This is a genomic window from Ruegeria sp. YTSC106, assembly GCF_059609765.1.
Genome location: NZ_JBXWMI010000007.1, coordinates 55,587 through 110,667, shown reverse-complemented (window position 1 = coordinate 110,667; position 55,081 = coordinate 55,587). Strand labels below are relative to the sequence as shown.

The window sequence follows — 55,081 nt, the reverse complement described above, 5'->3', positions numbered from 1 at the left end:
CAATGCTCCGCCCCGTGTCACAGGCGGGGCTATGCGCCCCTGCACGGTAATAGGGCGGGTTCGCAATAACGTGATCAAAGTGGCGCTGTCGAACATCATCAGGCAAAGCGGTCAGGTCTGCCTCAATCACGTCCATATCAAAGCCGTTGATTTCCGAATTTCGGCGCGCCAGATCTGCATAGGCAGGCTGCAATTCGACCCCAACCATTTGCAGCCCCGGTACCCGCGCGGACAGGCACAGAATGGCAGCCCCTGCGCCGCATCCCAGCTCCAGCACGGACTGTCCGGCCTTGGCAGGGACGGATGCAGCCAGCAAAACAGGGTCTACCCCGGCGCGGTAACCTGACGCAGGTTGCAGCAATCGCACCCGACCACCCAGGAAATCGTTGCACGTCAGTTCACTGTCTTTGAAGCGCGTCATCGGCCCAGCGGGATCTCGTTATCGCGCATCACGCGCTCGGCTCGGGTAAGGTCTTCGGTCCGAACCATCAGACGTCGGGGAAAGATTCCGATACCGCCTTCGAGGATGCTCATATTTACGTCCATCTGAAAGCAGTCTATATCCTCGCCCTCAAGGAGAGCGGATGCAAAGGCTAGGATCGTCGGATCGGTACTGTGCAATAGTTCTTTCATGGGGATGGATGTAAGGGCAAGGCGAGGCGGAAGTCGAGCCTTGTATCAGGAGTGTGATGACCGTCGACATGATCTCGAAACCGCATGAGCGCCTGGCCGAAATTCTGGCGGGCGAGATGGAGGCCGTGAACGGGCTGATCCGTACGCGGATGGCGTCGGACCATGCGCCACGTATCCCGGAAGTGACGCAGCACCTGGTCGAAGCCGGTGGAAAACGCCTGCGCCCGATGCTGACATTGGCCGCAGCACGCCTGTTTGGCTATTCCGGCGACCACCACCTGCGCCTTGCGGCGACGGTCGAGTTCATTCACACCGCCACCCTGCTGCATGACGACGTAGTGGATGAGAGCGCGCAGCGACGCGGCCGCCCGACTGCCAATCTGCTGTGGGACAACAAGTCCAGTGTTCTGGTTGGCGATTACCTGTTTTCACGCAGTTTCCAGCTTATGGTCGAAACGGGCTCGCTTCGGGTTCTGGACATCCTTGCCAATGCCTCTGCAACAATTGCCGAAGGCGAAGTGCTGCAAATGACAGCCGCAACCGATCTGCGTACGGATGAAAACGTTTATCTACAGGTTGTGCGTGGTAAGACGGCGGCATTGTTCTCGGCCGCAACCGAGGTGGGCGGTGTGATCGCAGGCGCCTCGGAAGAGCAGATCCAAGCGCTTTTCGACTATGGCGATTCATTGGGCATCGCGTTCCAGATTGCCGATGATCTGTTGGATTATCAGGGCGACAGCAAAACGACCGGAAAAAACGTTGGCGATGACTTCCGTGAACGGAAACTGACCCTGCCTGTCATCAAAGCCGTGGCGCAAGCCACGCCGGAAGAACGCGCCTTTTGGGAGCGTACGATTGAAAAGGGCCGGCAGCAGGACGGTGATCTGGATCACGCGCTGGGTCTGATGAACAAATACGCCACGCTCGAAGAAACCCGGCAAGATGCTTTAGGTTGGGCAAATAAAGCCAAAACCGCTTTGGCTGTATTGCCTGACCACGAAGTTCGCAGTCTGCTGCGCCAACTGGCCGACTACGTGGTTTCGCGCCTCAGTTAAGCTGCGTGGCACGGCACCACCAATCGGGATGGGCTGCGCCGATATCATAAGCCGCGAAATGCGCATCTTTCATCGTCGGATAAAGCGCAAAGCAAGTTGATCCTGACCCTGACATGCGCGCCACCAGAGCGCGATTGGTCATGTTCAGCTCGTCCAGCACCTGTTCAATCTCACGCGCAACACCCATGGCAGGCACTTGCAGATCATTGCGCTGTTCGCCCAGCCACTGGGCGCAATCGTCAGCGCTTGCAAAATCCGGGATAACCTCAGGCATCGGCGGATTGTCTCTGGACGCTAGCGCGTCGAAAACGGTACCTGTCGGCACCTGTACATTCGGGTTGACCAAAAGGGCGGGCAGGTGCGGAAGGTTCACCGCCGCCAACCGATCGCCAATGCCCTGCATTCTTATCGCCCGGCCCTTCAGGCAGACGGGTACATCTGCCCCCAGTGTCAACGGCAGCTCTGGCGGGATGTCGCAACCCTGCCCTACCAAAGCCCCAAGTGTTGCGGCAGCATCCGAAGAGCCACCCCCGATGCCCGCCCCATGCGGCAGAGATTTGCTCAGGTCGATATGCCCGGTCCAACCAACGCCCTCAGCCGCTTTCCAGACCAGATTTCGGCGGTCTGAGGGTACTCCATCGGCAAACTCGCCACGCATATCCAAAGACAGCTCTGGACCGGGTCTGAATGTCAGCTGATCACCCAGATCAGCGAAAACCACCAGCGAATCCAACAGGTGATAACCGTCCTCACGATGGCCTGTGACATGTAGGGTCAGGTTGATCTTGGCGGGCGCAAACGCCTTAATTTCCATTGGCGACTTTCAATGGCTCCGAACCTTCTTCGGCCAAGACGGCATCCAGCCCGACTTCGATCTTGCGCCGGATGCGTTCGGGATCAGCTTCGCCATCGGCATCTTCCGGGTCGATAAAGGACAAGGCGCGGCTCCACTGGAACTCGGCCTCACGTGCGCGCCCGACAGCCCAATAGACGTCACCCAGATGATCATTGACCACCGGATCGACCGGCATCAGCTCAACCGCACGCTCCATGTGTTCGACGGCCTCGTCGTAACGCCCCAGACGGAACAGAACCCAGCCCAGACTGTCCACGATGTAGCCGCTATCCGGACGAGCAGCTACAGCGCGTTCGATCATGTCCAGCGCTTCGCCCAGCTTTTCTTTGCGCTCAACCAGCGAATAACCCAGATAGTTCAGAACCTGGGGCTGATCCGGGTTCAGCTCCAGCGCCCGGCGAAAATCAGCTTCGGCCTGATCCCAGTGCTTCAGCCTTTCATGGCTGATTCCACGCGCGTAATGCAGGAACCAGTTCCCACCCGCTGCACTATCCGTCAGGGCAATCGCAGTGTCGTAAGAGGCCACCGCGGCCGCATAGTTTTCCTGTCGCCGCTGCAGGTCTGCCAAAGCGACGTGCACACCCGGCAAGTCGGGGTTTTGCGCAGCCAGGTTTTGCAACACTTCGACGGCGGCATCGGTTTTTCCAGAACGGTCCAAAACTTCGGCCCGGCCCAATTCGGCCGCGTGGTGATCGTTGCTGTCCGCTGGGACCAGACGGTACGCCTCAACCGCCAAATCATATTGCTGCAAGGTTTCCAGCAGATCTGCACTCAGCAAAATGGCGTCCACATGATCGGGCCGCAGGAAACTGGCCAAGCGTGTGTACAGCAGAACATAGTCGGCTGAAGCTTCGCTGTTCAACGCGGCACCGACGGTAAAGAATATTTCGGCCATGCCGTCCTGAGCGGATCGGACATGAGTGAACGGCAAGGTTTCTCCTGCTTCCAATTGGCTCAAATAGGTCTCGATGGTCGGGTCACTGCCTGCCACAAACACCTCGTCCAGAAACTGAATGGCGTCCTCGTTGCGATCAAGCTGCGACAAAATCTCGGTGCGGGCCAACGCAGCCCGACGCGAGAATCGGGCAACCGTTCCATCATTGTCCGCAAGTATCGCCTCTGCGCCTTCGAAATCACCGATAGACGCCAATGCCATCGCCTTGTGATAAAGCGCGAATTCCCTGAGGCCATCCTGAGTGGCGACAGAATCGAACTGATCCATCGCCTTCGTCATCTCACCTTGTCCCAGATAAGCCCAGGCGATCATCAGGCCATCAACAAGAGGACCGACACCCTGTGTTTCAGGGTCACGGGCCAGTAGTTCGTCAAATTTTCCCTGGGCAATCAAATTGACCGATATCACCATTCGCGCAGCCTGGCTGGGCAAGTTGGCTTTCTCGATCTGCTGGGCGACAGGCAGCGCGCGGGCCACTTCCCCCAAAGCGATGCGGGCAACTACAACACTTTCCAGCAGCAGCGCATTTTGGGGATCAAACCTGAGGGCCTGAGCGTAGTACCGTTCAGCGGCAGAATAGTCGCTTTCGTAAATCGCCTGTCGCCCGGCCAGATATGATCCGGCACTCGATTCCGAATAGGCCGGGACTGCGACCGACGACATGAGAAGCACGGACAAAGCCGCACGACGAACCAGGGAAACCACCGAAATCCTGCCTTGCTATCGTTGACTGAAGGTTAAGCTAGGGCTTCGGCAGGCAAGAGGCAATGGCAGAGCCTTCATGACGCTGCCATTGCCCGTTTTTTGCTTACATGTTCGGATAGTTTGGTCCGTCACCGCCCTGCGGTGTGGTCCAGGTGATGTTCTGACTGGGATCCTTGATGTCGCAGGTTTTGCAGTGAACACAGTTCTGGAAATTGATCACGAATCGCGGACCGTCTTCGTCTTCGACCATCTCATATACACCTGCCGGGCAATAACGCTGCGCCGGTTCGTCGAACTTGGGCAGGTTGACCTTTACCGGGATATCAGGATTGGTCAGACGCAAATGGCAGGGCTGGCTTTCCTCGTGGTTGGTCGCTGCGAACGACACATTCGTCAAACGATCGAAAGACAGCGTTCCATCCGGCTTCGGATAATCGATTGGCTGGTGCTTACTGGCTTCTTCGGTAGATTCTGCATCGTTTTTGCCGTGACCCAGCGTACCGAACAGTGAAAAGCCAAATGTGTTGGTCCACATGTCCAGACCACCCAACATCAGGCTGGCGGTCAGGCCCCACTTCGACCACATCGGCTTGACATTGCGAACCTTTTTCAGGTCGGAACCAATCGCACCATTACGAACTTCAGTCTCGTAAGCCGTCAGTTCATCGCCCGAACGCTCGGCCTTGATAGCGTCATAAGCAGCTTCGGCCGCAGCTTTGCCCGACAGCATCGCGTTGTGGTTGCCTTTGATGCGCGGCACGTTGACCATGCCCGCCGAACAGCCCAACAGCGCCACGCCCGGAGCTACCAGCTGTGGCATTGACTGATAGCCGCCTTCAGTGATCGCGCGGGCCCCGTAGGCGACGCGCTTGCCACCTTTCAGCAGATCAGCAACCATCGGGTGGTGCTTGAACCGCTGGAATTCCATGTAGGGATACAGGTGCGGGTTCTTGTAGTTCAGGTGAACAACGAAGCCGACGTAAACTTGATTGTTTTCAAGATGGTAAATGAACGAACCGCCGCCTGCGTTGCTGCCCAACGGCCAGCCCATTGTGTGCGTGACGCTGCCTTCCTTGTGCTTGGCCGGGTCGATCTCCCAGATCTCTTTCATGCCGACACCGTATTTCTGCGGCTCTTTGCCGGCAGACAGGTCGTATTTGGCAATCACTTCCTTGGAAAGAGAACCCCGGACGCCTTCCGACAGGAACACGTATTTGCCGTGCAGCTCCATCCCCGGTTCGGTGTTGGGGCCATAGGAACCGTCTGGTTCCAGACCGAAGACACCGGCAACCACGCCTTTGACCTCGCCATTTTCGCCATAGACCATTTCCGAGCACGCCATGCCCGGGAAGATCTCGACACCCAGTTCCTCGGCCTGTTCGGCCATCCAGCGGCAGACATTGCCCATCGACACGATGTAGTTGCCGTGGTTGTGCATCAGGGGCGGCATCGGGAAGTTCGGGATACGGACCTGACCCGCCTCACCCAGCATGTAGAACTTGTCGTCCTTGACCGGTACATTCAGCGGCGCGCCTTTTTCCTTCCAGTCCGGGATCAGAGCATCCAGACCACACGGGTCGAGAACCGCGCCCGACAGGATATGCGCGCCAACCTCCGAACCTTTTTCCAGAACCACAACGTTCAGGTCGGCATCCAGCTGTTTCAAACGGATGGCCGCAGACAGGCCCGCAGGACCTGCACCCACGATCACCACGTCATATTCCATCGCTTCGCGTTCAATCTCGGCCATCGCGGGCTCCCTAGCTAACTTTCCGAATTGGCGCTGTCACCGCATGATCTGCGCAATTTTGTTTCACGGCTGATTACATGGTCTCAAAGACATTGGTCAATCGAAACACGGCGTAACAAGAGGGCTATTCGACACATCAACCTTCCGGTGTGTCCCCCATCAGGTATCTGGGACCGCTACCATTCGATTTTGCGCGGTCATCGGGATTATAGAGCGCACATTTCGGCAAGCTCAGACACCCACACCCGATGCAGCCATCGAGGTTGTCGCGCAACCGCGTCAGGGTATCGATTCGCTGATCCAGATGGGCCCGAAGCTGTACACTAATGGCCTTCCAGTCCTGCGGCGTCGGTGTGCGATTTCCCGGCAGGCCCGACAACACCTCACGGATTTCAGGCAGGGTCAGGCCGAACTGCTGCGCAATCATGACAAAGCTCAGCCGCCGAATATCGGCCCGTTGGTAACGTCGCTGCCCGCCCGCGTTGCGCCAGGGCGAAATCAGACCCTGTGCTTCGTAATACCGGATGGCCGACACGGCCAGCCCTGTGCGCCGGGCCAATGCGCCAATCGCCAGCCCCTCTGAAACAGCCATCACACCCTCAAAAAAATCACCTTGACCTAAAGTTAGGTTTAGAAATTACGGTGAGTCGGGACAAGCCAAAAAACACAGGAGATCCCATGATGGCGACGCTTGAACACACCAATTTCACTGTCCGCGACCCGCAGGCCTCGGCCGGTTGGATGCAAAAGGTCTTTGGCTGGAAAACCCTTTGGGAAGGCCCTGCAATTGCCGGTGGATACACTGTGCATGTCGGCTCGGCCCATACGTATCTGGCGCTGTATAAACCTGACGACCCGAAACAGTCGGATGAAAGCAGCTACGATGTGGTCGGAGGGCTAAACCATGTTGGCGTGCTGGTCGAAGATATCGATGCGACCGAAGCCAAAGTGCGCGATGTGGGGTTCGAACCCCACAACCACGCCGATTACGAACCTGGACGTCGATTCTATTTCAGGGATGATAACGGCATCGAGTTCGAAGTGGTGCAATATGATTGAGATGATTTGGCTTTGCACCCCGTCGCAGCGTTGGCGAAGGTCGCGGCATCCCGATCATCGGCACAGGCCCCATCCTAAATCAAAACGGCGCGAAGTCGCGAATTGATCGCTGCTAGCGCTGACACCTCTTGCAATTCACGTGGCATTTGGGTCAGGTAACTGCCAACCTAACATTCGCCCCGACGCTTCTGTGCGGCGGGGCGACTCAATTTATGCGTGGACGTAGAGAGTATGGAAAAGATCCCGATGACGCCTGCGGGCAATGCCGCGCTCGCGGCTGAGCTGAAGAATCTCAAATCCGTTGAACGCCCGGCGATCATCGAAGCGATCGCATCGGCGCGGGAACTGGGCGACCTGAAGGAAAACGCCGAATATCATTCTGCCCGCGAAAAACAGGGCTTCATCGAAGGTCGCATCAAGGAACTGGAAGGTATCCTGTCGCTTGCCGACGTCATTGACCCGTCCAAGTTGACCGGCGCAGTCAAATTTGGCGCAAAGGTTACATTGGTCGACGAAGATACCGAGGAAGAAAAGACTTGGCAGATCGTTGGTGAATACGAGGCCAATATCGAAAACGGCCTGCTGAACATCAAATCCCCCATCGCCCGCGCCCTGATCGGCAAAGATGAAGGGGACAGTGTCGAAGTGCGTACACCCGGCGGCGTGCGCTCTTACGAAATCCTGAGTATCGAGTACGCCTGACCGGAGCGCATGTAATGTCGGGGCCAAAACCTGACCCGGAGACCGAAAAGCCGACGTCGCTGGGCATCTATGATCGCCCGAAGACTCCGGCTGTCACCGAAATCGAGATTGCCGCACTGGTGTTCAGCCTGATCTGGCTGGTGGTGTCGGTCGTCTTTCTCGTGCTGCCCGGCCAAGGGCAGAACGGTGGCTTTGTCGTCGCCTTTCTGGCCGTGTTCATGCCCGTGGCGATGATCTGGGTTGCGGCCACCGCGATGCGCGCCAGCCGGGTGATGCGAGAGGAAAGCGAACGCCTGCAAACAGCAATTGACGCGATCCGACAAGCCTATGTGGCGCAGCAGCAACGCGCCTCCAGCACTTATGAACCCGCGGTAACCAAAAAGCTGGACGAAATCGCTGCGGCCACACGGAAAACCGAAGACGCCTTGGCAACATTCTCGAGCAAACGCACCGCGCGCTCTGCCGCAGCGGCGCAGCCTTCCACTCAGGGCGACCAGACCTCGTTGGAACTTGGGACACCTGCGGAAGAGATCACTTCACCACTGAGTACCGAGGTTTTCATCCGCGCACTGAATTTCCCCGAAACGCAGGACGACACCGAGGGGTTCAATGCACTGCGTGTTGCATTGAAGGACCGCAAGACGGCACAGCTTGTGCAAGCTTCGCAGGATGTTCTGACGCTGCTCAGCCAGGAAGGCATCTACATGGATGACCTGCGCCCCGACATGGCCCGGCCAGAAATCTGGCGCCAGTTCGCCCAGGGCACACGCGGGCGAGCTGTGGCGGCGCTGGGGGGTGTACGCGACAGATCTTCACTTGCACTGACGGCAGCCCGAATGAAACAGGACCCGATTTTCCGCGACGCCGCTCACCATTTCCTGCGTCGGTTTGACAAGATGATGGCCGAGTTTGAACCCACGGCAAGCGATGCGGAACTGAGTGAATTGGGTGAAACCCGAACGGCACGCGCATTCATGTTGCTGGGCCGCGTGGCAGGCACGTTTGATTAATCCGGCCCGACAACCCACGACATTTTGGTCGCACTGCTGAAATTGAACAGATACTTCAGCGGTCCGGTTTTTTCTTGACCCAAAGGCAGAAACCCCTCGCGCTCGTACAAGCTGCGGGCCCGGGGGTTTGTGTCGATGACATCAAGCTGAACCTCTGACATGTTGTGGTTGCGGGCCTCGCACTTGATGGCATTCAGCAATGCCGTGCCCACTCCTTTGCCGCGCGCCTCGGCAGCGACAAAAATACCATCCATCTGGAACACGCCCGGTTTCAGCTCGCGCTCCAGCACGCTCAGAACCAAAGCGCGCCAGATAGCCCCGAACCAGCCATAGACCCGCGCCAGGTCGGACATATTGCCCCCCGCAAAAGAGCCGTCACGTGTCTTGAAACCCGCCAGACCCAGCACCCGGCCCGTTTCATCCCGCGCAACCAGCGCGAAATCCGGGTTCAATGCGATTTCAAAGAAAGCTAATCCTTTTTCGTCCGGACCCATGACTTTGCCCAGCTTGGCCGAAAATGCCTGCCAGAACAGGGCCGCCGCTTGCGCGCGTTCCTGATCGGCGAACTCTCTGGAAATCGTGACCGTCACAACCCGAAACTTCCATACGGGAGGAAACGGACCATATCGCCCGGTTTGACGTGACGCGCACCGTCCTCGATTTCGACCAACCCTTCAGCCCAGCTGAGACCACTGATCCGGCCTGACCCTTCCGAGTGGAAGACTTCGGCCCGCCCATCGCGCATTCTGGCGCGCAGATATTCCCGGCGACCCGGTTTTTTACGCTTTTCAAAGGCGGCAGGCACTTCGAAACCCTGCGGTTCAGCCCAGCCTTCGCCGGACATCAACCCCAAAGCCGGGCGCGCGAAGATCAAAGTACAGACCATGGCCGCAACCGGGTTTCCGGGCAGGCCAAACACCGGCACGCCGGACCACAAACCCAGAGCCAGCGGCCGCCCGGGCTTCAACGCAATGCGCCAGTGCTGCATCGCCCCGGCCTGACGCAACAAGGCTGAGACGTGGTCCTCGTCGCCTGCTGACGCGCCACCACTGGTCAAAATCACATCCGCCTGTTTTGCTGACTGGTCCAATCGATCCCGCAAGGCGTCCCGATCATCCGAAACACGGCCCATATCCACGGGCACGAACCCCATCCGATCGATCAATGACAGCAGCAACGGGCGGTTGGCGTCGAAAATCTGACCCGGACCAGCACGCTCTCCGGCTTCGACCAGTTCATCGCCCGTGGACACTACAGCCACGCGAAGCGGTTTACGTACGTTGACTTCGGCAATCCCCACGGCAGACAGCAGCGCAAGATCGGCGGGAGTCAGCCTGCGCCCGGCAGGAAGAGCGATATCGCCTGCGGTCACGTCCTCTCCCGCGCGCCGTGTATTTGCGCCTTTTTTAAGCGGGCCGTGGAAAGCAATGTGGCCGTCTTTGACCGTGACATCCTCTTCCAGAATAACCGTATCCACCCCGTCAGGCAGCGCCGCACCCGTCAGCACGCGCAATGCCCGGCCTTGAGGCACGTCACCGTCGAACGGAATTCCCGCCGCCGCACGCCCGTCAATCAATGGCATGATCTGTGGGCCATCGGGGGCGGGGCCAGCAAACCCGAACCCATCCACAGCCGTATTCGGTAACGGCGGGTTCGAGCGTCGGGCGACCACATCCCCGGCCAGAATGCGCCCGCTCGTGTTGTTCAGCGCAACCGTCTCAACTGACGTGATCGGGTGCAGCCCGTCGCGCAAATAGGCCAGAGCGTCATCGACCGGTGTCCAGTTGACCCCGGCAGGCAATGCAAAACAATCGTTCCGCAACGGAGGCGGGGCTATGTTCGGCTTGTCCTGAGGCACACCCAATATCCAACCTTCCTCTGCCGCTGAGACGTTCAATTGTGCATCCAACTCCTGCTCTGTCAGACGCGACAGAGTCAAGGCAACCTGTTCAACCTGCCAAGCGTCCTTGATCCGTCCATCCGGTGCCGCGCCAAGGGATAAAGACGGCCAGATTTCCACGAAGGCGACGGGTTTATCCAGCGGCTCGAACGGCCAGACAGAGACTTGCCCGGCAAACCGGTGGCGAAGCCGGTTCAGAACTGGCAATCCCATCATAACTTGTCCGCCAACCGCGCCTGCCCCTGCCATCTGCCAGCAAGTGAAGCTGCCTTTTGCCAGAGTCTCAACGACACGGCGGTCCGGGAACGGGTTTGAATAGCCCGTTTTGGTACGCGGCAGACCGTCAATATCTCGGCGCAATCCGTTCATCCAGAACGGGCCGAGACCACCAAACCGCAAGTTGATCCGACCCGCCAGATCAAAGCGATTGTTGGCCTTCGGGGAATCCTCGATATGTTGGTCGAACCAGTCCCACAAAGCCAGCGGATCGTCCGTACCGGTCATCGCGCGGGCGAATCCGCAAGGATATCCAAAAGGAAAATCGAACCCAAGAAGCAGACGGCGACCGGCCTTCAGTTCGGCTCGGATCAGAGTATCCAACCATTGCTCTGCAACCAGCCTGTTACGCAGGTATTCGGGGTCAAACACTTTTCCATTACGTACAATGCAGGCCCAGATCGCATCCTTGCGCGGGGTCGGCCCGGTGTCGTTCCCCCCAGACCAATCCACCATTGCAAAGGTTTGGAACAGGCTCACAATTCGACCTCTTTCAGTATGAAATCCGTGACGCCAGCCGTGTCGTTCAGATCAAAAACCGGGCAATCCAGATCCAGCGCGGTGTCACTGGCCACCGCGCGGATGGTGCCGTTTTCAGGTGCCATCAGCGCGTTACCCGCCGCGGCGCGATACGCTTCGATCTTGGGGTGGTCCTCGCGCTTGAACCCTTCGACCAGCACCAGATCGACCGGCGAGAGCCGCGCCAACAGTTCGGCGAGGGGCGGTTCAGGCGCGCCCCGCAATTCCTGCATCAGAGCAATGCGTTGCCCTGAGGCAAGCAATACCTCGCTGGCCCCTGCCACGCGGTGCCGGTGACTGTCCGTGCCCGGTTGATCCACATCGACGCTGTGATGCGCGTGTTTGACCGTAGAGACCGAGAAACCCCGGCTGGAGATCTCGGCCACCAGCCGTTCCATCAGCCCGGTTTTGCCGGTATTCTTCCAGCCCGTGACGCCATAGATCCTCATGCCTGCTCCAACAAAGTTCGGGCACGGTCCAGGTCTTCAGGCGTGTTGACGTTGAAGAACGGATCGAACGGGTCGGCGTTGAACAAAGCCTCGCGCCCGTCATGTTTGTCAGTCCACATCACCACCTTGCGCAACCCGTCCATCAGCGCCCCCCGCAGATCATCGCGAAGCGCCACGGGCCAGATCCCAAAGGTCGGGTGTCGGTTGACCCGCTTGCCCCCGCCGGATTTCAGCGCCTCGTCGCCCGTACGCGGCGTGGTGGCCAACACCAGAGGGTGCACCTGCCCTTCCGCAGCCTGTGTCAGTCGCGCCACCAGGTCGCGCGGGAAGAATGGCGTGTCTGCGGCAACCGTCACGATGCTGTCTGCCCCCTGCCCTGCCGCCCAGTCGAGCCCGGCCAGCACACCGGCCAGAGGGCCCGCAAATCCGTTGATCGTATCAGGCAGGACGGGCAGGTTCAGGTCGGCGAAACGCTCGGGGTCTCCATTGGCGTTCAACGCCAGGCCACTCACCTGTGGAGCGATACGTTCGATAACATGGTACAGCAGGCTCTGCCTTCCAATCTGCAGCAGACCTTTGTCGCCACCGCCCATACGTGTGGCCTGCCCGCCTGCGAGAATTATGCCAAGCGGTTTGGTCATGATGGGTCTTCGATATCCGGCCATTTTCGAAATTTCTCCAGCGGTGTAAAAATCCAAACCCCATTGCCCGCACCAAGCAAAATGAAACACAGGCTCAAAGGAAGTCCGGAAAAGTCGGCCAAAACATGGCTGAAGCGAATGGAAGCGAGAAACAGCACCAAAACCGCCATAGGCGCGAAAAACGACCAGAAATAGCACCGATACCTGCGGAGTGATCGTCGGATTTCGTCGGGTAATACGACTGAGTCCGGCAAACCTTGAAGGAGGATACGTTGCAATACAGCGCTTTGTTTTTTCACCGCCAATCCCCAAGCTGTCCACCCCATCCGGAATGGGGCAAACAGGTCAAATGTACCGATATAGTCTCTTGCGTCCCATCCCAATCGATTCAGAGTTTCCTCGTCCAACCGTGCCATCCCGTCTACGATGGTCCGTTTGCTGCGTGCGTAGTTTCGGGCAGCAAGAATGCTCAGCGGTAAGATACTGACCGTCACAACAATCAAGAAAAAGAGTCTGAGAGTTTCCAAAATCATCCTGCACTTTTGCGGCGGTGTTTCTTGTCCTCGCCTGACACGGTAGACGGGTCTACGTCGCGCAGCAGACGGTCGTCACCCGAGAGGCAGACAAAGCGCTGCCCGCGCATCCTGCCGATCAGCGTCAGCCCGACTTCGCGCGCGATCTCGACACCCCATGCGGTGAAGCCTGAGCGGGAGGCCAGAACCGGAATGCCCATCATTGCCGTCTTGATCACCATCTCGGATGTCAGGCGACCGGTGGTATAGAGAATCTTGTCCTCCGCCGCCTCATTCTCGGACAGCATCCAGCCTGCAATCTTGTCGACAGCGTTATGGCGGCCCACGTCTTCCATATACACCAGCGGGCGGTTTTCACGGCACAGGACAGTGCCGTGGATTGCCCCGGCCTCGAGATACAGCGACGGGGTGCGGTTGATCTTCGAGGCCAGTTCGTACAGCCACGAAGTACGCACCTGAACCTGCGGCAGTTGCACGTCCTCAAGCCCCTCCATCATGTCGCCAAACACCGTACCTACGGCACACCCGCTGGTGCGCGTCTTTTTCTTCAGCTTATCCTCGTAAGACGTCTGGCGCGCGGTGCGAACGATCACGGTTTCAAGATCGTCATCATATTCCACGCGCGTGATTTCGTCATCCGCCAGTAGCATCCCCTGATTGCGCAGAAAGCCCAGCGCCAGATATTCGGGGTAATCGCCAATGGTCATCGCTGTCACGATTTCCTGCGCGTTGAGGAATATCGTCAACGGGCGCTCTTCGACCACCGAAATCTGGTTGATTTCGCCGTTCTGGTCCACACCCTCAACCGCGCGGGTCAGGCGTGTCGCGCCCGGATCAGGGGCGATAAGATAGTCCGACAGATCGAATTCCGTGGCCAATTGCAACCCCTTCCCAAGACAGTTACTGCTGCACGCATCACCATAGGATTTAGCCATGGCCTCTGCCACATCCAAGTCATACTTCTGGAAAGGTTTTCGGGACGGGACGCCGTTCGTCTTCGTCGCCGTGCCCTTTGGCCTTCTGTTTGGTGTTTTCGCGACCGAAGCCGGGCTGACCCTTGTTCAGACGATGGCCTTTACATCGACCGTTTTTGCCGGAGCAGCGCAATTCGCGGCCCTGCAACTGTTGCAGGACAACACCCCGACCGTGATCATCGTAATCTCGGCGCTGGCCGTGAATCTGCGTATGGCGATGTATTCCGCATCACTGACACCTTACCTGGGTTCCGCGCCCATGTGGCAGCGTGCCTTTGCGGCATATCTGACCGTGGATCAATCTTATGCCTGCTCCATCGTGCGGTTCGAGAAAGAGCCTGACCTGTCAGTGCCACAACGCATGGCCTATTTCGTGGGCTCTGTTACGCCGATCACGCCGCTCTGGATTCTGGGCACCTATCTGGGCGCAGTTCTGGGTGCACAAATACCGGAAAGCTGGGCGCTGGATTTTGCCCTGCCTATTACCTTTCTGGCCATGATAGGGCCGATGATGCGGACCTTTGCACATGTGGTCGCAGCACTTGTGGCCATCACGGTTTCGTTGCTGACGGTCGCAATCCCGTTCAATCTGGGTCTGTTGATCGCCGGATGCGCTGGAATGATTGCCGGAGCGCAAGCGGAACTGATCCTCGAACGTAGAAAGACGCAGTCATGACGCAGCCGGAGTCCGTCACCATCTGGGCCATTATCATCGGGCTTGCCATCGGCAGTTATGCGCTTCGCTTTGTCTTTATCGGTTTTGTAGGTGATCGCACGATGCCGCCCTGGCTGCTGCGTCACCTGCGGTATACAGCGGTGGCCATCCTTCCTGCATTGATCGCACCGCTGGTTGTCTGGCCATCGGCCACCGAAGGACAGCCCGATCTGCCCCGTATGTCGGCGGCGGCTGTTGCCCTGATAGTGGGAGTGATCAGCAAAAACGTGCTGGCGGCCATCTTTTCCGGGGCCGCCACGCTCTATGGTCTGCTTTATCTACTGAGTTGAGACAGCGTTCAGCTGGTTGAGACGCGCATTGTTCGCCGCCAACCCTTTTTGCAGATCCGCATCGTCGTTTTCCCGGTACTCTTCGGTCACGACGCCCGGAATCTTTGCGAACTGTTCCGACAATTTCACCGGATAGAACGTCACATCGATCTGCTCGAATCCCGGCACCTGCTTCAACAGTTGCGAAGTCGCGTTGGTGCAGAATGCGCCGGCGACCGGACCGGACTGCTTTGCCAGTTGCAAGGCGATTTCAGCCTGTTGCGGGCTCACCTGTATGGTCTGTATACGGGCATAATGCGTTTCGCGCGCGTGCGAGCTGCGATAGGCCCGCTCGACCGCCGGGGTAATGCCATAGAGCACGTCATCCTTCACAGGAACAACATCCGCCCGGAACGAACCGGCAGGGTCAAAGATCACCCGCTCGCTACCCGAGATCATCAGCGACGTATGTGCACCCGATCCGGTGCGGGTGCTGATCATCGTGTAAAGCGTTAGCGTCGATAGCCCCGGATCACGGTAGGACCGGGATACGACTTCATTCTGATCCGCCTGAGGACGGCTTGAATTGGCACAGCCTGCCAGCGTCGCTGCCAACAAGCAGGCAATCAAAATCCTGAGCAATTTAGCCCCCAATACTATCAGGAGGCGAAAACCGCCAGAAACAGGCACAGGAAGGCAATGGCGACTACACACCACGTGGTGGCTTTGATGAAACCATTGAAAGTTTTGGTTTGGACCGTGATGTCCATTTCGCCGTGCTTGTATTCAGCCATGAGTCTCAGATTCCCAATTCGCGTGTTTGATCTGTTGGATAATAGAAAATACAACGCCTGTCACCACGTCTTTCACGCGCAAGATGCGCTTACTTGAGAACCGAGCAACCGGGATACCCGAAACCCCACCGCCAGGGCAGGCCGCTACAGGGCCCGCCACCGAATCGCACCGCCCCATACATTGCATCCGCAGTGATCGCGTGCACGCTGCGAATCTGGTCAGGTGTCATGTCGTACCGGTCGGCATAATCTTCTGCATGGCGGTCTCCGTGCTCTACCACACAGGCGTGCAAGGCGTCATCCGCAGCCAGACGTGCGTCATAGCTTTCCTCGGTCGTCTCCGCTCCTCCTGCATTGTGATAAGCCCGGTCATGGGTCACGCAGCAGTACTCCCATGGCGGGTGCTCTTGATACAGTTCGCCAACTTGCGGAAACTGCTTTGCCACCCAGCGCCAACTGGCTGACAACCCGCCTGAACAGCCGTCAGTTTCAAACGAGGTCAGTTCGGCGCCCTCGCTTTGTTCGATCAGCGCTCGGTGGCCCGGCATTTCAAATCCTCGCATCAAATCCTGAGCCCATGCCGACAGTGGCGGCAGAGCCAGAATCAGCGCCAGTTTAAGGGCTTTCATCGCGCATAGCCTCTGTATCGACCTGCAATCCAAACGTAGTGGCCAGCCACAGCAACAGCCGCTCACCCGGCCCCATTTCAGCGCGCACGCGCAAAACCTCATTGGCCATGGCCGGGCGGTCTGTGATCAGACCATCCACCCCCATCGAGGCCATTCTGGACATCTGCAACGGATCATTCACAGTCCAGACGTAGATATCCTTGCCCGCGTCCTGCACCTTGCGGATCAGTCCCGGTGTCACCATGCCTGCATTGACCGCAACAAATTCGCCTTCAAGCCCCGACAGATCCCCGACAGCCGTGGCCGCCAGCACGCCGGAGCGCCAGTCGGGGCGTAACTTTTTCATCTTTTGCACAGCCGGGTACTTCAGCGACATGGTAGCAATGTCGCCCTGCATCCCGAGCTCTTCGACAAGGTGGATCACCCGGTTTTCCAAATCAACGTCATGACCATAGTATTTCAGTTCGATAAGGACCTTGGACTTGCCCCTGGCCGCTTCCAGAACCTCTCGCAGGGTCGGGGTCCGCTCTGCGGCGTATTCCGGCCCGAACCAGCTTCCAATGTCGATATCAGCCACATCCTGTATCGTAGCATCCCAGACCTTCAGGTTGACGCCGGCCAACTTCATGAAATCGCTGTCATGGGCCACGATAATCACATCATCCGCCGTTTCCTGAACGTCTATCTCAACCCAGTCCGCACCATCCTCGATCGCTTTCAAGACCGAGGCCATTGTGTTTTCCGGTCGTAAAGCCGCAGCGCCCCGGTGACCGATGACCTCAGCATGATCCGGCGCCTGCACCCGTTCCAGCAGGCTTTGACCGAACCAAAGGCCAATGCCCAATGCCGCCAGGGCCGCTGCGACAGTCACAAGTACAGGTACGCGGACCCTTCGGGGTTCGGGATGGGGAACTTCTTTTGTCTCAGCTTCGAAAAACGCGTCCAGCACAACCGCCAGCGCGCCCAGCGCTGTTGCCGCCAGAACCAACCCCGCCAAGGACCAAAGCCCTGCGATGATCAGGCTGAGGATCAATGCCAGTCTGAGGCTGCCGCCTTCCTGCACCGGCACAAGCGCAAACAACAAACTTGCCATTGCAGCTATCAACGCCGCAATCACAAGCCGCATTCCCAGCCAAAGGGCAAGTTCGATCTTCAAACGCCCGCGCTTGCCTTCCATCTTTTGTTCGCTTTTGGCGAATGCTCCGCGTGGTGAAGCACCTTCAAACAGGACCAAGTGCAGGGCCAGTGCCCATCCGGACAGACGACGAATCAACACCCATGCCAACGCAAGACCGACAAGTCCAATAAGAACCACGGCCACCTGAAAGGCCGGAGGGTGGAACGTCAGGTAATAATTGATGTCATATTCCGTCAGCGTCCACCATGCGATCAACCCCGCGATGGCCACAAACGGCAGGGCAAGCAGCAAGACACGCAGGATGAACCGAACGGCAAACCCGAACAGTGCCGGAAAGCGGGACAGGTTCAGTGCCAGCGCCGCGCCCCCTGCGCGCCAGGGGTCGCCTTCCCCCATGCGCAAGGACCCGGCCATGACCGAGAACACAAAGACCTCGGCCAGCAAAAACAGGCTGAGCACCGCGACACCCGCGATGAACCCTGCCGGAGACAGCAGGAACATCGCAATGTCCTGGTCGGTCAGAGCGGTCTGATCTGACAGAGAGACCGCCAGATTGACGGCCACGGCCACACCCGGTGCGATCAACGCCACCAACAGCAAACGCACAGCGACATAGATTGGCACAAAGACCCAACGCCGGGCCCAAGCTTCGGCGTAGGCATGTGTTACTGCTTGAAAAATTGTTGTCACGTGGCGGCCTCCGGACTGATGCAGTCATTCAAAGGCGCGCACGCGTGAATTGCAAGTCAGCTGTCATTCAGATCCGCAGCTAGACGGAACCCGATACGGTTGGCAGGTTTATCCTCGACGGATTTAGGCAAAGCGCGCAGCATCACATTCAACTGACTGACATGCTGCACCAGTTGCGTGCGGGCCCCGGCCCCGCCCGATCCATAAAAAGTAATCATGTCGGGGTCGAAATACCCCATCCCCTCGATCCGCATTACGCCGGCATCGCCACCGGTGAAGCCCATGGCGACTTCGTGATCACCGTCCAGCGTCTTTTCGAAGTTCTGGATGTACATGATCAAGCGTTCGTAAGCCCATTGCGCAGGGCTTTTGTTCTTGACCGGCTTCTTCAAGCTCTCGGGCAGGTCCTTGGCACCGGATTGAGCGTTGGGATCTGCGTGCACCTCATGACACCGCGGCAAAGCAGCGGCTTCGGCGGCCTCGGCCGAGGTTTCGATTTGGTCCTGCATTCTTCTACCCTTTGAGCTGATACAGCCATGCCCCGTCGGCGCGTTGCGTCCGGGTTACTGCACCAATGTGGTAGAGATGATTCACATGCGCAACCGCCTCAACAAGCGCAAGCCCATATTCACCTTCACGGATCGTGCGCTTGAACAGAGGCAGAAAACAATCGGCGGCAGCTCTGGGCTGATCCAGATGTTTCAACAGGCGATCCAAAGCGCCGTGGTGGTTGTCGATAAGCTGCCTCATTCTAAGCGGCAGACCCGTAAAAGGCAGCTTGTGCCCGCCAAGGACCAGATGATCGGGCCGGGCAAGCGTTTGCAAACGCTCGCAGGCTTCCAGCCACGCTGAAACCGGATCGGCCATCGGTTCGGTGGCATAGACGCCCAGATTGGGACTGATCGAGCTGAGAATCTGATCGCCGCTCAACACCAGATTGTCATCACGGCTCCAGAAGGTGGCGTGTTCCGGCGCGTGGCCATTGCCCATATGAACGTCCCAGTCGCGGCCACCCATTCGGATCACGTCGCCCTGCTTGATCCGTTTAAAGCCCAGCGGCATGGGATAGACCGTGTCGGCAAAGTTGAACGGACGATCCTTCATCCGCTCATTCAGAACCTCGGGTGCCATGCCCGCGCAGCGATAGAAATCAAGCGTCTCCTGCGGCCATGTTTCCTGCACATCCAGCGTCAGCATTCGCGCAAACAGCCATGAGGTGCGGCTTGTGACCAGCTCGGCCCCGTGCTCCGACTGAAACCACCCGGCATTGCCGACATGGTCAGGATGATGATGCGTCACCACCACACGGGTGATCGGTTTGCCCCCGAGGGGCCCACCCATCAGGGTTTCCCAGATACGCCGCGTCTTGTTCGACGACAGCCCGGTATCAATCACCGTCCAACCTTCGCCATCGTCCAGTGCGTAGATATTGACGTGATCCAGCGCCATCGGAAGAGGCAGGCGCATCCATAGAACGCCCTCGGCAACCTCGACGGCCTCACCCGGCGCAGGCGGTTCAGCCCACGGATACCTGATCCCCGAAACGCGATCCCCGTCCATCACGCCGCCAATTCGTCTGGGCTGAGCGAAAAGAGATCATCCGCCCCGCTTTGCACCCGCGCCAGAAGGCCGGAATGCTCGGGCAACAAGGCGTTGATGTAGTATCGCGCCAGCTTGGCCCGTGGTCCTTCCGGATCGGCCAGTGCCGCGGACAGGTGATAGTGCCCGCCAAGCACCCGGGCAAACGCCTGAAGATATGCCGTTGCGCCTGCAAATCGATCGTTCATGTCGTCCTGCGCCACCAACCATTCGGTGGCCTCGCGCAGGGTTTCTGTTGCCTCCCACACAGGACCGGCCAAATCGGGCATCGTCGTACGCGCGTGTTCTGCCTGTTCTTCGATCTCGTCCAGAAGGTTCGACGCCGCCTCGCCGCCGTCCATCATTTTGCGCGCAACAAGGTCCATGGCCTGAATGCCATCGGTTCCCTCGTAAATCGCGGTCACGCGAACATCGCGGGAATACTGCGCCGCACCTGTTTCTTCGACAAAGCCCATGCCCCCATGCACCTGCACGCCGGTTTCAGCCACGCTTATTCCGGTCCGGGCCCCAAAGTTTTTGCCGATTGGCGTCAACAACGCGGCCCGCGCGACCCAGTCTGTGTCGCCGGTGGCTTTCGCCATATCAATCGCCGTTGCGTTGGCCATGAGAATCGCACGCGCAGCAAAGATATCGGCGCGCATATCCATGATCATGCGACGCACATCCGCATGATCGATGATCGTACCCGAAGGCGTCCTGCCCTGCTTACGCTCCAGCGCATAGGCCAAAGCGTGCTGATAGGCGCCTTCCGCAACGCCCACACCCTGGCCACCCACACCCAGGCGGGCGTTGTTCATCATGGTAAACATGGCCGCCATACCACCATGTTCCTTACCGACAAGCCATCCTTTGGCGCCGTCATATTGCATCACGCAGGTGGGTGAGCCATGCAGGCCCATCTTGTGTTCGACAGAAACAACCTTCAGGTCGTTGGCCACGCCGGGGTTTCCAGCCGCATCGGGGATGTATTTCGGTACCAGAAACAAGGAAATGCCCTTGGTGCCGGGCACACCGTCCGGCAGACGGGCCAGAACCAGATGGCAGACATTTTCAGCAAAGTCGTTGTCGCCCCAGGAAATGAAGATCTTCTGCCCGGTCACTGAGTAGGTGCCATCACCGTTTGGTTCGGCCTTCGAGGTCAGCGCACCGACATCCGATCCGGCCTGTGCTTCGGTCAGGTTCATGGTGGCAGACCACTCACCGGAAATCATTTTGGGCAGATACAGCGACTTCAGTTCGTCGCTGGCGTGATGTTCCAGCGCCTCGATCTGGCCCTGCGCCATCAGCGGAGCAAGTTGCAGCGACAGGCAAGCGGCGCTCATCATCTCGTTCACGGCAGTAGTGATGGCCATCGGTAGGCCCATACCGCCAAATTGAGGATCAGCGCTGATCCCGATCCACCCGCCTTCGGCAATCGCCTTCCAGCCATCGGCATAGCCCGGAGAACTGCGCAGCACGCCATTCTCAAGCCGTGCCGGTTCCAGATCACCGGCACGCTGCAATGGAGCCAGAACCTCTTCGCTCATCTTGGCTGCTTCGGTCAGGATGGCGCTGACGACATCGGCGCTGGCATCCGCGAAAGTCTCGGTGGCGGCGACCTGGTCGAACCCGACGACATGGTCCAGTAGAAATTGATAATCAGAGATTGGGGCGCGATATGGCATGATTTCTCTCGGGGTCTAACGGATCAGAATACATCGGCGGGCTTGGAATCAAGTTCAAGCGCCGGTAAGCGTGTGGGCCTGAACCGATTACGTACCTTTCCTCAAGTTCCAGGCAACCAAAACGCGGCGTCATCAGATATGATCTCATCCGGCACACAGGAATTGACGGCAGATCCCGACGGCATCGCACGGGCTGCCGATATGTTGCGTCAGGGTCTTCTGGTCGCTTTTCCGACCGAAACGGTCTATGGCCTTGGCGGCGACGCCCGCAACGGTCAGGCCGTCGCGTCGATCTACGAGGCCAAGGGACGGCCCAACTTCAATCCGCTGATCGCCCATGTCGCCTCGGTGGGCGCGGCACAGCGGTTTGTGCAATGGTCAGATCATGCCGAGCAGCTGGCAAAGGCCTTCTGGCCCGGTCCTGTGACCCTGGTTTTGCCGTTGCGCGAAGGACACGGGATTTCCTCACTGGTGACCGCCGGGCTGGACACTTTGGCTGTGCGCGTGCCCGCGCACCCGACGGCGCGTGCGCTGCTGGCCGACGTTGATGGGCCCGTCGCGGCCCCCTCGGCAAATCCTTCGGGTCAGATCAGCCCCACGACGGCAGCTCATGTGTGGTCCGGCCTTGGCGGAAGGATCGCGGCGGTTCTGGACGACGGTCCCTGCGGAGTGGGTCTGGAATCCACCATAGTCGGTCTGGCTGGAGAGCCCACATTGCTGCGTCCGGGGGGCGTTGCATTGGACCGGATCGAAAGCGTGTTGAACATGCCTCTGCACCTGCATCAATCCGGCGATCTGCTGACCGCTCCGGGACAGTTGCAGTCGCATTATGCGCCGGATGCGCCTGTGCGCCTGAACGTCACGGCCCGTCAGGGCGATGAGGTTTTGCTTGGCTTCGGGCCAGTAGAATGCGACCTGAACCTGTCTGTCGAAGGACGTCTGACCGAGGCGGCCGCGAATCTCTTTGCAGCCTTTCACAGGTTGAACGAGACCGGGCGACCAATTGCCGTATCTCCGATCCCGAACACCGGATTGGGGGCTGCAATCAATGACAGGTTGCGCCGCGCCGCCGCACCACGCGACAGCTGATCAGGCCCGGCCAGCGCTGGCGGATAACGTCAGAGGATCCACACCGAGCGTCGCCAACGCAGCTTCCCATTTTTCGTCATCGGGCACGTCGAAGACAAGTTTCGTCGTGGCTTCGGTGGTCAGCCAGCCGTTCATGGCAATTTCGTCCTCAAGCTGGCCTGGCCCCCAGCCGGAATAGCCCAGCGTCAGCATCGAATTCAGCGGTCCGCTGCCAGACGCCAGATCTTCAAGCACATCCAGCGTCGCCGTCATGCTGAATTCCTCGGAAATATGCATCGAATGCAGATTGGCCTCATAATCGGAGCCATGCAGGACAAATCCGCGCGACATCTCGACCGGGCCACCGAAATGCACAAGGCGCTCTCCGATGACCGGGATACGACAGGCGATGTTCAGTTGCCCCAGCAACGTCTTGATTCGCAGATCCGAAGGCTTGTTCACGATCAATCCCATGGCGCCATCGTCGCCATGGCTGCACATATACACCACCGAATGGTCGAATCGCGGATCACCCATTCCGGGCATCGCAATCAACAGTTTTCCGGTCAGGTCCATGGGCCGTCATCTCTTTGTCAGTTCACATCAACAATGGCCCCGCCGCACCATAGTTTGCAAGAGACGAACCCGTATTTCGACGGATTTCATCGCAGTGACCGGATCGTGACTTGGAATCCGCGCCAACGACGCGCATTTATGGGGTATGAAGATGTCGATGAAACCTACCGCTGTCGCCGCACTCGCGTGTCTGAGCCTGTCCGTCCCAGTTGCCGCGCAAGGCTTGGATGACGTGGTCCAGTTGGATGTTCTGGATGGCGGGCGGACGGCCAACGGCACCTACATGTCCGCTTTGAAGCTTACGCTCAAGGATGGCTGGAAGACCTACTGGCGCGCGCCAGGAGATTCCGGCATCCCGCCCGAGTTCGACTGGAAGCGATCCAGCAATATCGGCCAGGTGGAAATCATCTGGCCCGCGCCCGAAATATTTGATCAGGATGGCCTACAATCGATTGGCTATGAAAACCAGCTGGTCCTGCCCATTAAGGTCACTCCGCGCAACCCGGCAAAACCGGTCCACCTGAAAGGCAGGATGGATCTGGGGGTTTGCAAAGACGTTTGCATCCCGGAACGCCTGGATTTCGACCACACGCTCGACGCCGACGCTGATCGCAACCCGGCGATTGCTGCAGCGCTGGCGCAAAGACCCTATTCCGCGCGCGAAGCACGTGTCACCAAGACCACCTGTAATCTGACGCCCACGAAAGACGGAATGCGGATTGAAGCTCGGATGACGATGCCGTCTGCGGGTGGCCGCGAAGTCGCTGTTATCGAACCCGGCAATCCTGCTCTTTGGGCCTCGCAACCTGTGTCTCAGAGGCAGGGGAATACTCTGGTGGCCGAAGCAGAAATCATAAACGCATCAGGTGCAACTTTTGCACTAGACCGGTCCGAGATCCGGATCACCGTTCTGGGTTCCAATCACGCAGTCGATATTCTGGGCTGCAGCGCGGGCTGAGTCCATGAGCCAATCCCCCAAGATCGGTGCGTTGGCGGTTGTTCTGCATCAGGACAAGGTTCTTCTGGTTCAGCGCAGCAAACAGCCGGACAAGGGGCTTTGGGGATTCCCCGGCGGCCACGTGGAGTGGGGTGAAACCGTTTTGCAGGCGGCGCAGCGCGAGCTGCAGGAAGAAACCTCGGTGATTGCGGAACCGTCACATTACCTGAGAAATCTGGATTTGCTGCGCCACGACAAGGCGGGACAGGTTCTGTCCCATTACCTGTTGGTCGGCGTTGCCTGCCGCTATCAGTCTGGCACACCACAAGCCGGTGACGACGCGCTGGATGCCCGCTGGTTTGCCATCGAGCAGATACGCCGGGGCGACTTGCCGATGAGCGCGCGGGTCATCGACCTTATGGAACACGCAATCCGCGCGGATCAGGCATCGGCCGATCTTGTGAGCCGCCCATAAAGCAAACCTGACAGCACCACGCTCAGGATCACGATCAGAATTGCACCGGCCAGAAATGCACCCAACCCCATTTGCAGCACCGCAATGCCATCTCCACCTGCATAGAGGCCTTGCAGCAGGCCAAGCGGTGCGCCGGTAACTGCGGGCCAAATCATTGTCAGGCCGAACCAAACCGCCAATGCGGCCCCGGTTGCCGCCAGTGCGCCCCGAACCACCCGGTCGGGTGCCCGCGCAGCTCGGCGCATGGCTGTCATCGGGCGCGCTACATCATTGACGATCGCCAGAAGAGCAGGCACCAGAATCAGAACCAGCAACATCCCGAACCCAAGCCCGTAAACCAGCGTTATCACGGTCGGCTTGAGGAATTGCGCCTGTTGCGAACCTTCATAAAGCAACGGCGCAAGTCCGAGAACCGTGGTCAAAGTGGTCAGCATCACGGGCCGCAACCTGTCTGCGGTACCTTCGACAATGGACGGAACCAGACCACGGTCTTTTTGATACGCATCTATCGTGGTCACCAGAACGATCGAGTCGTTGATGATGATTCCGGTCATGCCCAGCAATCCGACCACCGTGAACATGCTGAGCGGCACTTCCCAGATGTAGTGGCCCCAGATCGCACCAACGAGGCCGAAGGGTATGATTGCCATAACAACCACTGGCCGTGTCCAGCTGGCGAACACCCAGGCCAGTACAAGGTAGATACCTGTCAGGCACAGGATCAAACCGGTGCGCGCTTCGGCAAGGAATTCATTTTCCTGTTCACTCAGACCCGACATGCGCCACTCAACTTGCCGTTCCGCTGCGATATCGGGCAGAATTTCTTCCTGCATCGCCCGTTCGATTTCGGTGGCGCGTGCCGGATCATCTTCCGAGATGTCGCCGTAGACCGAAACAACCCTCAGGCCGTTTTCGCGCCGAACCGTCGAGAAACCGGATTTACGCTCGACCGAAACGATGTCGGCCAGCGGTACGTAAACCCCGTCAGGAGACCGCATCAGCGTACGCTCGAGGAAATCTGCCGTCAGTTCGCCCTCAGGCAGTTCCACACGGATCTCGGCACTGCGTGGCCCGTCCGGGAATGTCGCCGCTTCGATGCCGTTCAGGCGATTGCGCAGGGCGCGACCCAGCGTCTCAATCCGGAATCCCAGCGCCTCTCCCTGCGCAGTCAGGTCCAAGATGAACTCTTCCTTGTCATAAGCCAGATTGTCTTCAAGCGCCGAGACTTCGGGGAATTTCGAAAGCTCGGCCTGCAGGTCTTCGGACGCGGCCTTGAGAACGCTCACATCAGAGCCGAAAAACTGCACATCGATGGCATCGCCGCCAGGGCCGGACCGCCAACCCCGGAAGCTTACCACTTCGAGTTTGGGATGGCGCGGCGCGAATTCCTGCAACTCTCCGACAAATTCGAAACTTGAATACGAACGCAGATCAGCATCGATAAGCTCGATCGAGATACCACCCAACAAACTGCCATCCTTACCATCCGCAGCAGCCAGTTGCCGGCCTGCGTTGCCGCCAACCTCGGCCAGAACATAGTCGATCGGATTGCGGCCGTGACGCTCTTCGTAGATTTGGCCCAGATCATTGACCGCTTGCTGCAGAAGGCGCATCATTTCAAGCGTATCTGATCGCGTTGAGCCTTCGCGCATGATAAAGCCGCCAGTCACCGAACTCCGTTCAGGTGCATTAAAAAAACGCCAGTTCACATCGCCGCGAATGAACAGTGCGACTTGGCTGGCCAATACCGCGATCATCAGCGCCACGACCACGTAACGCGCCCATATCACCCAGGAGATCAACGGGCGGAACAGGTGGTCCCGAACCCAACGGAAACCACGATTGACGACCCGATTGGGCAGATCATACCAGTGCTCCTTGGCCGAGTGCGCTATGGCGTGTGCCATGTGATTGGGAAGGATCAGGAAGCATTCGACCAGCGAAGCGATCAGTACAGCGATCACTGTAAAGGGAATGTCGCGGATCAGTTCTCCGAACCGACCGCCCACCAGAGTCAGACCGAAAAACGCAATTACCGTCGTGACAGTCGCAGCCAGAACCGGCATGGCCATTCGCCGCGCCGCGCGTTCTGCGGCCACGACAGGCGACTCACCCAGCCGTCGGGCACGGAAATCCGCGTGCTCTCCTACCACGATGGCGTCATCAACCACGATGCCCAGTGTGATGATCAGGCCGAACAGCGAGACCATGTTCAGCGACAATCCCCCCAGATACATCAATGCGATTGCGGCCGACATCGCCACGGGGATACCCGCCGCAACCCAGAAGGCGATGCGCGCGTTGAGGAACAGGAACAGCAGACAGACGACAAGGCCCAGGCCCATCAACCCGTTGTTGACCAGGATGTTCAATCGGTCGGTTATGGCCTGGGCGCGGGTGCGGATCAGTTCAATCTTCACACCTTCGGGCAAGCTGGCCTGCATTTCGCGGGCAACGTCTTCAACTGTGTGCTGGATGTCTATCGCATCGCCCAGATTTGACCGGTCGACCCTGATGGACATGGCCGGATCGTCGCCGACGAAATAACTGCGATGCCGTGTGACACCTTCGACCCGAATCCTGGCGATATCACCAACTTTCAGCTTCGACCCATTGGCAAAGGTCCGCAGCGCGATGCCTTCGAGCTGTTCCGGGGTCCGTTTTTCGGTTCCGGCTCGGATACGCGCACCTGCGCCCTCAACCTCGCCGGCGGGATCGGTGCTGACCTCGGCCGCAATCGCGGACGCGATCTCTTCCATGGTGATGTCATTTGCGATCAATTGCGCCGTGGTGATCTCGACAATGATCTGGGGCGCGGCAATGCCTCTGATTTCGGTTCGCGTGACGCCCGCCGAGAACAAACGGTTGATGAACTCATCCGTCAACTTCGCCAGTTGATTGGTATCGGTAGGCCCGCTGAGTACGACATCCGTTACCCTGTCCCGCCATGCGCCGCGTCGAATTTCAGGTTCTTCAGAGCCTTCGGGAAGATCCGTCACACCGTCTATCGCGGACCGGATGTCTTCAACTGCGCGGGACATGTCCCAGTTCGGCTCGAATTCCAGTCTGACGCGGGTCCAACTTGGGTGTGAACTGGCCTCGGTACTGGTTACCCCTTCAACGGCCAGCAGCGCAGGTTCCAACAACTGCACGATACCGGCATCCATGTCCTCGGGACCTGCACCTTCCCACGAGACGGTCACATCAACCCGTTCCAGAATGACATCCGGAAAGAACTGCGCCCGCATGTTCGGAATGGCAGCTGCACCAAGAACCAGCATCACAAGCAGCAGCAGATTAGCAACTGTCTTATGTCGTGTGAAGTAACTGAGAAGGCCACCCGCTGCGCCAGGTATCTCGCGCATCATGACGCTCAGCCCCCAGCCTTGGTTTCAATACGCCGCACCAGAGATGAGGGTACGCGCGCTGACCGCAACTGACCTAAAACCTGAGTTTTTTCATCCTTAGGCATGGCTTCGTTGGCCTCAACCCGGGCCACGAGCTCGGCACGTTTCGCATCTGACAACTCGACCATGCCTGGGTCTGCCCCAGCCTCATGTCGCAGCGGCCGCACCCGCACACCTGGCCCAAGCAACGGCGTGCGACCGATAACAACCTCGCGCCCTTCCAACCCGTCACCTCGCAGTAAAACCTCGTCACCCTGTCTGCGGACAAGCTGCACCGGCAAGCTTTCCAGGCGGTCATCTGTACCAATCACCAGAACCGTTCCCGATGCGTCCAAAGCCGAAGACGGTAAGCGGAACACGTTGGCAAGCGGTTGTTCCTGAACCGAGACGGTAACGAAATCTTCGGGCTTGAACCCGGATGCCTCTTGCAGACGTGCATAAATCAAGCGTCCGGTCTGGCCCTCGCCCGCTGACCCGCTGTCACGGCTGATATGGCCTGTCGCGGTCAGATCGGCGCCCGTTACCTCAAGCGACACTGTGACCGGCGCGTTGATCAGCCTGTCCTTCTCGTCCAACAAACGTACATATTGTGCCGTTGACACCCGGAACGCCACTTCCAGAGCGTTTGGATCAACAAGTTCAGCCAGTTTTTCATTCGCCGACACCAAGCGCCCTTCCACCAGCGTCACATCGGTCAGGGTACCGCTGAAACCGGCCCGAATGGTCATATCTTCAAGATCGCGTTCCGCAGCTTCCAGGGCAATCACGGCCCGGGCCAACAACGTCGTTGCCTGATCGACGCGGGATTCAGCCTGCGCAAGCGCGATGCGACGCGCCAGAACGGCCTGTTGGGCTGACGCAGCCGCCAGTTCCGCCTCTTCTACGCTGGCGGCGGCGCCTACCCCTCGGGACTCCAGATCGCGTTGCCGTTGCAGCGCCCGTTCCCGCAGTTCGGCTTGCGCCTCGGCCGATTTCAATTCGTCCTGCGCTAGCAGCAGAGACCGTTCGGCATCACGTTCTTCGAATTGTGCGTCCAAAAGATCCGACTTGGCCCGATCCAGCGCGGATTGGGCATCCGCCGGATCCAGTTTAACCAGAACTTCCCCAGCAGTTACCGTTCCGCCATCCACAAAATCCTCTGCCAGGGCGACAACACGGCCACCCAGTGCCGCACGCAATTCCAGTCTGCGCCGGCTCTGGACCTCTCCGAATGCTTCGAGATAGGGGGTAACGGTTTCCGCTTCGGCCTGACGCACTGCAACCGCAAAGATCCGTTCGCGGGCGGCGGGCGCCGGGTCCTCACGCGTCAGGACGTCTTGAATAGCGCCCATGATGATCTGCGCGGCAACAAAAAGCAAAGCCAGCGTCAGGAACGCCAGAAAGACACCGACAAGACTTTGCCGCAGAAATCGCATCAATCAGTTACCCCGGTTGCACTAAGCTGCCGTCCACAACATGTAGCTGGATCACGAATTATGCCAAGCCACAAAGCGGTTATACGGAATTGAACGTACGACCAGTCTACTTCCGTCGCAGATGTTCGTCCAATCTGGGCATTATTTCCACAAAATTGCAGGGGCGATGCCGGTAATCGAACTGTTTTTCCAAAATCCCATCCCACGCATCCTTGCAGGCCCCCGGGCTGCCGGGCAATGCAAACAGGTATGTTCCCCCCGCAACGCCCCCGGTTGCACGGGACTGCACCGCCGAGGTGCCGATTTTTTCCATCGAGATGATGGTGAAGACAGTGCCGAATGCGTCGATCTCTTTTTCGTACACGTCCCGGTGCGCCTCGACTGTCACGTCCCGCCCGGTCAGACCCGTTCCCCCGGTCGAGATCACGACATCGATCTGCTCATCAGCCACCCATGCACGCAACTGGTCGGCGATCTGGTCGCGCTCGTCCCGAATGATCTGGCGATCCGCAACCACATGGCCCGCTTTTTCAATCCTGTCCACCAATGTCTGCCCCGAGCGATCTTCGTCCATCGATCTGGTATCCGAAACGGTCAGAACGGCAATTCTGACGGGGATGAACTCCATGGTTTCGTCAATACGTGACATCTTGCGTCAGACCCTTTCCAGAATGGCAAGTCGGATAGCGAGGGCGGGAAAAATACCCCCCGTAATCTGGCCAATATTACGTGAGGCGTGTGGATTGCCGACACGCAGCCCACTCGCGCATCCGGCAAAGATGCCCACAAGCCCGTTCACCGCAAACACTCCGACGGCGATGATCCCGCCTCGGGGTTCACAAACTGCGGAATGGGCGCCAACAGAGTGAAGGTTTCGGTCATGGGCCTATTTCAAACCAACTCGGCGTCGGGCCCAGATTGGCCAAATGCGTTCGACCCAAGGACCCTCGATAGCCCCAGCTTTCATGTACATGACCGAAGAACGCAAATCTTGGCTGAAGGCGTTCCACCGCATCTCGTATGGCAGTTGATCCGACCGAAAGGCCTTGCGATGTCTGATCCCCATACCCTTTGGGAGGAGAATGAACGATCAGGACATCAGCCGTTTCACACCGGTCGAGCATCTCGGACGCCTCACCTTCTGTCAGGTCACAGGACCAGTTTCCGAACGGAGTCGGTGGTACACCGTAGCCAAGGCCAAACAGGCGCACGCCGTCTATCGTCATACCAGACCCGTGCAGGACATGGACACCTTCCGGGGCGGCATCGCCCAGTTCTTCCGCACTTTCTGCGTTTCCCGGGATCAGGACCAGCGGGGCCGAAATGCCGGACAGCATATGCATCGCCTCGTCCAGCCCCTGACGCGAGTTGCAATAATCACCGGCGCCAATGACAAGATCAGCCTCGGCGCTGGCGGCGACAAGATCGGCTGCCCGGTTGCGCGCCATGTGCAGATCAGAGAATGCCAGAACCTTCATGTTGCACCTCGCAGCCGCGCTTTCAGTTCCAGCAGATCCGCCCAGGCCTGCCGTTTCATCTGCGGTTGTCGCAACAGGTAAGCCGGGTGGAACATCGGAATCACTGGAAGATCCATTGCCTGATCCCATTTGCCGCGCAGGCGGGTGATTCCGCGTTTGCCCAGCACCGCCTGACAGCTGATATTCCCCATCACAACCAGAACCTCGGGCCTGGCCAGTGCCACGTGGCGTTCCAAGAACGGCTTCATCATCCCGATCTCTTCGGGCTTGGGATCGCGGTTCTGCGGGGGCCGCCATGGCAGCACATTGGTGATATAGACGCTTTCGCGGCGATCCAGATCAATTGCCGCCAGCATCCGGTCCAGCAATTGACCTGCACGGCCAACAAAGGGCTTGCCTTCACGGTCTTCTTCGCGCCCGGGAGCTTCGCCAATGATCATCACGCGCGCGCCGGGGGTACCATCGGCAAAAACCAACTGTCGCGCCCCGCGTTTGAGCTCGCAGTGTTCGAAAGCGTCCATCGCTGCGCGCAATTGATCCAGCGATCCCGCGCCCTGTGCTACAGATCCCGCTATTGCAACTGGGTCTACATCCCGTGGCTTCGCCGGGGCGGCGGGGCGCGCTTCTGCTTTCTTGGGTTTGGCCGTGGTGTCGGGCAACGCGTACCGGTCAACCGGCACATCACCGATTGCCTCGGTGGCGCCCAATTCGATCTGCCATTCCAGCAGCGCCCGCGCAGAATAATAGTCCAAACCCGATTCCATAGGGATAACTTACCTTCCTGAGGGCTGAGGGAAAGCGAATAGGACTTGATCGGTCGCTCTGTCGCGCCGACCATCGGCGTGCGATGCTCAGATTTCTGCGATTCCTCATCATGGGTTTAGTGCTGGTAGTCACTGGTGATCCGGCAGTGGCCACGTTTCACGACAAACACGGGCAGTGCCGTGCTGGTCAGTTCAAATGCGGCAGCACCTGTTGCTCAGGCGGGCAAAGATGCAGTTTTGATGGCCACTGCATTCCGCTGGGCGGCACCTATTGCGGCGGCGGGCGCAGTTGCGGTCCGTTCGAACGCTGCGTCGCAGGTGGACTCAGATGTGCGCCCGCAGGCCTGAACAAATGCGCCTCGCGGCTGGACTGTCCGGGCGACAGTTTCTGCAATGGTCGTGGTGAGTGTGAACGGAGCGCACCCGAGTTGGATACGACGCCTCCAACCACTTGCGCTGATGGCAGAACCTGCGCGCGCGGCTCGTCCTGCCTGCCCGGCGGGGGATGTTCTCGTCCGGGATGGTTCCTGTGCGAGGAAACCGGATCACAATGCCGTCCCGGTTTCAAATGTTCGGCCCATCAGGGTTGTGTACCGATCAAGGCGATCGACTGCGGCTACGGCAAGTGGTGCAAGCCGGGTGAGCAATGCCTGCCCGAGGGCGGCTGCGAAAAACTGCCTGAGGGTACGGAACCTTAGGTTGCCTTGCGTCGCACGGCTTCCTATAAGCGGCGCGATTGTCAGACAGGAGCCCGCCCATGCGTTTCGCCCATCGTCACCTTCTTGGCATCGAGCATCTGTCGCAATCCGATATCACCGAAATTCTGGATCTGGCCGAGACCTATGTCGCCATGAACCGCCAGTCGACCAAGCATTCGGACGTGCTGTCGGGTCTCACCCAGATCAACATGTTCTTTGAAAACTCGACCCGGACGCAGGCCAGTTTCGAGCTGGCGGGCAAACGGCTGGGCGCGGATGTGATGAACATGGCGATGCAGGCAAGCTCGATCAAAAAAGGCGAGACCCTGATCGACACTGCGATGACATTGAACGCGATGCATCCCGATCTTCTGGTTGTTCGGCACCCGCATTCCGGCGCGGTCGATCTTCTGGCGCAAAAGGTCAATTGCGCCGTTTTGAACGCGGGCGACGGTAAACATGAGCACCCAACGCAAGCCCTGCTGGACGCCTTGACCATCCGTCGCGCCAAGGGTCGCCTGCACCGGCTGAACATCGCGATCTGCGGGGACGTGGCCCATTCCCGCGTGGCCCGCTCGAACCTGATCCTGCTGGGCAAGATGGAGAACCGCATCCGCCTGATTGGGCCGCCGACGCTGGTGCCCGCGCAATTTGCCGAGTTTGGCGCCGAAATATACGATGACATGAACGAGGGCCTCAAAGACGTCGATGTCGTCATGATGTTGCGCCTCCAGAAAGAACGCATGGATGGCGGGTTCATCCCCTCGGAACGCGAGTATTACCACCGCTATGGTCTGGACGCCGCGAAGCTGGCACAGGCCAAGCCAGACGCGATCGTCATGCATCCCGGTCCGATGAACCGCGGGGTCGAGATCGACGGCACACTGGCGGACGACATCAACCGGTCCGTCATTCAGGAACAGGTGGAAATGGGCGTCGCCGTTCGCATGGCAGCAATGGAACTGCTGGCCCGCAACCTTTGCGAGGCCGCGTGAACAAGCTGGCCATCTCCCCCAACGAACACGGCGTCTTGCGCCTGTTCGCGCTGGACATGCGTCCGGAAGAGGCAAAGTTCCTGCGCGAACCCGGTGCCGCCGGTCAGGTGCTTGGGGTCGATGGGCTGGATCCCAGCCACATCGATGTTTTTCCGGTATCCGATCTGGAGGAGCTCGGGCTGTACGGCTACCTGACCGAAGGGTGCGGCGTTTCAGCAGACCAGTTGGACCGCGACGCTCTGGCCTCTGTCGAAGGTTGGGTCATGGTCCTGCGCAGTACCGCGTTCAAAGGTCGCCCCGCGATGCTCAGGCCTGACCCTCGCCTGCGCCTGATCGGCCTGTTCACGGAAGAGGCCACAAGCTGGACCGGGGGGACCATTGAAACCGAAAGCGCCAAACCCTTCTCGGCCCCGCAAACCGTCACAGCAGGTGACGCCCCCCGCCGCGTCGGGTCGGCCATGATGGTGCTTGTCGCGCTTTTAATCACCGGAGGCATCTTGTGGCTGATCCTGTGACCTTCGCCCCGGACAAGTGGGCCTACATACGCACCAACGCATGGCTCGCCGCCCTTGGCATGGCCGGTGCGATGATCGTGCTGTGGCTGATCGGCAATCCTTACGTCTGGACCGGAGCGCCCGCTGGCCTTGCTGCCATTGGCATACGCGCCTGGTATCTGGCCTCGGAAGAACTGGTCGCCAATTGGCAGTTGTCAGACACCGCGCTGACTGGACCCGGCAGACGCAGCGTGGCGCTGAACCAGATCACCGCCGTGAATATCATGGGCAGCTTCGTGCAGATCGTCACCAACAGCGGCTACAAGCATCTGATCAAGTACCAGTCAGACCCGGCCGCCACCAAAGCCGCGATTGAAAGGGCCATTCCATGACCACCCTGATCTTCACCAATGCCCGCCTGATCGACCCTGAAACCGGCACGGACAGTCTCGGCTGGCTGCACATTGCCGACGGCCTCATTCAGGGCAAGGGCAACGGGGACGTGCCCGTCGCTGACGCTCAGGTCATCGACTGCGGTAGCAAGTGCCTCGCTCCCGGCATCGTCGATATCGGCGTCAAGGTCTGCGAGCCGGGGGAACGGCACAAGGAAAGTTACAAATCCGCTGGTCTTGCGGCGGCTGCCGGGGGTGTGACAACCATCGTCACCCGGCCGGATACTCTGCCTGCGGTCGATACGCCGGAAACGCTGGAATTTGCGACAAGGCGCGCGCAGGCGGATGCGCCGGTCAATGTTCTGCCGATGGCCGCGCTGACCAAGGGGCGCGAAGGGCGCGAGATGACCGAGATCGGGTTCTTGCAGGACGCGGGTGCCGTAGCCTTCACCGATTGCGATCATGTCATCACCAATACCAAGGTGTTTTCCCGCGCGCTGACATATGCGAAATCCTGCGGCGCGCTGGTGATTGCCCATCCGCAGGAACCTGGCCTGAGCACAGGGGCGGCTGTGACCAGCGGCAAATTCGCTGTCTTGCGCGGGTTGCCTGCCGTGTCGCCCATGGCCGAACGGATGGGGCTGGACCGGGACATCGCTTTGCTGGAAATGACCGGGGCTGCCTATCACGCGGATCAGATCACCACGGCTCGCGCCCTGTCGGCGCTGGAACGGGCCAAGCGCAACGGGCTGGACATCACCGCTGGTACGTCAATTCACCATCTGACGCTGAACGAGCTCGACGTGGCCGACTATCGCACCTTCTTCAAGGTCAAGCCGCCACTGCGGTCCGAGGATGACCGGCAGGCGGTGATCGAGGCCGTCCGCACCGGCCTCATCGATACGATCAGTTCGATGCACACACCGCAGGACGAGGAAAGCAAACGCCTGCCGTTCGAAGAAGCCGCCTCCGGTGCGGTGGCGCTGGAAACGCTGTTGCCTGCGGCGTTGCGCCTGTATCATGCCGACCAGTTGGACCTGCCGACCCTGTTCCGGGCGATGGCATTGAACCCGGCCAAACGGCTTGGTCTGGAAAGTGGCCGATTGTCGGAAGGTGCCCCGGCAGATCTGGTTCTGTTCGACCCGGATGTGCCTTTTGTGCTTGATCGGTTTGCCTTAAAATCCAAATCTCAGAACACTCCATTTGACGGCCAGCGGATGCAAGGTAAGGTCATTTCGACCTATGTTGCAGGTCAAGAAGTGTTCCGGAGTTCCTAATGCCCCCGATCGACAACTCGACTAGCGAACTGCTCCAGTGGGCGGTGGTTGGATATCTGATGGGCTCCATTCCCTTCGGCCTTTTGCTTGCCAAGGTCATGGGGTTGGGAAATCTGCGCGAAATCGGGTCCGGGAATATCGGGGCAACAAACGTCCTGCGTACCGGCAACAAAGCCGCAGCGGCGCTGACATTGCTGTTTGACGCGGCCAAAGGCGCGGTGGCGGTTCTGATTGCCCGTGCTTATGCCGGAGAAGACGCCGCACAAATCGCAGCCCTTTTTGCCTTTCTGGGCCATTGCTTTCCTATCTGGCTGGGGTTTAAGGGCGGAAAAGGCGTGGCCACCTTTCTGGGCCTCTGGCTGGCGCTGGACTGGCGCGTCGGTGTCGCTTGCTGTCTCAGCTGGTTGGTGGCGGCAGCGATCTGGCGGATATCCTCGGTCGGCGCGTTGGCCGCGGCTGCACTTTCAACAACCTGGGTGCTGGTTCTGACCAGCGGGCAATCTTTTATCCTGGGGGTTATTCTGACGCTTCTAATCTACTGGCGTCACAGCACCAATGTCGCGCGAATCAAGGCTGGAACTGAACCGAAAATCGGAAAGTCGTGACACCGCCGGACGCTTTTGTCTCCGCTTTTTTCGCGCTGCCCAAGGGTAGTTTCACTGGTATATCGGGGGACCGGCGCTACGTCGTTGTGCGTCAACAGATGGCAGAGGGAAAATCCCACAAGCTGGTTGCACACGAACTGGGCGGAACCGACTATATCAGCATGAACCTGTATCAGACGCGCCTCAGCGGGGCACTGCTGAGGCCGTGTGAAATGGCGGCCTGCAAAGTCATTGCGTTTGTTCTGGACTTTGAACCGGACGCGTAATGTCGGGCCTGCATTTTTGAACAGGCGTTATTCTCTGGCGCACAATCACGATTCATTGTTTTGAACGTGATCCAACTGCACCCCAGATCGCTGTCGTGACGGTCAATTACGGGCCACACAGGACAACAATCCGGGGCCTTCGATCCGCACACAGACGAGGCTCCTTTCACGAAAGGTGGAACAATGAACAAGTTTAAATCTCTGATCGGTGGCGTCGCTCTGTCCGTTGCAGTGGCAACATCCGCTCTGGCTGCGGGTGTGGACATCAACGCGAGCTCGACTGGTCTGGCCATGCAGGGTTATGACCCGGTTGCCTATTTCACCGTCGGTGAAGCCACCAAAGGTGACTACCGAATCACCACGCTGTACGACGATGCAATGTATCGTTTCTCGTCGGAAGAAAACAAAGCCGCCTTCGAAGCCAACCCGGAAGCCTACCTGCCTGCCTACGGTGGCTACTGCGCCTTCGGTACAGCCATGGGCTTCAAGTTCGACGGTGACCCGAACTACTGGAAAATCGTCGACAACAAGCTGTACCTGAACCTGTCGGAAGACATCCAGGAACGCTGGGAAGGCGACATCCCGGGCTTTATCGAAAGCGCGAGCGCAAACTGGGAAGACATCGCGGACAAGACCCCTGCTGAATTGCAGAAGCAATAATCCGCTGAAACTGTCAGGCGTGTCGGCGGCGGAACGTTCCGCCGCCGCATGTCGTTTGAAGACCTCTCATTTCTTCCTATCTCATCAGTATCAGAAGTGCCCGTTTTCAAAGGGCAACGGCGTGTCTTGTCACGTTTCAACGCAAGAATACGGGCTGGAATTCGTAGGTATCACTGATCCGATGACGCTAGCGGATCGTAATGGTCTGCATAAGTGAACTGAATTTCACTGCAGCAGAGTGACAATCGAAAGGAAATGAGATGACATTGAAATTGGCTCTCATCACCACTGTCGCAACCGTGGTCGCGGGATCGGCAATGGCACAATCCTCGGGCAACTGGACCGGGTTTTATGGCGGTCTGCAACTGGGTTATGCCGATGTGGACACCAGCCTGTCCGGGGTCGACGGCGATGGCGTAATCGGTGGTATCATCCTGGGTTACGATTATGATCTCGGCGACTGGGTCGTTGGCGGCGGTTTTGACTATGACTGGACTGACGTGGATCTGTCTGGCGCCGCAACTGTTGAAGATGTCTGGCGGCTGAAGGCGCGTGCTGGCTACAAAATAAACCCGCAAGGTTTGCTATATGGCACCGCAGGCTATGCCGAAGCTGGTACGGACACCTTGGGCAGCGATGACGGGTGGTTCATTGGCGCAGGCTACGAACAGATCGTGGCCCCAAACGTGAGTATTGGTGGAGAACTGCTGTACCACGAATTCGATAACTTCAACGGAAACAATGTGGATGTCGACGCAACCACATTGCAGATTCGCGCCTCTTACCGGTTCTGAATGGCATCCCACAAAAATGGGCCCGGCCTGTCCGGCCGGGCCTCGATTCAGAGGTCCAGAATCGTACTGCCCGTGGTCTGTCGCGCTTCAAGCGCGCGATGGGCATCGGCAACCTGATCAAGCGCAAAACGCTGATCGATGTGAATCTTGACCTCTCTGCCCTCGACCTTGCCGAACAAGCGGCGCGCCATTGCCTGACACACGGAGTGATCCGCAATATGGGTGAACAAGGTGGGTCGGGTGATCTTGAGCGATCCTTTCTGACCCAGAACACCGATATCGAACGGCGGCACCGGCCCGGACGCGTTGCCGAAGGAAATCATCATCCCTAACGGTCTCAAACAATTCAGCGATCCTTGGAACGTATCCGCCCCGACGGAATCCATCACCACGTCCACGCCCTGACCCTTGGTGATCTCGGCCACCCGTTCGGTGAAATTCTCGGATCGGTAGTTGATGCAATGCGCAGCCCCGTTGAACCGGGCAAGGCTGCATTTCTCGTCGGTTCCCGCCGTGCCAATCAGGGTGATCCCCTCGGATTTCGCCCATTGGCAGGCGATCAGTCCGACCCCACCGGCCGCTGCGTGAAACAGCACCGTATCCCCGCGTTTCAGCGGAGTGGTTCGGTGAAACAGGTATTCAACCGTCAAACCCTTCAACATCATTGCCGCAGCAGCTTCGAATGTGATGCCGTCCGGCAGAGGGCACACCTGTGCCGCAGGCATTACGCGGGCCTCGCAATACGCTCCGGGTGGGGCTGCCGCATATGCGGCCCGCTGGCCGGGTTGCAGGTGCGTCACCCCGTCCCCGACGGCCTCGATGACGCCGGACGCTTCCATGCCCAAAGCATGAGGAAGATCAAGGGGGTACAATCCAGTACGTTGATATACGTCGATAAAATTTAGGCCGCAGGCCTGGTGGCGAATACGTATTTCACCCGGTCCGGGGTCGCCCACTGGCCTGTCTTCGATCCGCAACACCTCGGGCCCGCCGAATTCGTGAACTACAACCGTTTTTGCTGTTGTCTGCATCCTGACCTCCTCTTGCCTGACCTCAAGCTAACATGACTGCGATGCAGGGCAATCCGTCTGGTGCCACAGTGTTGAACAGGATTTCGCCAAACTGTGCTATAATGAGGTCAGGCGTTGTCGGCTGGTCCGGCCACGGACAACAAATTGCCGGATCCGTTCCGCGGCGCAATTCTCGCCAGGGAAGGGGATGAAAATGGCTAAAACAATCGGAAATCCGATCAGCTGGGCAGCCCAGAATCTGGGTGCGGCCGGTGATCATGTCTCGGATAGCGTTTCACAACTCGGAAGCGCAGATATCAAGCATCTGCCGATGGTGCAGACACTGACGATGCAGGATCTGCGCGCTTGCCTGCGGGCGGGGTATCACGACTTTCTCGAAACACGGGCGGACGCCATATTCATTGTACTGATTTACCCGATCGCAGGGCTTTTGATGTTCGGCTTTGCCCTGAACGTCAGTATGATTCCACTTCTGGCTCCTCTCGTTGCCGGTTTTGCTTTGATCGGTCCGGTGGCAGCCGTGGGTTTGTACGAGATCAGCCGCAAACGAGAGCAAGGCAGCACGGCGCATTGGCTGGATGCGTTCGGCGTCTTTCGCTCGCCGTCATTCGGCGCAATTCTGGTACTCGGGTTTTATCTGGTGATGCTTCTGCTGATCTGGCTGATGGTGGCGCAAAGCATCTACACGCATACAATGGGTCCAGAAGCCCCTGCGTCACTGGGCGCTTTTGCTCAGCAAGTATTCTCTACGACTGCCGGCTGGACGATGATGGCAGTCGGACTCACCGTTGGATTCGTGTTCGCTCTGTGCGCTCTGGCGGTCAGTGTCGTCAGCTTTCCATTGCTTCTGGACCGGAAAGTCGGATTGCCGGTGGCGGTTGTGACGTCGTTTCGCGTGTTGCGTCACAACCCCGGCGTCATCTTGACCTGGGGGTTCATCGTGGCTGCCCTTCTGTTTCTGGGTGCCCTGCCGATGCTGTTGGGTTTGATCGTAGTGATGCCGGTTCTGGGTCATGCCACATGGCACCTGTACCGCCGCGCGATTGCGTGAACGCGCGGGACAAACCCGCGCCTTCAATACTCAGCCCGAGACTTTCAGAACGATCTTGCCAATATGGCCCGAGCTTTCCATGCGTGCATGGGCGGCCGCAGCCTCGGCCAGATCAAATTCGCTATCCATAACAGGCGCTACCTTGCCAGCCTCAAGCAGAGGCCAGACGGCTTCGCGCAGGTCCTGCGCAATCCGGGCCTTGGCCAGATCGCTTTGTGGGCGCAGGGTGCTGCCGGTCAAGGTCAGGCGCTTGACCATCATCAGGGCAAAGTTCAGCTCCACGACCGGTCCTTGCAGGAAGGCGATCTGGACCAGCCGCCCATCCTCGGCCAGAGCTTTGACGTTACGCGGAAGATAGTCGCCACCGACCATGTCGAGGATCAGGTTTGCCCCACCTTCGGCCCGCATGACGGCCACAAAATCCTCATCGCGGTAGTTGATCGCCCTTTCCGCACCCAATTTGACGCAAGCTTCGCATTTCTCATCCGAACCTGCGGTGGCAAAAACGCGGGCACCAAAGGCGTTGGCCAACTGGATGGCTGTCGTACCAATCCCACTCGAGCCACCATGGACCAGAAATCTCTCGCCTGCCTTCAACCCGCCCCGCGTAAACACGTTGGACCAGACGGTGAAAAAGGTCTCAGGCAGGCAAGCCGCCTCTTTCATTCCCATGCCGGCAGGCACCGGCAGGCAGTGGGCCGCAGGAGTGGCGACGTATTCGGCATAGCCTCCGCCCGGCAGCAACGCGCAGACCTGATCGCCGACGGACAGTCCCTGGACACCGGCCCCAACCGAGACAACCTCGCCCGAAGCCTCAAGCCCCGGCAAGTCACTGGCACCGGGCGGCGGATCGTAAGCGCCCGCACGTTGCAACGCATCCGGGCGATTCACGCCGGCATAAGCCACTTTCAGCACCACTTGCCCTGCACCCGGTTCGGGGACAGAACGCTCGGTCAGTTGCAAAACATCAGGACCACCCGGTTCGGTGATCTCAACAGCGCGCATCATCTGGGTCATAGGCACCTCCTTTGCCCAATGCCTAGCAGGCATCAGGGTCAAGGCCCAGCACCAAGACGAGCTACTTTCGGGGGTTCAGTTTTCCCGGAAGGTCTGCTCGCATTTTCTCTGGTGCTTTCACCTGACCCGCCAGCCAGTTCGGAACCGCCAGAAACGGTTTCAACACCGGGTTGTCGCGCATCTGTGCCTTGAGCTTTTCGAACTCCATGACGTTCGCGATCCGGCGATCCAGAAACTCCCACGTGCGCTGATGACCCGGGCTGTCATCGCCCAGCCAGAACAACAAGGTCGAGGAATAGACACCCGACAAAGTGGCCCGTTTCGTGTACCAGTTCACGTCGTCCGAGGTATCGCCCAACGTATCCCAGATCAGATCGCAGGTCTGCCAAACTGCCTTGGCACCGTCTGCCGCGTAAGTTGGCAGGGAAAACAGAGTCATGCCCCGGCGCACCAGTTCTTTATCCTCGACCGCTTGCAAACGGAACCGAACCGAAGCGGCAATCTTGTCCCGAAATTTCAGCCCACTCAGGTCTTCGGACTTTATGCGGTCCAGCATCGCCTGATCGCCGCGCGCATGATAGGCCAGTGCCAGATCAACTGCGCCGCGCGGACAGATCGCGCGCGCCAGGCCGTCATCCAGACCACAGTCGGAAATGGAGGCACGAAAACTGGTTTCCGACCATCCATCGAAGGGAACATGGTTCAGCATTGCATCCAAAAGCTGGTGTTTTGCATCTTCATATGTGGTGGTCATGACGTTTCTCCGGTTGTCGGGGCCAGTACTAGACAAGTTAGAACGGCTTTGCTATACGGCCAACTCCTGCAATTTCCTTGCAACTCTATCTAGAAAGGTGGTGACAACCACATGCAGGTTAGTGTTCGCGACAATAACGTCGATCAGGCGCTTCGTGCCCTGAAGAAAAAGCTGCAGCGCGAAGGCGTGTTCCGCGAAATGAAGCTTAAGCAACATTTCGAGAAACCGTCCGAGAAAAAAGCGCGCGAGAAGGCTGAAGCGATCCGTCGTGCCCGTAAACTGGCACGTAAGAAAGCACAGCGCGAAGGTTTGCTCTAAGCGCAGCCCGAAAAGTGGGAACCGGTTTTCGGATCAAGCTGCGCGCGATCAAAACTGGCACTCGCTCGTCCAGCTTTGGATGACACTATTTGACGACCCCCGAGGCATCGCCCGGGGGTTTGTCGTTTCAGGGATCGGATACAATCCGCCGACTCGTGGGACGGGCTGTGCGACAAGCCGCCATTTCCTCACCAGCAACATTTTGCCCGGCATTTAGCAGCGCAGCGAATCTCGTGTTGGTAGCATCGCCTCGCCAAAACTCGCCTGAGTTGAACCAACCCCTACCACCGTCGACACCCCCACCTCTAAGTGAGCCCGTCTGAAAGGACACAAACACAAACGGAGGCAAACATGTCGACTGCAAGTACATTCGAACGCGAGATGCTGGGGCTGATAAACCAGGAACGCACATCCCGCGGGCTCAACCCGCTGCAACTTGAAACGCAGCTAAACGACTCGTCCGAAGATCACAGCACTTGGATGTTGAATACAGACACATTCAGTCACACCGGTTCTGGCGGTTCCAGTGCAACCCAGCGGATGCAAGGTGCCGGTTTCGATCTTGAGGGAAGCTGGCGTACTGGCGAAAACATCGCATGGCAGTCAGAACGCGGAGCGCCTGGCATCAGCGATGACGTGGCGCAACTGCACCAAAACCTGATGAGCAGCCCGGGCCACCGCGCCAATATCCTGAACCCGGATTTCAAATATATCGGGATCGGCGTCGAAACCGGTGACATGCAGGGCTTTGATGCGGTGATGGTCACCCAGAACTTTGCCGCGACCGACGCGGCAGTCATGCTGGACAACGGCAATACAAACACACCGCCAGTTCCGCCAACCACGCCGGACGAAGTCGCCGTACCAGAAGAGCCGGAAGTCGAAACGCCGGATACTGACGTCACTGAAACCGAAGAGCCAGGAACTGAGACGCCCGGAACCGAAGAGCCTACACCCGAGACACCGGACATCGATGTCACCGAGACTGAAGAGCCGGAACCCGAAACGCCGGATACTGACGTCACCGAAACCGAAAAGCCTACACCCGAGGCACCAGACACCGATGTCACCGAGACTGAAGAGCCGGAACCCGAAACGCCGGATACTGACGTCACCGAAACCGAGGAACCGGAACCTGAAATGCCGGACACCGAAGTGGTTGATGGCGGTGAGCCCGAAGCATTCTGCTTTGACGTTCAGGCCTTCCTCGATGAAATCGCCAATTTCCTCGAAAACCTGCAAGCGCAGTTTGACGAGTTCGATTGGGATGACGACATGAACGGCGACACGGACGTGGCCGGCACCGATGATGTCGACATGATGCCGACCGCCGACGCCACGTCGGAAACAGAGTCCGAGCCTGCGGGTACCGAAACAGCCGACGTCGATGACTGTGACATCATAATGGTCAACTTCTTCAACTTTGACTGCATGATGGATGCAGCCTAATCAGTTGAATCTGTGCGAGGCCGGCCGTGTCGGCCTCGCATGTTCCGGCTCAGAGCCTGATTTTGCTTCAATAGATCTTTGGTACGTAAAGCTCATCCGGCAAAACGCGGCGCTCGTATTCCGGGTTGTACTTGCGGTCGGGCAGATTGACCTTTTCCTGAGGCACGTCCTCGTACGGGATTCTTGTCAATAGATGCTCGATACAGTTCAGCCGTTCACGCTTTTTGTCATTGCCTTCGACAATGTACCAAGGGGCCTCGGGGATGTTGGTTCGGAAAAGCATGTCCTCTTTTGCCTTTGTGTAGGACTCCCAGCGGATGCGGGATTCCAGATCCATCGGCGACAGCTTCCACTGTTTCATCGGATCATGAATACGCATGAGGAACCGCAACTGCTGTTCCTCATCCGTGATCGAGAACCAGTATTTCAGCAGAATGACCCCTGACCGCACCAGCATTCGTTCGAATTCGGGAACGTCCTGAAAGAACTGTTCAACCTGGTCCTCGGACGCAAAACCCATTACCCGCTCGACCCCCGCCCGGTTGTACCACGAGCGGTCGAACAGAACGATTTCACCCGCCGCCGGCAGATGCGGTACATAGCGCTGGAAATACCACTGGCTTTGCTCACGGCGGCTGGGTGCCGGCAACGCGACCACGCGGGCCACGCGCGGGTTCAGACGCTGGGTGATCCGCTTGATCACCCCGCCCTTGCCGGCACTGTCACGGCCTTCAAACAAGATACAGACCTTGGCCCCGGTATGCTGCACCCAGTCCTGAACCTTGATCAGTTCGGCCTGCAGGCGCAGCAGGTTGCGGAAGTAAACCTTGCGATCCAACATGTCCGGATGCTGTTCCCGATAGATTTTCCGGACTTCCATCGACAGCATCGGCTCACTGAATTCTATCTCGAAGTCTTCATCGAGAGTGTCCTCCAGCTCGGCTTCCAGCCAGTCTTTAGGGGCGCCAGTGTTTTCGTTGTCCAAGGTCAGCTCCTTCTCGGTCTTCGGGTTCGGACCATATCGGGCCCGTGTAACCACCTGATGTCATCAGATAAATTGATACGAGGGTCACGGGTCCTGCGGCTGTAGTCACACCTGCAAATCAGGTCCAGCGCGGTATACGGTCTTTTCCCTGAATTTGTACGTCTGACCCGCAGGATACAAGCGTTTGAATTGACGCAACGCACTGCACTTCACCACGACTGCTTGCATTGCCTTGTTTTTGTGCGGCATGACGGGGCGCGTAAAACAGATGAGACCATTGTGACATTCCTTCTTTCCCTGATGCCCTCCATCTGGCCATGGCTGGTCCTGATCTCGGCGCAATTGGCGGCACTGGCCCGGCGAACTGGCATCGCCTTTTCTCTGCTGGTTTTGTTCATCAGCATTGCCTCGGCAATAGGATTGATGTCACCCACGGCGATCGCTGCGGTGGTCTTTGGTTTGGTCGGAGCTGCTTTGCTACCCCATTTGAAAGGTTGGCCTGCTATCGCCGGGCACCTGTTATTGATCCTGTGGTGCCTGGTCATGGGTGCACATCTGCTGCCAGGATTCAACAATTTGAAAATTCTGGATCAGGTGCAGGCGGGTGCGGGAAGCGCCAGTTTCACCATGCACCTGAACCTAGACAAACCGATGGTCTTCTTTGCCATTCTTCTGGCCTGGCCCCGGATGCAGCGCGGAAAAACGCAGATCAAACCCACAGCTTTGCTGGTAGGGTTACTGATCCTTCCTGGCCTGTTTCTCATCGGTTTTTCCCTCGGCTCGGTGCAGCCGGAGTTTACGGTCCCCCCTTGGTGGCTGGTATTTGCCTTGTCCAACGCGTTTCTGACCTGCCTGACGGAAGAAGCCTTTTTTCGTGGCTATCTGCAATCGGCTTTCGCCGTACGTCTTGGGGACGCTTGGAGCGTGATCACAGCGAGCCTGCTGTTCGGGCTGGCCCATTTCGCCGGAGGTCCGGCGCTCGTGGCTTTTGCTTCTATTCTCGGGCTGGCCTGCGGATTGGGATACTATGCAACCAGCCGCCTCTGGGTTCCCGTTGCAATGCATTTTGGGTTCAACCTGACGCACCTGTTTCTGTTCACCTATCCTGGCCCCTTATGAATATCAGACCGGTAAGGCAGTGGTCTTGAACACGGTACGCAGAGCAAACGAACTTTGCATTTGGGCCACCCCTGGCAGGCGCGACAAGTATTGTCGATGAATGCGTGCGAAATCTTCGGTGTTCTCCGCCACGACTTTCAAAATGTAATCCGCCGTACCGGCCATCAGATGGCATTCCAACACATCCGGTATCCGGGCCACCGCCTTTTCAAACGCATCCAGAACCTCTTCGGCCTGACCTTGCAGCGTGATCTCGACAAAGACGGTTGTCGGCACGTTCATCTTCCGGGCATCCAGCAAAGCCACGTAGTTGCGGATATACCCGTCAACCTCAAGCCTTTGCACGCGCCGGTGGCAAGCGGACGGAGACAGGTTGACCTGTTCAGACAATTCCGAATTCGACATCCGACCATTTTTCTGAAGTGCCGCCAGAATCTTTCGATCAGTCGCGTCCAAGCTCATTGCTGCAATTCCTTTGCATGATATTTGTAAACTACGCGAAATTCTTCCAAAGAAAAACGCATTGACACGTTTTCTTTCACAGAAATTGCACTGAAAATGCACATAATTTAGGCAGTTTATGAACGGAGACCCCCATGAAGATCGGTTGCCCCAAGGAAATCAAACCCCAGGAATTCCGCGTCGGGATGACGCCCAATGCTGCTCAGGAAGCTGTTGCACGTGGTCACGAAGTCCTTATCGAATCCGGTGCAGGCATCGGCGCAGGTTTCGACAATGACGCCTATGTCGCGGCGGGCGCGCATATCATCGACACTGCGGAAGAAGTATTTGCCACCGCCGACATGATCGTGAAGGTCAAGGAACCCCAGGCTGTGGAACGCAAGATGCTGCGCGAAGGACAGCTGCTGTTCACCTATCTGCACCTGGCTCCGGACCCGGATCAGACGCATGACCTGCTGGAATCGGGTTGTACTGCCATCGCCTATGAGACCGTAACCGACGCGAACGGCGGCCTGCCTCTGCTGGCTCCGATGTCCGAAGTCGCCGGTCGCCTGGCCCCTCAGGTCGGGTCGTGGACACTGCAAAAGGCCAATGGCGGGCGCGGCGTTCTGATGGGTGGCGTACCCGGTGTCGGCCCTGCCAAAGTGGTCGTTATCGGCGGTGGCGTCGTAGGAACCCATGCGGCAAAGATCGCTGCCGGAATGGGCGCGGATGTCACCGTTCTGGATCGCTCCTTGCCGCGGCTGCGCTATCTGGATGACGTCTTTGGCGGAACCTTCAAGAACCAGTATTCGACAGCGGGCGCCACGGCCGAGCTGATCCAGGATGCCGATATGGTCATCGGTGCCGTTCTGATCCCCGGTGCTGCAGCTCCGAAACTTGTCTCGCGCGAACAGCTGTCGACGATGAAACCCGGTGCCGTACTTGTCGATGTTGCCATCGACCAGGGCGGGTGCTTCGAGACTTCAAAAGCCACCACCCATGCCGATCCGATCTATGATGTCGATGGCATCATGCATTACTGCGTTGCCAACATGCCGGGCGCAGTGGCGCGCACCTCGACCATCGCCCTGGGCAACGCCACGATGCCGTTCATGCTGTCTCTGGCGGATAAAGGCTGGAAACAGGCGTGTCAGGACGATCCGCATCTGCTGGAAGGCCTGAACGTTCACGCAGGCAAGCTGACTTACTATGCGGTCGGCAAGGCCCTTGGTATCGACGTTGTTTCACCTAACGTGATCGTCAAGTCGTAAACACTCCCGCCCCTGAAATCGCTTTTGAGAAACGATTTACAGCGTTGGGCATAGCGCCACGCCCCCGGCGTGGCGCGGTCAGTATCAAACGCGACGGTTTGAACAAAGATAAGGGCACCGCGCAAGGGCGCGGTGCCGGACCCAACGGGAGGAGGGCATTTTCGAATGCCCGATCGACGGGCGGGAGCCGTCACCCCTGTTTCTGGATCTCCACAGAATGGGGATAAGGGATCGAAATACCCTTGTCGTCAAAGGCTTCCTTGATCGTTTTCGTCAGCTCGAATTTGACATCCCAATAGTCTGGTGCCGAGCACCACAGCCGTGCCGTCAGATCCACCGAGCTGTCACCCAGGTTCGTAACCCGAACCCATGGTTCCGGGTCGCTGTGAATGCGGCTGTCCGCTTTCGCCACATCCAGAATGATCTGCATGGCTTTGTCCGCGCTGTCGCCGTAATCAATCCCGAACACCAGATCGACACGGCGCGTGTCATGGGCAGAGTAGTTCGTGATGATCGAGCCCCATGCCTGACCGTTCGGAACGATGATCTGCACGTTATCAGGCGTCACCAGCTCGGTGGTGAACAGGTTCAGGTCCTTTACGGTGCCCGACGTGCCCCCGATATCAACAAATTGACCCAGCTTATAGGGCCGGAAGACAACCAGCATCACACCGGCCGCCAGATCGCTGAGCGTGCCTTGAAGAGCCAGACCGATGGCCAGCGATGCGGCACCCAGAATGGCGACGATGCTGGTGGCTTCAATTCCGAAGATACCCAGAACAGCAACCAGAACCATGGCGAGAATGGCCCATTTGACCAAGCTTGCCGAAAAGTTCCCCAGTGTCGGATCAATATGCGGCGTCGAATTGATCCGGCGGCGAACCATACCCCCGATTGCGCCAGCCACAATCCAGCCCAAGATCAGAACGACAAGCGCCTTGACGGCACTCATGATCAGCGGGGCATATGCTCCCACCTGTGTTACTACCTCATCCACGCCCATCTCCTTTCAACAGCAAGAAACCCGCGAGGTTTTCGCGGGGGTCACCAGATTGTGAGCCAAATTTGCCATCCGGTCTAGGTGCCAGTTTCACTGGAATTCCCCTCTGTTCGCCAGAAAACACGGCCTGACCGGAAATGCACATCGCACAGGGCTTAAATAAATGCGCCTTGGTCCCTAGTTTTGACGGAACAGCCAAACAGGAGCCCCCCAATGCTGGACAACAAACCACATCCGATAACGGCCCGCTGGCCCGCGCAATCCCCGGACAAGATCCAATTGTATTCCTATCCGACTCCAAACGGCGTAAAGGCGTCGATCATGCTGGAGGAAACTGGCCTGCCCTATGAGGCTCATCTGGTGACGCTGTCGGATGCGGATGTCAAAAGCCCCGAGTTTCTGTCGCTGAACCCGAATAACAAGATCCCCGCCATCCTCGATCCCAACGGTCCGGACGGTGAACCGCTTGCCCTGTTCGAAAGCGGCGCGATCCTGCTGTATCTGGCCGAGAAATCAGGCAAGTTCCTGGGGCAAAGCGCAGCAGACAAGTATCGCATTACGCAATGGCTGATGTTCCAGATGGGGGGCGTGGGGCCAATGTTTGGTCAGCTTGGCTTTTTCTACAAATTCGCTGGCAGCGAAATCGAAGACCCCCGACCGCGCGAACGCTATATCAACGAGGCCAAGCGCCTGCTGAACGTGGTCAACATGCAACTGGACGGGCAGGACTGGATTGCAGGCGATTACTCCATCGCCGATATCGCTCTTGCCCCCTGGCTGAATGCTTTGGACTTCTACGGCGCGAAAGAGGTTGTTGGCTGGGACGACTACGCCAATGTCGTCGCCTATGTTGACCGTTTCATGCAGCGCCCGGCTGTGCAGCGCGGCAAGGCCATACCCGCACGCGCTTAAACGGTTTCGCAATAGGAAGGGTGCCAAAGCTGGCACCCTCTTCGCAAAGCTCAGCCCGGCAGTGCCCCCGTCAGCACATAGCGCAGGATTTCGACCACCTGCGCGGGCTTTTCCGCCACCGCCAGCGCGGCTGCATCAACTTCTTTCAACGCGTGCTGATGCTCGGGACCATGCAGCACGATGATGGACTTACCCAGCGCTGCTGCATAACCCGCATCAAAAGCGGCGTTCCACTGTTTGTACTTGTCGCCAAACCGCACAACCACCACATCGGCATCCGAAATGCCCTTTCGGGTCCGGATCGCATTGACCATTGCACCCTTATGATCATGCCAGTATTTGTTCGGCTCTTCCCCCAGAATGGCAACGCCACAATCGTCGCTGGCCTCGTGATCAGTCACCGGGCCGTTGAAGGTGATATCCAACCCCTGTGCGCCGTCGATGATCTGTTCGCGCCAGTCGGTGTGTATTTCACCAGAGAGGTATACGTTCAGCATCTTTAGTCCTCCGCAAAAACAGAAAGAGCGCCGCCAGCCCTTTCATTATTTCAGTTGTGCGTCCGCCGAAAGCTGCTCAGCATCAACCGCGCAGAACGCCGCCGGTTGCCTTGGTAACCTTGGCGATAACCTTTTCGGCCACCGCTTCGATGTCCTTTTCCTTCAGCGTCTGGTCCGTCGGCTGCAAGCGTACTGTGATGGCCAGAGATTTTTTGCCTTCACCCAGGCTGCCGCCGATGAATTCGTCAAAGACACGTACATCTTCGATCAGTGCCTTATCGGCACCTGCTGCCGCGTTTACCAAGGTCAGCGCCTCGACGCTTTCATCCACGACAAAGGCAAAGTCCCGTTCGACCGCTTGCAAATCACGCAATTCCAATGCGGCACGTGTGGCACCGGACTTACGGGGCAAGGGAACCTCGTCCGGCCAAATCGTAAAGGCCATTGCCGGGCCCTTGATATCCATCGCCTGCAACACGCGCGGGTGCAACTCACCAAAGACACCCAGTACCTTTTTCGGCCCCAGACAGATCTTGCCGTGGCGACCCGGGTGCCACCAGGCATCGCCGTCGCGCAGAATCTGCACCTTGGCCGGTGCTCCGATCGCCGCAAGAACGGCCTCGGCATCCGCCTTGGCATCAAAGACATCCACCGGGCGCGATGCCCCGTGCACATCCTTGGGGCCGTTGCGGCCAACCAGCAGGCCGGCGATCTGGGTTTTCTGGTCGCCGGGTTCGCCATCATGGAATACAGGGCCAACTTCGAACAGGGCGACGTCGGCGTATCCGCGTGCCTGATTGCGGGCCGCGGCCTGCAACAATCCGGGCAGCAGATCGGGGCGCATGTGGCTCATCTCGGACGAGATCGGGTTTTCCAGCATGGTCGCATCGTCACCGCCACCGAACAAAGCGGCCGAAGCTTGATCGATGAACGTATAGCTGACGCATTCGTTGTAACCCAGCGCGGCGCAGGTGCGGCGCGCCATGGACTGGCGGCGCTGAGCCGGTGTCATCACCGGCTTGGGAATACCATCGGTGACACGCGGCAAGGGTTTGCCCTGCAACTTGGTCAACGAGGCGATCCGTGCGACCTCTTCCACCAGATCGGCCTCACCCATGATATCGGGGCGCCAGCTTGGCACGTGGGCCATCTCGCCCTCCAGACGGAACCCGAGGCGGGTCAGCGTCTGACGCTGTTCGCTTTCGGGAATGTCCATCCCGACCAGAGACTGCACCCGTTCAGCATCCAGCTTGTACGCACGTGCATGGTTCGGCGCTTTACCCGCCTCGACCACTTTGGACGCTTCACCGCCGCAGATGTCCAGAATCAACTGGGTTGCGTGCTCAAGACCTTCCAGAGTGTATTCAGGGTCCACGCCGCGTTCGAACCGATACCGCGCGTCCGAATTGATCTTCAGCGCCCGACCCGCCAGCGCGATCTGCACATGATCCCAAAACGCGCTTTCCAGGAACACATTCACAGTATCCTCGGTGCAGCCGGTTTCCTGACCGCCCATGATGCCTGCGATGGATTCCGGCCCCTTGTCATCGGAAATAACCATCATGCCGGGCTGTAGGGTGTATTCCTTCTCGTCTAGCGCCACCAGGGTTTCACCGCCTTTTGCGCGATGAACGCGAAGGTTGCCCTGCACCTTGTCCGCGTCAAACACATGCAGCGGGCGGTTATGGTCAAAGGTCATGTAGTTGGTGATATCCACAAGCGCCGAAATCGGACGCAGCCCGATCGCCTTCAACTGATCCTGCAACCACTGGGGGCTGGGGCCGTTCTTGACACCCTTGATAAGGCGGCCCGTGAAATGCGGGCAACCATCCAGCGTATCCTCATCAATCGATACTTTGATCGGGCTTTCGAAATCGCCTGGCACCGGCACGTAGTCGCGCTGTTTCAAAGTACCGACCCCGCGAGCCGCCAGATCGCGCGCGATGCCTTCAACGCCCAGCGCATCGGGCCGGTTCGGCGTGATCGCGATCTCGATCATCGGATCGACTTTCGAGGGCTCATTCTCGGCAAGCCAATCAACGAACCTGTCACCGACCTCGCCCGAGGGCAATTCGATGATGCCGTCATGTTCGTCCGACAATTCCAGCTCACGCTCGGACGCCATCATGCCAAAGCTTTCGACGCCGCGGATCTTGCCGACGCTGATCGTCAGGTCCAGCCCGGGGATATACATGCCCGGTTTGCAGACGACGACAGTGATCCCTTCGCGGGCGTTGGGCGCGCCGCAGATGATCTGCAATTCGCCTTCATTCGTGTCCACCTTGCAGACGCGCAGCTTGTCGGCGTTGGGGTGCTTTTCCGCGTGTTTCACATAGCCCAGCGTAAAGTCCTTGAGCTTGTCAGCCGGGTTGATAACCTCTTCGACCTCAAGGCCAAGGTCGGTCAGCGCCTCAGTGATCTCATCAACCGACGCATCGGTGTCGAGGTGGTCTTTCAGCCAGGACAGAGTGAATTTCATTGCTCGGGGCCTTTTTTGGCAGATATCCGTTTGGCAAAGGCAATGACAAAGAATGCGCCAAGGTGCAAGCGCTGCGGGTCACGGATAGGTGGGGGTGCGGCCCAAAAGCTCGTCCAATTGCCGCCCGATCCAGCCATGCGGGATGAAATGCCCGCCCGGATGGGTGTCCAGCACCACCTGCCCCTGCGCACAATCGGTCCATTCCACGCGGCTGAGCGTCAGGAACGGTCTCACGCTCCAGTCCCCGCGCGGGGTTGCGCCGTTGCAGTCAAACTTCGCTTTCCAAAGCGCCACCGGATAGGTGGTATCGTCGCCCGGTCCAAAGGGAAAACCCATCACCGTATCGTCCAGCCCATGCACGTGGCGCACCTGCGCCGGGGCCTGCGGACAATGCTCGGTCTGCTGGATTGACCCAGCAATAGCCAGCAGCGCGGCGGTATCGTCACCCGATTGGCAGGCATAACGCCATGCCATCGCGCCGCCAAAGGAATAGCCCGAGACATAGATGCGATCCGGGTCAATCGGATAACGACTGGCAACGTCCTGCAAGACACGGTCGGCAAAATCGACGTCTTCAGTATCCGCGTTCCAGAAATTCCAGCTTTTGCCCAAACCGTTCGGGGCCACCAACAACACGCCGCGCAGTTTTGTGGCCCCCGCGATGCGCTCATGGTTCACCACCACATCGCCCTGCCGCGCCCAGCCGTGGAAATGCAGCAAAACAGGCAAGGGGCTTTCGCCGTCCCAGCCGTCAGGCTCCAACACATGATAGGAACGGTCACCAATCTTACACGCAATATCGCCATGGCAGGTATCCACGGCGGCAGCTTGGGTGGCGATCAGCAGAAACAGGCAGAGCAGTCGATATGTCATTCGGCTGACCCTACCCAGCCTGAGGCCCATGTCACGTCACAACCCCGTGGGAACATGTAACAAGCCGCGCCATCGCCAGACCTTTGGGGCAAGTCGCAAGCCGCGTTATCGCCAGACCGCGGGATGGCGATCTTCGGGTTAAGGTGGGCAGTTTATGGCAGCCACGTCCGAGAAACACTCATACGAAGCGCTGGCGGAGACAAATCGCCAGCCCGTGCGGGCGGTCTGGAGATAGCGCGGCCTATCGGCCTTTGCTCCGCGCTGTTTCGGCTGAGATCATTTCGATCTACTTTTTGCGTATCTATTAATTAGTTTTTTGACCATTGCCTGCCGATCTTCGATCTCTTTCACTCGGTCTGACCTCTCTGAAAGAACGTTCATCGCCGCCCATAAACCAGGAACTACCGCTAGCAATAACAGAAGCCATATCCAAACCGCAGCGGGCTCGTACAGCATTACCGTTAGAAGCTGAATAGATATTGTAACAAACAAGATGCCAATCAACCAAAGGAATGGGGCATTCACCACACGGCGACGCCACCAGTCAATATAGCGCGACAGATATACACCCAACGGATACACTACCTACCACCATGTCCAAAAACTGCCATTTCGCTTGTTGATCAGATCCTGTGTCTTTTCTCTTTGGATTTTATCACGCATCTGAAATGCCCCGATCTGCACAAACGCCAATCCGGCAATGAGCATTCCCGGCAAAAACAACAGTGCCGACACTAGGAAAGTGGTTAGAACAACCGCCGACCCAAAATCGAAAACAAGTGATGCCAACACCGGCGGTGCGAACAAGGCAGTAATCAGGCACAATAACCAAAGTAGAGGACGTCCGGAAACTTTGAGTTACCACCAATCATGATATGATGTCAGCCTGTCGTCCAACGGTTTCCCTATCGCGACAAACCACCATGCAGGTTCGGCATATCCAGCGCCGCAAACCCGTAGTGCCGCAGCCAGCGCAGATCACTGTCAAAGAAGGCCCGCAAATCCGGAATGCCGTATTTCAGCATCGCCAGACGGTCGATGCCGATGCCAAAGGCAAAGCCCTGATAGACCTCAGGATCAATCCCACCGGCGGCGATCACCTTGGGGTGGACCATGCCCGAGCCCAAAATCTCCATCCAGTCGTCACCCTCACCGATCTTCAGTTGACCGTTATCCCACGAACAGCGGATATCGACCTCGGCCGACGGCTCGGTGAAGGGGAAGTGCGAGGCGCGGAAGCGCAGTTCGACGTCGTCGACCTCGAAAAACGCCTTCACGAACTCTTCCAGAACCCATTTCAGGTTCGCCATCGAGATGTCCTTGTCGATAGCCAGCCCCTCGACCTGATGGAACATCGGCGTGTGGGTCTGGTCATAATCGGCGCGGTAGACGCCGCCCGGACAGATGATGCGGATCGGTGCGCCCTGCAGCTCCATTGATCGGATCTGGACGGGCGAAGTATGGGTGCGCAGCACATGCGGCGGTCGCTCGTCGCCTTCGGCGCGGTGCATATAGAACGTGTCCATCTCGGCCCGTGCGGGGTGGTGGCCGGGGATATTCAGGGCGTCGAAATTGTGCCAGTCGGTTTCGATCCGCGGCCCTTCGGCCACTGAAAAGCCCAGTTCGGCAAAGATCGCGGTCAGTTCCTCGGTCGCCTGGCTGACCGGGTGGATCGAGCCTTGGCCACGTGGCCGGGTCGGCAGGGTGACGTCCAGCCACTCGGTGCGCAGGCGTTCATCCAGCGCGGCATCGGCCAGCCCGGCCTTTTTGGCGGACAGGGCCGAGTTGATCTCGTCCTTCAGGGCGTTCAGCGCCGGGCCTGCGACCTGGCGTTCCTCGGGCGTCATCTTACCCAGCTCGCGCATTTTCAGCGCAACTTCGCCCTTTTTACCCACGGCGGCGACGCGGATCGCCTCAAGCGCGTTCTCGTCGCCTGCCTCGGCGATTTGGCCCAGATATTTTGCCTTAAGATCGTCCATGACGCCCTCTGAATTTGGTCGCCAACCTGCTATCGGGCCAGCCCCGCGAATGCAAGCGGGACCGGTCGGATCAATAGCTGTATTCA

60 protein-coding genes (2 of these 60 only partly in view) are annotated in these 55,081 nt (G+C 58.5%); 24 read left to right on the top strand and 36 right to left on the bottom strand.

All coding sequences use genetic code 11. The features are described 5' to 3' along the window. Together AC2FEB_RS11565 and AC2FEB_RS11560 are read right to left on the bottom strand one after the other, a co-directional pair. Positions 1-421: the 5' portion of a tRNA1(Val) (adenine(37)-N6)-methyltransferase gene (locus AC2FEB_RS11565; RefSeq protein WP_496672379.1), read on the bottom strand. 344 nt of this gene lie to the left of the window's left edge; only the first 421 of its 765 coding nucleotides appear in the window; the start codon lies at positions 419-421; the stop codon falls past the left edge of the window. Next, positions 418-633 carry a putative signal transducing protein gene (locus tag AC2FEB_RS11560; protein WP_496672382.1) on the bottom strand — a complete coding sequence of 72 codons (216 nt, stop codon included), beginning with the start codon at positions 631-633 and terminating at the stop codon, positions 418-420. The genes AC2FEB_RS11565 and AC2FEB_RS11560 overlap by 4 nt, the downstream gene beginning before the upstream one ends. 56 nt (positions 634-689) lie before the next feature. Between AC2FEB_RS11560 and AC2FEB_RS11555 the strand changes: the two genes are divergently transcribed. Continuing rightward, positions 690-1,688, top strand: coding sequence for a polyprenyl synthetase family protein (locus AC2FEB_RS11555; RefSeq protein ID WP_299899198.1), 999 nt, complete (start codon positions 690-692; stop codon positions 1,686-1,688). Here AC2FEB_RS11555 and AC2FEB_RS11550 read toward each other — a convergent pair. The 4 genes from AC2FEB_RS11550 to soxR form a co-directional block, all read right to left on the bottom strand. Further along, a complete protein-coding gene (locus AC2FEB_RS11550; RefSeq protein ID WP_117870417.1) occupies positions 1,681-2,502 on the bottom strand; it encodes a 4-(cytidine 5'-diphospho)-2-C-methyl-D-erythritol kinase in 822 nt (273 codons plus the stop codon). The two genes, AC2FEB_RS11555 and AC2FEB_RS11550, sit on opposite strands and share 8 nt — an antisense overlap. Next, complete coding sequence (locus tag AC2FEB_RS11545; protein WP_162896829.1) at positions 2,492-4,162, bottom strand: tetratricopeptide repeat protein; 1,671 nt, start codon at positions 4,160-4,162, stop codon at positions 2,492-2,494. Before AC2FEB_RS11545 ends, AC2FEB_RS11550 begins: the two co-directional genes overlap by 11 nt. 145 nt (positions 4,163-4,307) lie before the next feature. Then, complete coding sequence (locus AC2FEB_RS11540) at positions 4,308-5,954, bottom strand: electron transfer flavoprotein-ubiquinone oxidoreductase (protein ID WP_117870421.1); 1,647 nt, start codon at positions 5,952-5,954, stop codon at positions 4,308-4,310. 136 nt (positions 5,955-6,090) lie between these two features. After that, positions 6,091-6,546: a redox-sensitive transcriptional activator SoxR gene (gene soxR, locus AC2FEB_RS11535; protein WP_117870423.1), complete on the bottom strand. Its 456-nt coding sequence runs from the start codon at positions 6,544-6,546 to the stop codon at positions 6,091-6,093. Positions 6,547-6,632: 86 nt separating this feature from the next. Here soxR and AC2FEB_RS11530 point away from each other — a divergent pair, with 86 nt between their 5' ends. The 3 genes from AC2FEB_RS11530 to AC2FEB_RS11520 all read left to right on the top strand — a co-directional run bounded on the left by AC2FEB_RS11530 (position 6,633) and on the right by AC2FEB_RS11520 (position 8,725). Beyond that, positions 6,633-7,013: a VOC family protein gene (locus AC2FEB_RS11530; protein WP_496884070.1), complete on the top strand. Its 381-nt coding sequence runs from the start codon at positions 6,633-6,635 to the stop codon at positions 7,011-7,013. A gap of 231 nt (positions 7,014-7,244) precedes the next feature. After that, the gene (gene greA, locus AC2FEB_RS11525; protein ID WP_117870427.1) at positions 7,245-7,715 is read left to right on the top strand and encodes a transcription elongation factor GreA; all 471 of its coding nucleotides are present in this window, start codon (positions 7,245-7,247) and stop codon (positions 7,713-7,715) included. A gap of 14 nt (positions 7,716-7,729) precedes the next feature. Beyond that, on the top strand, positions 7,730-8,725 hold the full coding sequence (locus AC2FEB_RS11520) for a hypothetical protein (RefSeq protein ID WP_117870429.1): 996 nt from the start codon (positions 7,730-7,732) through the stop codon (positions 8,723-8,725). Here the strand turns inward: AC2FEB_RS11520 and AC2FEB_RS11515 are convergent. From AC2FEB_RS11515 to AC2FEB_RS11490, 6 genes are all read right to left on the bottom strand, one after another. Next, positions 8,722-9,315 carry a GNAT family N-acetyltransferase gene (locus AC2FEB_RS11515; protein WP_299899207.1) on the bottom strand — a complete coding sequence of 198 codons (594 nt, stop codon included), beginning with the start codon at positions 9,313-9,315 and terminating at the stop codon, positions 8,722-8,724. The two genes, AC2FEB_RS11520 and AC2FEB_RS11515, sit on opposite strands and share 4 nt — an antisense overlap. Next, positions 9,312-11,357 (bottom strand): molybdopterin-binding protein, encoded by a 2,046-nt coding sequence (locus AC2FEB_RS11510; protein ID WP_117872875.1) that lies wholly within the window; start codon positions 11,355-11,357, stop codon positions 9,312-9,314. The genes AC2FEB_RS11515 and AC2FEB_RS11510 overlap by 4 nt, the downstream gene beginning before the upstream one ends. A gap of 20 nt (positions 11,358-11,377) precedes the next feature. Next, positions 11,378-11,869, bottom strand: coding sequence for a molybdopterin-guanine dinucleotide biosynthesis protein B (gene mobB / locus AC2FEB_RS11505; RefSeq protein ID WP_117870431.1), 492 nt, complete (start codon positions 11,867-11,869; stop codon positions 11,378-11,380). Beyond that, the gene (gene mobA / locus AC2FEB_RS11500; RefSeq protein ID WP_117870433.1) at positions 11,866-12,510 is read right to left on the bottom strand and encodes a molybdenum cofactor guanylyltransferase MobA; all 645 of its coding nucleotides are present in this window, start codon (positions 12,508-12,510) and stop codon (positions 11,866-11,868) included. Before mobA ends, mobB begins: the two co-directional genes overlap by 4 nt. Next, a complete protein-coding gene (locus AC2FEB_RS11495) occupies positions 12,507-12,809 on the bottom strand; it encodes a hypothetical protein (protein ID WP_496884069.1) in 303 nt (100 codons plus the stop codon). The genes mobA and AC2FEB_RS11495 overlap by 4 nt, the downstream gene beginning before the upstream one ends. A gap of 230 nt (positions 12,810-13,039) precedes the next feature. Then, complete coding sequence (locus tag AC2FEB_RS11490) at positions 13,040-13,927, bottom strand: formate dehydrogenase accessory sulfurtransferase FdhD (RefSeq protein ID WP_117872876.1); 888 nt, start codon at positions 13,925-13,927, stop codon at positions 13,040-13,042. 49 nt (positions 13,928-13,976) lie between these two features. Here AC2FEB_RS11490 and AC2FEB_RS11485 point away from each other — a divergent pair, with 49 nt between their 5' ends. Continuing rightward, a complete protein-coding gene (locus AC2FEB_RS11485) occupies positions 13,977-14,693 on the top strand; it encodes an AzlC family ABC transporter permease (protein WP_117870437.1) in 717 nt (238 codons plus the stop codon). After that, positions 14,690-15,022 carry an AzlD domain-containing protein gene (locus tag AC2FEB_RS11480; RefSeq protein WP_117870439.1) on the top strand — a complete coding sequence of 111 codons (333 nt, stop codon included), beginning with the start codon at positions 14,690-14,692 and terminating at the stop codon, positions 15,020-15,022. Before AC2FEB_RS11485 ends, AC2FEB_RS11480 begins: the two co-directional genes overlap by 4 nt. Here AC2FEB_RS11480 and AC2FEB_RS11475 read toward each other — a convergent pair. From AC2FEB_RS11475 to AC2FEB_RS11445, 7 genes are all read right to left on the bottom strand, one after another. Next, a complete protein-coding gene (locus tag AC2FEB_RS11475) occupies positions 15,011-15,643 on the bottom strand; it encodes a hypothetical protein (protein WP_117870441.1) in 633 nt (210 codons plus the stop codon). The two genes, AC2FEB_RS11480 and AC2FEB_RS11475, sit on opposite strands and share 12 nt — an antisense overlap. A gap of 17 nt (positions 15,644-15,660) precedes the next feature. Continuing rightward, positions 15,661-15,795, bottom strand: a complete 135-nt coding sequence (locus tag AC2FEB_RS11470) for an aa3-type cytochrome c oxidase subunit IV (RefSeq protein ID WP_117870443.1) — start codon at positions 15,793-15,795, stop codon at positions 15,661-15,663. Between the two features lie 89 nt (positions 15,796-15,884). Then, entirely contained in the window at positions 15,885-16,424 is a 540-nt protein-coding gene (locus AC2FEB_RS11465) for a hypothetical protein (protein ID WP_117870445.1), read from the bottom strand. Then, positions 16,411-18,252, bottom strand: coding sequence for a glycerophosphodiester phosphodiesterase (locus AC2FEB_RS11460; protein ID WP_254683725.1), 1,842 nt, complete (start codon positions 18,250-18,252; stop codon positions 16,411-16,413). Before AC2FEB_RS11460 ends, AC2FEB_RS11465 begins: the two co-directional genes overlap by 14 nt. 56 nt (positions 18,253-18,308) lie before the next feature. Further along, positions 18,309-18,761 (bottom strand): DUF6173 family protein, encoded by a 453-nt coding sequence (locus AC2FEB_RS11455; protein WP_117870447.1) that lies wholly within the window; start codon positions 18,759-18,761, stop codon positions 18,309-18,311. 4 nt (positions 18,762-18,765) lie between these two features. Beyond that, positions 18,766-19,812 (bottom strand): MBL fold metallo-hydrolase, encoded by a 1,047-nt coding sequence (locus AC2FEB_RS11450; protein ID WP_496884068.1) that lies wholly within the window; start codon positions 19,810-19,812, stop codon positions 18,766-18,768. Then, positions 19,812-21,515, bottom strand: coding sequence for an acyl-CoA dehydrogenase (locus AC2FEB_RS11445; RefSeq protein ID WP_117870451.1), 1,704 nt, complete (start codon positions 21,513-21,515; stop codon positions 19,812-19,814). Before AC2FEB_RS11445 ends, AC2FEB_RS11450 begins: the two co-directional genes overlap by 1 nt. A 138-nt stretch (positions 21,516-21,653) precedes the next feature. Here AC2FEB_RS11445 and AC2FEB_RS11440 point away from each other — a divergent pair, with 138 nt between their 5' ends. Next, positions 21,654-22,604, top strand: a complete 951-nt coding sequence (locus AC2FEB_RS11440; protein WP_117870453.1) for an L-threonylcarbamoyladenylate synthase — start codon at positions 21,654-21,656, stop codon at positions 22,602-22,604. On the opposite strand, the gene AC2FEB_RS11435 is transcribed toward AC2FEB_RS11440, so the two are convergent. Then, positions 22,605-23,159 (bottom strand): YqgE/AlgH family protein, encoded by a 555-nt coding sequence (locus AC2FEB_RS11435; RefSeq protein ID WP_117870455.1) that lies wholly within the window; start codon positions 23,157-23,159, stop codon positions 22,605-22,607. A gap of 151 nt (positions 23,160-23,310) precedes the next feature. On the opposite strand from AC2FEB_RS11435, the gene AC2FEB_RS11430 reads away from it, so the two are divergent. Both AC2FEB_RS11430 and AC2FEB_RS11425 read left to right on the top strand, forming a co-directional pair. Continuing rightward, positions 23,311-24,117 carry a protein-disulfide reductase DsbD domain-containing protein gene (locus AC2FEB_RS11430; protein ID WP_371415279.1) on the top strand — a complete coding sequence of 269 codons (807 nt, stop codon included), beginning with the start codon at positions 23,311-23,313 and terminating at the stop codon, positions 24,115-24,117. 4 nt (positions 24,118-24,121) lie between these two features. Further along, entirely contained in the window at positions 24,122-24,571 is a 450-nt protein-coding gene (locus AC2FEB_RS11425) for an NUDIX hydrolase (RefSeq protein ID WP_299899230.1), read from the top strand. On the opposite strand, the gene AC2FEB_RS11420 is transcribed toward AC2FEB_RS11425, so the two are convergent. From AC2FEB_RS11420 to AC2FEB_RS11400, 5 genes are all read right to left on the bottom strand, one after another. Then, the gene (locus AC2FEB_RS11420) at positions 24,538-27,939 is read right to left on the bottom strand and encodes an efflux RND transporter permease subunit (RefSeq protein WP_117870461.1); all 3,402 of its coding nucleotides are present in this window, start codon (positions 27,937-27,939) and stop codon (positions 24,538-24,540) included. The two genes, AC2FEB_RS11425 and AC2FEB_RS11420, sit on opposite strands and share 34 nt — an antisense overlap. Before the next feature lie 5 nt (positions 27,940-27,944). After that, entirely contained in the window at positions 27,945-29,393 is a 1,449-nt protein-coding gene (locus tag AC2FEB_RS11415; RefSeq protein WP_496672534.1) for an efflux RND transporter periplasmic adaptor subunit, read from the bottom strand. Between the two features lie 106 nt (positions 29,394-29,499). Continuing rightward, positions 29,500-30,042, bottom strand: coding sequence for a molybdenum cofactor biosynthesis protein B (gene moaB, locus AC2FEB_RS11410; protein WP_117870465.1), 543 nt, complete (start codon positions 30,040-30,042; stop codon positions 29,500-29,502). Between the two features lie 229 nt (positions 30,043-30,271). After that, positions 30,272-30,871, bottom strand: coding sequence for a metallophosphoesterase family protein (locus AC2FEB_RS11405; protein WP_117870467.1), 600 nt, complete (start codon positions 30,869-30,871; stop codon positions 30,272-30,274). Then, complete coding sequence (locus AC2FEB_RS11400) at positions 30,868-31,635, bottom strand: uracil-DNA glycosylase (protein ID WP_117870469.1); 768 nt, start codon at positions 31,633-31,635, stop codon at positions 30,868-30,870. The genes AC2FEB_RS11405 and AC2FEB_RS11400 overlap by 4 nt, the downstream gene beginning before the upstream one ends. A 110-nt stretch (positions 31,636-31,745) precedes the next feature. Between AC2FEB_RS11400 and AC2FEB_RS11395 the strand changes: the two genes are divergently transcribed. From AC2FEB_RS11395 to AC2FEB_RS11355, 9 genes are all read left to right on the top strand, one after another. Next, a complete protein-coding gene (locus AC2FEB_RS11395; RefSeq protein WP_496672405.1) occupies positions 31,746-32,333 on the top strand; it encodes a scavenger receptor class F, member 2 in 588 nt (195 codons plus the stop codon). Between the two features lie 59 nt (positions 32,334-32,392). Further along, a complete protein-coding gene (locus AC2FEB_RS11390; RefSeq protein WP_496672408.1) occupies positions 32,393-33,328 on the top strand; it encodes an aspartate carbamoyltransferase catalytic subunit in 936 nt (311 codons plus the stop codon). After that, the gene (locus AC2FEB_RS11385) at positions 33,325-33,843 is read left to right on the top strand and encodes a hypothetical protein (RefSeq protein WP_117870475.1); all 519 of its coding nucleotides are present in this window, start codon (positions 33,325-33,327) and stop codon (positions 33,841-33,843) included. The genes AC2FEB_RS11390 and AC2FEB_RS11385 overlap by 4 nt, the downstream gene beginning before the upstream one ends. Beyond that, positions 33,828-34,214, top strand: a complete 387-nt coding sequence (locus AC2FEB_RS11380) for a hypothetical protein (protein WP_254683726.1) — start codon at positions 33,828-33,830, stop codon at positions 34,212-34,214. Before AC2FEB_RS11385 ends, AC2FEB_RS11380 begins: the two co-directional genes overlap by 16 nt. Then, positions 34,211-35,491, top strand: a complete 1,281-nt coding sequence (gene pyrC / locus AC2FEB_RS11375) for a dihydroorotase (RefSeq protein ID WP_117870477.1) — start codon at positions 34,211-34,213, stop codon at positions 35,489-35,491. The genes AC2FEB_RS11380 and pyrC overlap by 4 nt, the downstream gene beginning before the upstream one ends. Further along, the gene (gene plsY / locus AC2FEB_RS11370) at positions 35,491-36,096 is read left to right on the top strand and encodes a glycerol-3-phosphate 1-O-acyltransferase PlsY (protein WP_299642249.1); all 606 of its coding nucleotides are present in this window, start codon (positions 35,491-35,493) and stop codon (positions 36,094-36,096) included. The genes pyrC and plsY overlap by 1 nt, the downstream gene beginning before the upstream one ends. Then, on the top strand, positions 36,093-36,362 hold the full coding sequence (locus AC2FEB_RS11365; RefSeq protein ID WP_117870481.1) for a hypothetical protein: 270 nt from the start codon (positions 36,093-36,095) through the stop codon (positions 36,360-36,362). Before plsY ends, AC2FEB_RS11365 begins: the two co-directional genes overlap by 4 nt. Positions 36,363-36,545: 183 nt before the next feature. After that, positions 36,546-37,022 carry a YHS domain-containing (seleno)protein gene (locus AC2FEB_RS11360; RefSeq protein ID WP_117870483.1) on the top strand — a complete coding sequence of 159 codons (477 nt, stop codon included), beginning with the start codon at positions 36,546-36,548 and terminating at the stop codon, positions 37,020-37,022. Positions 37,023-37,282: 260 nt separating this feature from the next. Continuing rightward, positions 37,283-37,816, top strand: coding sequence for an outer membrane protein (locus AC2FEB_RS11355; protein WP_117870485.1), 534 nt, complete (start codon positions 37,283-37,285; stop codon positions 37,814-37,816). A 47-nt stretch (positions 37,817-37,863) separates the two neighbouring features. Here AC2FEB_RS11355 and AC2FEB_RS11350 read toward each other — a convergent pair whose 3' ends face one another. Further along, the gene (locus AC2FEB_RS11350; RefSeq protein ID WP_117870487.1) at positions 37,864-38,847 is read right to left on the bottom strand and encodes a quinone oxidoreductase family protein; all 984 of its coding nucleotides are present in this window, start codon (positions 38,845-38,847) and stop codon (positions 37,864-37,866) included. Between the two features lie 193 nt (positions 38,848-39,040). On the opposite strand from AC2FEB_RS11350, the gene AC2FEB_RS11345 reads away from it, so the two are divergent. Beyond that, positions 39,041-39,898, top strand: a complete 858-nt coding sequence (locus AC2FEB_RS11345) for a DUF2189 domain-containing protein (protein WP_117872879.1) — start codon at positions 39,041-39,043, stop codon at positions 39,896-39,898. Positions 39,899-39,928: 30 nt separating this feature from the next. Here the strand turns inward: AC2FEB_RS11345 and AC2FEB_RS11340 are convergent, their stop codons facing one another. Then, a complete protein-coding gene (locus tag AC2FEB_RS11340; protein ID WP_496672419.1) occupies positions 39,929-40,915 on the bottom strand; it encodes an NAD(P)H-quinone oxidoreductase in 987 nt (328 codons plus the stop codon). Between the two features lie 61 nt (positions 40,916-40,976). Beyond that, positions 40,977-41,669, bottom strand: a complete 693-nt coding sequence (locus AC2FEB_RS11335; protein ID WP_117870491.1) for a COQ9 family protein — start codon at positions 41,667-41,669, stop codon at positions 40,977-40,979. 111 nt (positions 41,670-41,780) lie between these two features. Here AC2FEB_RS11335 and rpsU point away from each other — a divergent pair, with 111 nt between their 5' ends. Together rpsU and AC2FEB_RS11325 are read left to right on the top strand one after the other, a co-directional pair. Then, a complete protein-coding gene (gene rpsU / locus AC2FEB_RS11330; RefSeq protein WP_005614280.1) occupies positions 41,781-41,987 on the top strand; it encodes a 30S ribosomal protein S21 in 207 nt (68 codons plus the stop codon). 351 nt (positions 41,988-42,338) lie between these two features. After that, positions 42,339-43,436, top strand: coding sequence for a CAP domain-containing protein (locus AC2FEB_RS11325; RefSeq protein WP_496672422.1), 1,098 nt, complete (start codon positions 42,339-42,341; stop codon positions 43,434-43,436). 67 nt (positions 43,437-43,503) lie between these two features. Here the strand turns inward: AC2FEB_RS11325 and ppk2 are convergent, their stop codons facing one another. Continuing rightward, positions 43,504-44,421, bottom strand: a complete 918-nt coding sequence (gene ppk2 / locus AC2FEB_RS11320; protein WP_371415280.1) for a polyphosphate kinase 2 — start codon at positions 44,419-44,421, stop codon at positions 43,504-43,506. 279 nt (positions 44,422-44,700) lie between these two features. Between ppk2 and AC2FEB_RS11315 the strand changes: the two genes are divergently transcribed. Further along, positions 44,701-45,540, top strand: a complete 840-nt coding sequence (locus AC2FEB_RS11315; protein ID WP_496672425.1) for a CPBP family intramembrane glutamic endopeptidase — start codon at positions 44,701-44,703, stop codon at positions 45,538-45,540. Between the two features lie 3 nt (positions 45,541-45,543). Here AC2FEB_RS11315 and AC2FEB_RS11310 read toward each other — a convergent pair whose 3' ends face one another. Then, a complete protein-coding gene (locus AC2FEB_RS11310) occupies positions 45,544-46,002 on the bottom strand; it encodes an Lrp/AsnC family transcriptional regulator (protein ID WP_117870496.1) in 459 nt (152 codons plus the stop codon). A gap of 134 nt (positions 46,003-46,136) precedes the next feature. Between AC2FEB_RS11310 and ald the strand changes: the two genes are divergently transcribed. Beyond that, a complete protein-coding gene (gene ald / locus AC2FEB_RS11305) occupies positions 46,137-47,255 on the top strand; it encodes an alanine dehydrogenase (RefSeq protein WP_117870498.1) in 1,119 nt (372 codons plus the stop codon). Between the two features lie 190 nt (positions 47,256-47,445). Here ald and AC2FEB_RS11300 read toward each other — a convergent pair whose 3' ends face one another. Then, positions 47,446-48,258 carry a mechanosensitive ion channel family protein gene (locus AC2FEB_RS11300; RefSeq protein WP_480683538.1) on the bottom strand — a complete coding sequence of 271 codons (813 nt, stop codon included), beginning with the start codon at positions 48,256-48,258 and terminating at the stop codon, positions 47,446-47,448. Between the two features lie 210 nt (positions 48,259-48,468). Between AC2FEB_RS11300 and AC2FEB_RS11295 the strand changes: the two genes are divergently transcribed. Further along, positions 48,469-49,167, top strand: a complete 699-nt coding sequence (locus tag AC2FEB_RS11295) for a glutathione S-transferase N-terminal domain-containing protein (protein ID WP_117870500.1) — start codon at positions 48,469-48,471, stop codon at positions 49,165-49,167. Between the two features lie 50 nt (positions 49,168-49,217). Here the strand turns inward: AC2FEB_RS11295 and AC2FEB_RS11290 are convergent, their stop codons facing one another. The 5 genes from AC2FEB_RS11290 to AC2FEB_RS11270 all read right to left on the bottom strand — a co-directional run. Continuing rightward, positions 49,218-49,664, bottom strand: a complete 447-nt coding sequence (locus AC2FEB_RS11290; RefSeq protein WP_117870502.1) for a YtoQ family protein — start codon at positions 49,662-49,664, stop codon at positions 49,218-49,220. Between the two features lie 82 nt (positions 49,665-49,746). Beyond that, positions 49,747-52,143, bottom strand: a complete 2,397-nt coding sequence (gene pheT, locus AC2FEB_RS11285; RefSeq protein ID WP_496884067.1) for a phenylalanine--tRNA ligase subunit beta — start codon at positions 52,141-52,143, stop codon at positions 49,747-49,749. 78 nt (positions 52,144-52,221) lie between these two features. After that, positions 52,222-53,016: a CE1 family esterase gene (locus AC2FEB_RS11280; protein WP_299899284.1), complete on the bottom strand. Its 795-nt coding sequence runs from the start codon at positions 53,014-53,016 to the stop codon at positions 52,222-52,224. 905 nt (positions 53,017-53,921) lie between these two features. Further along, the gene (pheS, locus tag AC2FEB_RS11275) at positions 53,922-54,995 is read right to left on the bottom strand and encodes a phenylalanine--tRNA ligase subunit alpha (RefSeq protein WP_117870512.1); all 1,074 of its coding nucleotides are present in this window, start codon (positions 54,993-54,995) and stop codon (positions 53,922-53,924) included. A gap of 70 nt (positions 54,996-55,065) precedes the next feature. Then, positions 55,066-55,081: the final stretch of a glutamate--cysteine ligase gene (locus AC2FEB_RS11270; RefSeq protein WP_117870515.1), read on the bottom strand. Its footprint extends 1,355 nt past the window's final position; the window shows 16 of its 1,371 coding nt (coding positions 1,356-1,371); its start codon lies beyond the right edge, outside the window — the gene reads right to left on this strand; the stop codon is at positions 55,066-55,068.

Bases quoted from the DNA above. Each gene is read 5' to 3' on its own strand.
- moaB (WP_117870465.1), bottom strand. From the start codon at position 30,042: ATGTCACGTATTGACGAAACCATGGAGTTCATCCCCGTCAGAATTGCC.
- AC2FEB_RS11355 (WP_117870485.1), top strand. From the start codon at position 37,283: ATGACATTGAAATTGGCTCTCATCACCACTGTCGCAACCGTGGTCGCG.
- AC2FEB_RS11340 (WP_496672419.1), bottom strand. From the start codon at position 40,915: ATGACCCAGATGATGCGCGCTGTTGAGATCACCGAACCGGGTGGTCCT.
- pyrC (WP_117870477.1), top strand. From the start codon at position 34,211: ATGACCACCCTGATCTTCACCAATGCCCGCCTGATCGACCCTGAAACC.
- AC2FEB_RS11445 (WP_117870451.1), bottom strand. From the start codon at position 21,515: ATGCCATATCGCGCCCCAATCTCTGATTATCAATTTCTACTGGACCAT.
- AC2FEB_RS11395 (WP_496672405.1), top strand. From the start codon at position 31,746: ATGGGTTTAGTGCTGGTAGTCACTGGTGATCCGGCAGTGGCCACGTTT.
- AC2FEB_RS11425 (WP_299899230.1), top strand. From the start codon at position 24,122: ATGAGCCAATCCCCCAAGATCGGTGCGTTGGCGGTTGTTCTGCATCAG.
- AC2FEB_RS11560 (WP_496672382.1), bottom strand. From the start codon at position 633: ATGAAAGAACTATTGCACAGTACCGATCCGACGATCCTAGCCTTTGCA.
- AC2FEB_RS11470 (WP_117870443.1), bottom strand. From the start codon at position 15,795: ATGGCTGAATACAAGCACGGCGAAATGGACATCACGGTCCAAACCAAA.
- greA (WP_117870427.1), top strand. From the start codon at position 7,245: ATGGAAAAGATCCCGATGACGCCTGCGGGCAATGCCGCGCTCGCGGCT.
- AC2FEB_RS11300 (WP_480683538.1), bottom strand. From the start codon at position 48,258: ATGGGCGTGGATGAGGTAGTAACACAGGTGGGAGCATATGCCCCGCTG.
- mobA (WP_117870433.1), bottom strand. From the start codon at position 12,510: ATGACCAAACCGCTTGGCATAATTCTCGCAGGCGGGCAGGCCACACGT.
- AC2FEB_RS11280 (WP_299899284.1), bottom strand. From the start codon at position 53,016: ATGACATATCGACTGCTCTGCCTGTTTCTGCTGATCGCCACCCAAGCT.
- AC2FEB_RS11335 (WP_117870491.1), bottom strand. From the start codon at position 41,669: ATGACCACCACATATGAAGATGCAAAACACCAGCTTTTGGATGCAATG.
- AC2FEB_RS11390 (WP_496672408.1), top strand. From the start codon at position 32,393: ATGCGTTTCGCCCATCGTCACCTTCTTGGCATCGAGCATCTGTCGCAA.
- AC2FEB_RS11550 (WP_117870417.1), bottom strand. From the start codon at position 2,502: ATGGAAATTAAGGCGTTTGCGCCCGCCAAGATCAACCTGACCCTACAT.
- AC2FEB_RS11325 (WP_496672422.1), top strand. From the start codon at position 42,339: ATGTCGACTGCAAGTACATTCGAACGCGAGATGCTGGGGCTGATAAAC.
- AC2FEB_RS11290 (WP_117870502.1), bottom strand. From the start codon at position 49,664: ATGCTGAACGTATACCTCTCTGGTGAAATACACACCGACTGGCGCGAA.
- AC2FEB_RS11510 (WP_117872875.1), bottom strand. From the start codon at position 11,357: ATGGTGGATTGGTCTGGGGGGAACGACACCGGGCCGACCCCGCGCAAG.
- soxR (WP_117870423.1), bottom strand. From the start codon at position 6,546: ATGGCTGTTTCAGAGGGGCTGGCGATTGGCGCATTGGCCCGGCGCACA.
- mobB (WP_117870431.1), bottom strand. From the start codon at position 11,869: ATGAGGATCTATGGCGTCACGGGCTGGAAGAATACCGGCAAAACCGGG.
- AC2FEB_RS11400 (WP_117870469.1), bottom strand. From the start codon at position 31,635: ATGGAATCGGGTTTGGACTATTATTCTGCGCGGGCGCTGCTGGAATGG.
- AC2FEB_RS11540 (WP_117870421.1), bottom strand. From the start codon at position 5,954: ATGGCCGAGATTGAACGCGAAGCGATGGAATATGACGTGGTGATCGTG.
- AC2FEB_RS11555 (WP_299899198.1), top strand. From the start codon at position 690: ATGACCGTCGACATGATCTCGAAACCGCATGAGCGCCTGGCCGAAATT.
- AC2FEB_RS11435 (WP_117870455.1), bottom strand. From the start codon at position 23,159: ATGGACCTGACCGGAAAACTGTTGATTGCGATGCCCGGAATGGGTGAT.
- AC2FEB_RS11430 (WP_371415279.1), top strand. From the start codon at position 23,311: ATGTCGATGAAACCTACCGCTGTCGCCGCACTCGCGTGTCTGAGCCTG.
- AC2FEB_RS11405 (WP_117870467.1), bottom strand. From the start codon at position 30,871: ATGAAGGTTCTGGCATTCTCTGATCTGCACATGGCGCGCAACCGGGCA.
- AC2FEB_RS11455 (WP_117870447.1), bottom strand. From the start codon at position 18,761: ATGCAGGACCAAATCGAAACCTCGGCCGAGGCCGCCGAAGCCGCTGCT.
- ald (WP_117870498.1), top strand. From the start codon at position 46,137: ATGAAGATCGGTTGCCCCAAGGAAATCAAACCCCAGGAATTCCGCGTC.
- AC2FEB_RS11350 (WP_117870487.1), bottom strand. From the start codon at position 38,847: ATGCAGACAACAGCAAAAACGGTTGTAGTTCACGAATTCGGCGGGCCC.
- AC2FEB_RS11545 (WP_162896829.1), bottom strand. From the start codon at position 4,162: ATGTCGTCGGTCGCAGTCCCGGCCTATTCGGAATCGAGTGCCGGATCA.
- AC2FEB_RS11450 (WP_496884068.1), bottom strand. From the start codon at position 19,812: ATGGACGGGGATCGCGTTTCGGGGATCAGGTATCCGTGGGCTGAACCG.
- AC2FEB_RS11415 (WP_496672534.1), bottom strand. From the start codon at position 29,393: ATGCGATTTCTGCGGCAAAGTCTTGTCGGTGTCTTTCTGGCGTTCCTG.
- pheS (WP_117870512.1), bottom strand. From the start codon at position 54,995: ATGGACGATCTTAAGGCAAAATATCTGGGCCAAATCGCCGAGGCAGGC.
- plsY (WP_299642249.1), top strand. From the start codon at position 35,491: ATGCCCCCGATCGACAACTCGACTAGCGAACTGCTCCAGTGGGCGGTG.
- AC2FEB_RS11345 (WP_117872879.1), top strand. From the start codon at position 39,041: ATGGCTAAAACAATCGGAAATCCGATCAGCTGGGCAGCCCAGAATCTG.
- AC2FEB_RS11295 (WP_117870500.1), top strand. From the start codon at position 48,469: ATGCTGGACAACAAACCACATCCGATAACGGCCCGCTGGCCCGCGCAA.
- AC2FEB_RS11530 (WP_496884070.1), top strand. From the start codon at position 6,633: ATGATGGCGACGCTTGAACACACCAATTTCACTGTCCGCGACCCGCAG.
- pheT (WP_496884067.1), bottom strand. From the start codon at position 52,143: ATGAAATTCACTCTGTCCTGGCTGAAAGACCACCTCGACACCGATGCG.
- AC2FEB_RS11440 (WP_117870453.1), top strand. From the start codon at position 21,654: ATGATCTCATCCGGCACACAGGAATTGACGGCAGATCCCGACGGCATC.
- AC2FEB_RS11480 (WP_117870439.1), top strand. From the start codon at position 14,690: ATGACGCAGCCGGAGTCCGTCACCATCTGGGCCATTATCATCGGGCTT.
- AC2FEB_RS11360 (WP_117870483.1), top strand. From the start codon at position 36,546: ATGAACAAGTTTAAATCTCTGATCGGTGGCGTCGCTCTGTCCGTTGCA.
- AC2FEB_RS11310 (WP_117870496.1), bottom strand. From the start codon at position 46,002: ATGAGCTTGGACGCGACTGATCGAAAGATTCTGGCGGCACTTCAGAAA.
- AC2FEB_RS11485 (WP_117870437.1), top strand. From the start codon at position 13,977: ATGGCCTCTGCCACATCCAAGTCATACTTCTGGAAAGGTTTTCGGGAC.
- AC2FEB_RS11520 (WP_117870429.1), top strand. From the start codon at position 7,730: ATGTCGGGGCCAAAACCTGACCCGGAGACCGAAAAGCCGACGTCGCTG.
- AC2FEB_RS11465 (WP_117870445.1), bottom strand. From the start codon at position 16,424: ATGAAAGCCCTTAAACTGGCGCTGATTCTGGCTCTGCCGCCACTGTCG.
- rpsU (WP_005614280.1), top strand. From the start codon at position 41,781: ATGCAGGTTAGTGTTCGCGACAATAACGTCGATCAGGCGCTTCGTGCC.
- AC2FEB_RS11420 (WP_117870461.1), bottom strand. From the start codon at position 27,939: ATGATGCGCGAGATACCTGGCGCAGCGGGTGGCCTTCTCAGTTACTTC.